Genomic DNA, 55186 nt, shown 5'->3' with positions numbered 1-55186 from the left:
TGACGACGATCGGGTCGATCGTGGACAAGGGCGGCCTGGGCAATCTCATCGGGGAGGGCGTGGACACGCTGTTCAAGGCGCAGGTGCTGACGGCCTCGGTGCTGTGCGTGCTGCTCGCGGTCGTGGCGGACCTGCTGCTGCTCGTGGTGCAGCGGCTGCTGACGCCATGGACCCGAATACGTACGACCCGTGGGAGCCGCACGGCCGGCACGAGCAGGCCCGGGAGTGAGTCATGGGCGTGATCGGGGAGTCCTGGGACTGGCTGACCACCGGCGCCAACTGGTCCGGGGACACCGGTGTCTGGCACCGGCTGGCCGAGCACATGGAGGTCAGCGGGATCTCCTTCGCGCTCGCATGCCTCATCGCGCTGCCCGTCGCCCTGTATCTGGGGCACCTGGGCAGGGGCGGTGCGCTCGCCGTCAACATCTCCAATGTGGGGCGGGCGATACCCACCTTCGCCGTACTGGCGCTGCTGATGCTCACCCCGCTGCGCTCGGACGAACAGGTGCCGACCGTCATCGCGCTGGTGCTCTTCGCCGTACCGCCGCTGCTCACCAACGTGTACACGGGGATGCGCGAGGTGGACAAGGCGGTGGTGGAGGCCGCACGGGGGATGGGGATGTCCGGATGGCAGTTGTTCCTCCGGGTCGAACTGCCCCTCGCCTACCCGCTGATCATGACCGGGCTGCGGTCCGCGGCGGTTCAGGTGATCGCCACGGCGACGCTGGCCGCCATGGTGGGCAGCGGCGGGCTCGGCCGCATCATCACGGCCGGCTTCAACACGTACAACACCCCGCAGGTGGTGGCGGGCGCACTGCTCGTCGCCGCGCTCGCCCTCATCGTCGAGGGTCTGCTGGTGGCGGCCGACCGGCTGCTCGACCCGCGGCGCAAGACCGCGTAATCACTCCTTACTTGGACGGTGGAGCTCATGAGCAGGACCTCGCGCATAGCGGGTGCGGTACTCGGCGTGGTGGCGCTGGCGGGCTCGCTGGCCGCCTGCGGCGGCGACAGCCTGGAGAAGGACAAGAAGGGCGGCTCCTCCGCGAGCGACTCGGGCTCCGGCAAGAAGGGCTCGCTCGTCGTCGGGGCGGCCGGCTTCACCGAGTCCCAGGTGCTCGCCGAGCTGTACTCCCAGGTGCTCGGCAACGCCGGATACCAGACCAGCGTCACAACGGTGAAGAACCGCGAGCTGTACGAGCCCTCCCTGGAGAAGGGCGAGATCGACGTCGTCCCGGAATACGCGGCGACCCTCGCCGAATTCCTCAACGCCAAGGTGAACGGCGCCAAGGCGGCGGAGAAGACCCCGGTCGCCTCCGGCGATGTCGCCGCCACCGTCGCGGCCCTGACCAAGCTGGCCGGGCCGCGCGGTCTCAAGGTGCTGCCCGCGGGCGCGGCCGTCGACCAGAACGCCTTCGCGGTCACCAAGGAGTTCGCGGACAAGAACAAGCTGAAGACGCTTTCCGATCTCGGCGCCTCGAAGGTCAAGGTCAAGATCGCCGCGGGTGACGAATGCACCATCCGGCCGTTCTGCGCGCCGGGTCTGAAGTCGAAGTACGGCATCGATGTGACCGGCATCGACCCCAAGGGCGTCGGCACCCCGCAGGCCAAGCAGGCGGTCAAGGACGGCAAGGACCAGCTGGTCCTGACCACGACGACCGACGCGACGCTGGACACCTTCGGCCTCGTACTGCTGGAGGACGACAAGAAGCTGCAGAACGCGGACAACGTCCTGCCGGTGGTCAATGCGAAGGACGCGGGCGCGAGCGAGGTGGCCGACGCTCTGGCCAAGCTCACCCAGGCGCTGACGACCGACGATCTGGTCGCGCTGAACCGCAAGGTGGACGCCGAGCGGGCCAAGCCGGCGGACGTCGCGAAGGAGTATCTGAAGTCGAAGGGCTTGATCAAGTAGGAGATTGTGGGGAATGGAGGTAACCGCAAGGGAACAAATGGCCGGGCGGTCATCCATTCGGCCGGTCCGCACGGTAAATTTCGGGCCATGCCACGTGGACGACACCGCCATTCCCCACCCCTGCACCGGATTCTTCAGCCCTCGGCCGTTGCCGGTGCGTCGATCCTCTGCGCCGCCGGCGCCTGGCTGTTCGCGGAACCTGTGGTGCTCCGCGGCCTGGTCGCCGCTGCCGCCGCGGCGGCCGTCTCCGGCGCCGTGCTCATGCGCGGCTGGGACCGCACCGCGGGCCGCCGCGTCGCCGAGCTGACGCGGGCGCGCGCCGCCGACGAGTGGAAGACCGAAGAGCGGATAGCCGAGCTCGAGGCCGACCTCGAGGAGTCGCGCGAGCTGCGTGCCCGTATGGACGGCAGGCTCCGCGCCAAGCGCGTCGAGCTCGCCGGTCTGCGCAATGAGCACGCCGCGCTGCTGCGCCGTTACGCCACCGCCGAGACCGAGCGGGCCGGTGCCCTGGAGAGCCGCCGCCTCCTCGCGATCGAAGCCGCCGCTCCGGTACGGGCCCTGCCCGCGGCCTCATCGACTCCGACCCCGGCGGCCTACGCCAGGGCCGCCCGCGCCCTGGAGAACCTGGTCTGCGCGCAGACGCGGACCGAGGCCGGGGCCGAGCCCCGGTCCGAGGAGGCGGAGGAGCACAAGGGGAAGCCCTCGGCGGCCGCCGGGAGTGACCACTCCCGCCCGACGTCCGCCCTTCCCGTGCCCCGCAACGTCCCGGCCACGGCGGTCGTTCCGTACGCCTCGGTACAGAACAGGGCCGTGCGCCCGCTGGGCACCTTCGACTTCTTCGGCAACCAGGTGACCGCGCCGAAGGCCGCCGCGGACCTGGAGAAGGAGGACCTGGCGGACGTGGTGGGCGCCGAGGCGCTCGAAGCCGTACGCAACGAAAAGGTGGCGGACAGCCGGGGTGTCGGCCAGGTCATCGACCTGACCGCGCACGACGAGACCGAGCAGATCGATGTGGCGCAGCTGAGGAGCGCGATCTCTTGAGCACGGCAGGCATCGAACTGGGCGATTCCGTACGGAAATTCCTCGACGGCGCGCAGCTGGCCGTGCTCGTCACGCTCAATCCGGACGGCTCCCCGCAGTCGTCCCCGGTCTGGATCGGCCGCGAGGGCGACGACCTCGTCATCTCCTCGCAGGCGGGCCGCCGCAAGGTCAGGAACATCCAGCGCGATCCCCGGGTCTCGGTGACCGTGATCGACCCGGCGGACCACGAGTGCTACGCCGAGGTGCGCGGGACCGCGGCGGTCACCGAGGACGAGGGCCGGGCGCTCGCCGTCCTGCTCGCGGAGAAGTACGAGGGCGAGGGCGCGGGTCAGGAGTATCTGGACCTGCCGGCGGAGGACGTGCGGACCGTCATCCGCGTCACGCCGCAGAAGGTCCTCGGCAGCGCGTAACAGCGCGCCCCAGTGGGGGAAAGCCCTACTTGTCGATGTCGCCGACGACGAAGAAGAGCGACCCCAGGATCGCCACCATGTCGGCGACCAGCGTCCCCGGCAGCAGCTCGGCGAGCGCCTGGATGTTGTTGTACGAAGCCGAGCGCAGCTTGAGGCGGTAGGGCGTCTTCTCGCCCTTGGACACCAGGTAGTAGCCGTTGATCCCGAGCGGGTTCTCGGTCCACGCGTAGGTGTGTCCCTCGGGCGCCTTGAGCACCTTCGGCAGCCGCTGGTTGATCGGCCCGGGCGCCAGGGTCGCCATCCGGTCCAGGCAGGCGTCCGCCAGGTCCAGGGCGTTGTGGGTCTGCTCCAGGAGCACCTCGAAGCGGGCCAGGCAGTCGCCCTCGGTGCGGGTGACGACCTTGAGGGTGTCCTGGAGTTCGCCGTACGCGAGGTACGGCTCGTCGCGGCGCAGATCGAAGTCGACACCGGAGCCGCGCGCGATGGGGCCGCTCACCCCGTACGCGTGGACGGCCTCGGCGGACAGGACGCCGACGCCGCGCGTGCGGCCGCGGAAGATCTCGTTCCCGAGGACCAGATTGTCGTAGACGTCCATCCGCGACCGTACGGAAGCGACGGCGTCGCGCGCCCGCCCGAGCCAGCCCAGCGGGAGGTCCTCCTTCAGGCCGCCGACGCGGTTGAACATGTAGTGCATGCGCCCGCCGGAGACCTCCTCCATCACGTTCTGGAGCTCTTCGCGCTCACGGAAGGCGTGGAACACCGGGGTGATTCCGCCCAGTTCGAGCGGATACGACCCCAGGAACATCAAGTGGTTGAGCACCCGGTTCAGTTCGGCGAGGAGCGTGCGTGTCCACACCGCGCGCTCCGGGACCTCCATGCCGAGCATCCGCTCGACGGCCATGACCACGCCGAGCTCGTTGGAGAAGGCCGAGAGCCAGTCGTGCCGGTTGGCGAGCATGACGATCTGGCGGTAGTCGCGCGCCTCGAAGAGCTTCTCCGCGCCGCGGTGCATATAGCCGATGACCGGCTCCGCCTGCTGGATGCGCTCCCCGTCGAGGACCAGGCGAAGGCGCAGCACACCATGGGTCGAGGGGTGCTGGGGGCCGATGTTGAGCACCATGTCGGTGGTCTCCGCCGCACCACCGATGCCTACCGTCGTCTCCGTCATGGGCGACAGTCTCTCAGAGCCCCTCAGACGGGCCGCACCCGCTGCAGCAGCCAGCCGAAGTCGCCGAGCCCGCCCCGCGCGGTGAGCTCCGCGGCCTCGCCCGCAGCCGCCAGTCCCTTCACGTACGCGGCCGGGTCGCTCGACGCCAGCGACAGCGGGGGCCGCTCGCCGCTCACCCCGAGCCGGTGCAGCGCCTCGCGCTGCGAGATCAGCTCCGAGCCCGCCGGCGCGCACGCGTCGAGGGCCACGTGGGCCGTGATGTCGCACGTCCCGTCCGGTACGGGACGGACCTCGCGGCCCGCGCGGAAACCGGTGAGCGTGCCGAAGGGCGGGCGGGCGCCCCAGGCGTGCGCGTAGTCGACGGCGACCGCGAGCCCCTCCTGGAGCGTGGCGACCGCGGCCGCCCACGCCTCGTCGCGGGGGCGCCCGATCTCGGCGCGCTCCCCGGGCCCTGCGAGCGGCCACCAGCGGGCCAGCCACGCGGCGTCCGGGCCCGTCACGGGATCGCCCAGGCGCTCCTCGCCGTCCGCCCGCACCTGTACGTAGCGCACCACCCCTTCGCCGTCCGCCTCCGCGACGTCGGTGGGGACGTTGTCCAGCCACTCGTTGGCGAAGAGGAGCCCGCGCACGCCTGTGGGCGGCTCGGAGCACCAGGCGATACGCGGGTCGAGGCCGTCCGGGCGGGGGGCGCGCTCGACGGCGTACGCCCGTACCGGGAAACCCTCGGGCAGCGCCGCGAGCACGCCCGTCAACAGCTCGCCGCGTCCCGCCCCCATGTCGACGACCGCCGGATCGTCGAGCTCCAGCTCCGTCACGAGGCGGGCCACCGCCGAGGCGAACAGGGGGGAGGCGTGCACCGAGGTGCGGAAGTGCCCGGCCGGTCCCTCGGCCCGCAGATAGAAGCCGTTCGTCCCGTACAGAGCGGCCTCTGCCGCCTCCCGCCACCCGCGCCACTCATCAGTCACGCCACCAAGTCTCCACCTTGGGGAGTACGCCGGAGCTCACCGGATCGGTCCTCCGGTTGACCCTTGAACCGGTTCTCCATCCCTACGCTGGGTTACGTGCAGCGTCTCTACGACTTCATCCGCAGACACCCGACGTGGGTCGACAGCTTCTGGGCCGTCTTCCTCTTCGGTCTCTCCGGCATGCAGTACGCGGCGATGCTGCACGACCTGAGCCGCGTGGAGCGCGTCGCCTCGGTGCCGATCTTCCTGGGCCTGGCCGTCGTCGTCGCACTGCGCCGCCGCGCCCCCGAGAAGATGCTGCTGCTCACCATCGCGATGGGCCTGGCCCAGCTCGCTTTCGGCGTACGGCCCACCGGGACCGACTTCGCGATGCTGGTGATCATCTACACCGTGGCGGCCGAGGGGAAGCGCTGGGCCTCGCGCACCGCGATCGTGGGAGGGCTCTGCGCCGCCCCGCTCTCGCAGGTCCGGTGGCCGGACAACGGCTCCAACGGGGTCTTCCAGTACGTCGCCATCACCGTGATCATGACGGTCCCCTTCGTCCTCGCCTGGGTGCTGGGCGACTCCATGCGCACCCGCCGCGCCTACTTCGCCCAGCTCGAGGACCGCGCGGCACGCCTGGAGAGGGAGCGCGAGGCGCAGTCCAAGGTCGCGGTCGCCGCCGAGCGCGCCCGGATCGCCCGCGAGCTGCACGACGTCGTCGCGCACAACGTCTCGGTGATGGTGGTCCAGGCGGACGGCGCCGCCTATGTCCTGGACGCCTCGCCCGACCAGGCCAAACAGGCTCTGGAGACGATCTCCTCCACCGGCCGTCAGGCGCTCGCCGAGATGCGCAGGCTGCTCGGCGTGCTGCGTACGGGCGAGCACCAGGAGGCCGGGGAGTACGTACCGCAGCCCGATGTCCAGCAGATCGAGGACCTCGTCGAGCAGGTGCGCACCGCGGGCCTGACCGTCGACTTCCGGATCGAGGGGACCCCGCGCGCCCTGCCCAGCGGCGTCGAGCTCACCGCGTACCGCATCGTCCAGGAAGCCCTCACCAACACCCGCAAGCACGGCGGCCCGGACGCGGGCGCGAGCGTGCGGCTGGTCTACTTCGACGACGGGCTCGGCCTGCTCGTCGAGGACGACGGCCGGGGTGCCGCGCACGAGCTGTACGAGGACGGCGGTGCCGACGGGGCCGGCCACGGACTGATCGGTATGCGGGAGCGCATCGGGATGGTCGGCGGCACGCTGGACGCGGGGCCGCGGCCCGGTGGCGGCTTCCGGATCAGTGCACTGCTCCCGCTCAAGCCCGCCCACTAGCGGCCCACCAGAGAGGCATCCCCACCATGTCAATCCGCGTCATGCTCGTCGATGACCAGGTACTTCTGCGCACCGGCTTCCGTATGGTGCTGGCCGCCCAGCCCGACATGGACGTCGTCGCCGAGGCGGGCGACGGCGCGGAGGCGATCGAAGAGCTGCGGTCGACGGCGGTCGACGTGGTGCTGATGGACGTACGGATGCCGAAGCTGGACGGCGTCGAGGCGACCCGCAGGATCTGCGCCGAGCCCGACGCTCCGAAGGTGCTGATCCTGACCACCTTCGACCTCGACGAGTACGCCTTCTCGGGGCTGAAGGCGGGCGCCAGCGGCTTCATGCTCAAGGACGTCCCGCCGGGCGAGCTCCTGGCGGCGATCCGCTCGGTCCACAGCGGCGACGCGGTGGTCGCCCCGTCCACGACCCGCCGGCTGCTCGACCGGTTCTCGCCGATGCTGCCGAGCGTCGGCGGCGAGCCGAAGCACAAGGAGATCGAGCGGCTGACCGAGCGCGAGAGGGAGGTCATGCTGCTGGTCGCGCAGGGCCTCTCGAACGGCGAGATCGCGGCGCGCCTGGTCCTCTCGGAGGCCACCGTCAAGACGCATGTGGGGCGCATCCTCACCAAGCTGAACCTGCGGGACCGGGTCCAGGTGGTCGTCCTCGCGTACGAGACCGGGCTGGTCAGGGCGGGCGGCTCCGGCGCGCACTGACGGGGACGGCATCGGCCGCGCTCAGTCCTCGCGCAGCACCAGTTCCAGAAGCCCGGGGAAGCGCGCCCCGAACTCCTCGCGGCGCAGCCGGTTGAACCGCCGCGCCCCTTCGTCCTTCTGCTCCACGACGCCCGCTCCGCGCAGCACCGCGAAGTGGTGGCTCAGTGCTGCCTTGCGCACCTCGACGTCGAAGGAACCGCAGGTGCGCGTCCACTGCTCGGAATCCGCCAGCTCCCTGAGGATCCGTATCCGTACGGGATCGGCGAGCGCGGACAGTGCTGTGAGCAGGGGGACTTCATCGGGGTGGGTGTGTTCCGGCGCGGCGCGGTGGCTCATGGGGCGGGTCCCTCCTTGCCAGGTGTTCGATCGCGGTCATACACTTCGAGTGTTCGTCTTTCGTCGAACACTTTACTCCGAGGGGATTCCCATGCGTGCGATCCAGCTGAACGAATTCGGCGGCCCCGAGGTCCTGCGCGAGGTCGAGATCCGGATCCCCGAGCCCGGCCCCGGCCAGGTCGCGATCGACGTCGCCTACGCCGGAGTGAACTTCGCCGACCTCAAGGCCCGCGCCACCGGCTACCGCGTCCCGGACCTCCCCTTCCTCCCCGGCCTGGAGGTCGCGGGACATGTCCGTGCGCTCGGCGCGGGCGTCGAAGGCCTGACCGTCGGCCAGGAGGTCGCCGCGCTCACCGCAGGCGGCGGTTACGCCGAGACCGTGGTCGCCTCCGCCACCACCGTCTTCCCGGTCCCCGCGGGCCTCCCGCTCCGTACGGCGGCCACGCTCCCCACGGTCCTGCCCACCGCCCACGCCCTCGTCCACGAGGTGGGCAGGCTGCGCGCCGGCGAGACCGTCCTGGTCCAGGGCGCGGCGGGCGGTGTCGGCACGGTCGTCGGCCAGCTGGCGAAGCTCGCGGGCGCGGGAGCGGTGTACGGCGTCGTATCGCGCCCCGAAAAGGCGGAGTACGCGCTCAAGTACGGCTACGACCAGGTCTTCGTCGGCGAGGACTGGGCGGACCAGCTCGCCCGGGCCACCTCGGGAAGGGGCGCCGACCTGATCCTCGACGCGGACGGCGGCGAGGCACTGCGCCGCAGCCTGGACTCCCTCGCGCCCTTCGGCCGGATCGTCAACTTCGGCAATTCCAGCGACGAGGCTCCGTGGCAGTTCGGCCGCGCGGAACTCGACCCCGGCGCCCGCTCGGTGACGTCCTTCTCGATCCTCACGCTCGCGGGCACGGCCCCCGGCGTGCTCCGCGACCTCTCCCACCGGGCTTTCGCGCTGGTGGCCGAGGGCAGGGCGGAGCTCCCGATCACCGCGGAACTGCCCCTGGCGGACGCGGCCGAGGCCCACCGCCTGATCGAGACGCGCACGACCACCGGCAAGCTCCTGCTCCGCGTGGCGGACTGAGGACGCCCCCTAACGCAGCACCCCTTCCAGGAAGTCGCTTCCCAGCCGTGCCACGACGGCCACATCCAGCTGATGGAGGACGTAGCGTCCGCGCCGCTGCGTCAGCAGGAGCCCCGCCTTCTTCATCACGGCGAGATGGCGCGAGACCTCGGGCGCGGTGATCCCGTACGCATCGGCCAGCTCGCTCGTCGTATACGACCCCCGGGCCAGGCTCCGGCACAGCCGCATCCGCATCGGATGGGCCACCGCCTCCAGGCGCAGCTTGACCATCTCGACGGGCGCCGCCCCGGCGCCGAGGTCCGGGGTGTGGACGGGGTACTGCACAACGGGCTGCCATCCTGGCGCGTGCAGCGCGAAGAGGTGCGGCCAGCCGAAGGCGGTCGGCAGGAAGGTCAGCCCGGTGCCCGCGGCGGAGGTCCGCCCATGGCTGAGCTTGTCGACCACCACGCGTACGCCGTTCTCGTCCTCCTCCAGCGTGATCGCGGGGGAAACCGCGGCAATGGCGTCCGCGAGGCCCTTGCGGCGCAGCAGTTCGGTCTTGTGCCGGGCATCGGCGGCCAACTGGACCCGCACCCGCGCCCAGGTGTCGGCGAAGAAGGCCTCCTCGCAGTCCTCCAGGAGTCGCCGGATCCAGGCCCGTACGGCAGGCGGATCGGCGAGCATCCGCCGGACGAACGCGGCCTGGCGCGGTCCGCGCGCAGCAGCAAGATCGAGCGCGCGCTCCCGCATCCTGGCGTCGACCAGCGGCGAGGGAGCCCCTTCGCTGTAGAGGCTGGCGCACGATATTTCCAGCGCCGCGGCGACGAACCTCTCCTCATCCATCAGGTCGAGATCGTCGAGCTCCTCGGCGAGCGTGGCCCGGGGCCGGGCGGGCAGCAGGATGTCGGAACGCGTCGAGCGCCACAGGAAGTCGGCCTCGCTCAGCCGGTCGGCGAGCTCGGGCTTGAGCCCCGCGTTCGTCGTGGTGATCCAGCCGTGCAGCCGGGCGTGATGGGCGGGCTCGGACAGCGCGTGCAGCGCGGCGCCGAGCTCTGCGAGGGGTGAGGGACCGAAGGTGATCCGCTCGTGGGGCAGCCCGGTGATGTCGATGCAGACGCTCATGTCCTCCATGGTGCCTGCCCCCACTGACAACGCCGCCGCCAATTGACGCGCCCAGTCAATCCACGCGCCAACTCCTCGTTTCCCGGCGCACGGTGACGTCATGAACGCCATCCAGCAGCACATGCTCGACGCCTACCGCGCCTCCCAGCGGGGCGAGCCGGCGCCGCCCCTGCCGGGCCGCCACGACTGGCAGGCCGTCCGGGAGTTCGCCGACCGCCGCGAGTTCACGGCGCTCCTCGCGGGCGATCGCCCCCTGGGCCGCTTCCGCAGGGCGCTGGCCCGCCTGACCAGGTGAACCAGGTCAGGCTGACCACGACCCGCACCGCACCCACCCGCTCACCCCACCCGCTGCAAGAACCCCGCCACCGCGACCCGCACATCATCCGCAGTCCACTCCAGCCCGGACGCAGCCACCGTCACCTCGGTGCACGACACCCCGGGCGGCCCACCCGGCGCGTCATTCCACCGGGAGAAGAGCACGACCCCGGTCTCCTCGGCCAGCCGCACGGACGCCTCGCCCAGCACGTCCGCCCCGTACGGCAGCCACACCTGGAACTGGTGGGTGTGCGGCACCTCCGGATTGATCCGGAACCACGGCAGCGCACCGCCCCGCACCCCTTCCCGCAGCCCTTCCCCGAGCGCCTCGGCCACCACCTTCGCGTGCGCCACGTACGACTCCAGCCGGGGCAGCTCCCGTTCGAGCCCGATCAGCGCACCCAGCGCCGCCGGGTACTGCTGGAAGATCTGTCCCCCGTACCGGTGCCGCCACGTCCGCGCCTCCGCGACCAGCGAGGCGTCCCCGGCGAGCACCGCCCCCGAGAGGCCGCCCAGCGACTTGTAGAAGGAGACATAGACGCTGTCCGCGAGCCCCGCGATCTCTCGCAGGGGCTGCCCGAAGTGGGCCGTGCACTCCCAGAGCCGCGCCCCGTCGAAGTGCACCACCGCGTCGCGCTCGCGGCCCGCCTGCACGACCGCGACCAGCTCCTCCCACGAGGGCAGTACGAACCCGGCGTCACGCAGCGGGAGTTCGAGCATGAGAGTCCCGAAGGGCTCGTCGAAGTCCCGCACCTCGTCCGCCGTCGGCAGCCGCGGCGCATCGGTCGGATACACGGTCCGCAGCCCGCTCACCGCCCCGAGGGCACCCCGCTCGTGCACCTCGGGGTGGGCCATCGGATGCAGCGCGACCGTCGCGTTCCCGGTCCGCGCTGCCCAGCACCGCAGCGCGACCTGCTGCGCCATCGTCCCCGTGGGGAAGAAGGCGGCGTCCGGGAAGCCGAGCAGTGCGGCGACCCGCTGCTCCAGCTCCGCCACCACTCCGTCGCCGTAGATGTCGACCCCGCTGTCGAGGTCGAAGACCTCGCCCGCACCGGCGGCCAGGGCGGCCAGCGCCTCGCCGACCGTGCTCACCGCGGAGTGCCGGGACAGCGCCCGCCGGGCCTGCCGGTAGGCCGCGTTCCTGCGCTGCCGCTCGTCCTGCTCGCTCTTCTCGGTCATAAGTCAGATCATCACCCACAGCCTGTGGACAGCCCAGGAGGTCCCCCGAAACGCTGGCGTAGCATGGCGATGAATCGTCCGGTACCCCCCGCGGACTGGAACGGAAGGCCCCCGTCCCATGAACACACCCCCAGACACCCGCCCCGCCCGCCTCACCGTGGGCGTCGTCGGAGCAGGCCGAGTGGGACCCGCACTCGCCGCATCGCTGCAGCTCGCAGGGCATCGCCCGGTGGCGGTCTCCGGCGTCTCCGAGGCGTCCGTACGCAGGGCGGCGGCGCTCCTCCCCGACGTCCCGCTGGTCACCCCCGCGCAGGTCCTCCAGGCCGCCGACCTGGTCCTGCTCACCGTCCCCGACGACGCGCTGCCCGCGCTCGTCGAAGGCCTGGCCGAGACCGGCGCCATCCGCCCCGGCCAGCTCCTCGTGCACACCTCGGGGCGGTACGGAACGAAGGTCCTGGACCCCGCCCTGCGCGCCGGCGCCCTGCCCCTGGCGCTGCACCCCGCGATGACCTTCACCGGCAGCTCCGTGGACGTACAGCGCCTCGCGGGCTGCTCCTTCGGGGTGACCGCCCCCGAGGAGCTGCGCCTCGCCGCCGAGGCCCTGGTCATCGAGATGGGCGGCGAGCCCGAGTGGATCGCCGAGGAGTCCCGCCCGCTCTACCACGCGGCCCTCGCCCTGGGCGCGAACCACCTGGTCACCCTGGTCGCCCAGTCCATGGAGCTGCTGCGCACCGCAGGCGTCGAGGCCCCCGACCGGATGCTCGGCCCGCTCCTCGGAGCCGCCCTGGACAACGCCCTGCGCTCGGGCGACGCGGCCCTCACGGGCCCGGTCGCCCGCGGGGACGCAGGCACGGTCGCCGCCCATGTCGCGGAGCTGCGCAAGCACGCCCCGGCGGCCGTCTCCGGCTACCTCGCCATGGCCCGTACGACCGCCGACCGGGCCCTCGCCCACGGCCTGCTCAAGCCGGAACTGGCCGAGGACCTTCTCGGCGTACTGGCGGACGGAGAGGCCCGATGACGGCGCCGACGACGAGAAGCACGGCGCTCGTCCACACCGCGGCGGACCTCAGGGCCCTCCCGCGTACCGGCGGCCGCCGAGCCGTCGTCATGACCATGGGCGCGCTCCACGAGGGCCACGCCACCCTGATCCGCACCGCCCGCGCATCGGCCGACCAGGTCGTCGTATCGGTCTTCGTCAACCCCCTCCAATTCGGCAAGGGCGAGGACCTCGACCGCTACCCCCGCACCCTGGACGCCGATATCGAGCTCGCCCGACAGGCAGGCGCGGACGCCGTCTTCGCCCCCGCGGCCGACGAGGTGTATCCGGGCGGCGAGCCCCAGGTCCGGATCTCCGCCGGTCCCATGGGCGAGCGGTACGAAGGCGCTTCGCGCCCCGGCCACTTCGACGGGATGCTCACCGTCGTCGCCAAGCTCCTCCATCTCACCGCGCCCGACCTGGCCCTCTTCGGCCAGAAGGACGCCCAGCAACTGGCCCTGATCCGGCGCATGGCGCGCGACCTGAACTTCCCCGTGGAGATCGTCGGCGTCCCCACGGTCCGCGAGGAGGACGGCCTCGCCCTCTCCTCCCGTAACCGCTTCCTCTCCGCCGACGACCGCCGCACGGCACTCGCGCTGTCCCGCTCGCTCTTCGCCGCCCGCGACCGCCTCGCCGCCCAACAAGCCCTGGCCGCAAGGGCGGAGCTGGTCCCGGCCACGGGCGCCAGGGCCGCCGCGCTCTCCGCGCTGGGCGAGGCCCGTGCCGCGGCGGACGTCCACGCCGTCGCTCGGGCCGCGGAACTCCCGGCCCCCGCGGTCGTGCGCGCCGCCGCCCGCCAGGTCCTGGCCGAGGCCGCGCTCACCCCTGACTATCTGGCGCTGATCGACCCCTCCGACTTCACCGAGGTCACCGACGGCCACACCGGCGAGGCGATCCTCGCGGTGGCCGCCAAGGTCGGCACCACCCGCCTCATCGACAACATCCCGCTCACCTTCGGGGGCCCTCAATGACCGTGTCCGCAACAGGAACAGGAACCGGAGCCGCAACGGGCATACGCCTGCACGCCCCGGCCCCCGGCTGGACCGTCGACGCGGACGTCGTGGTCGTCGGCTCGGGTGTGGCAGGCCTCACCGCGGCCCTGCGCTGCACGGCGGCCGGTCTGCGCACCGTCGTCGTCACCAAGGCCCGCCTGGACGACGGTTCCACACGCTGGGCCCAGGGCGGCATCGCGGCCGCACTCGGCGAGGGCGACACCCCCGAGCAGCACCTGGACGACACGCTGGTCGCGGGGGCCGGACTCTGCGACGAGAACGCGGTGCGCGCCCTGGTCACCGAGGGCCCCGACGCGGTACGACGCCTGATCGCCACCGGCGCCCACTTCGACACCTCGCCCGACGGCGACATCCAGCTCACCCGCGAAGGCGGCCACCACCGCCGCCGCATCGCCCACGCGGGCGGCGACGCCACCGGCGCCGAGATCTCCCGCGCGCTGGTCGAAGCGGTCCAGGCGGCAGCCGTCCGTACGATCGAAAACGCCCTGGTCCTGGACCTGTTGACGGACGCGGAAGGCCGTACGGCGGGCGTCACCCTGCACGTCATGGGCGAGGGCCAGCACGACGGAGTCGGCGCGGTCCGTGCCCCGGCCGTCGTCCTCGCCACCGGCGGCATGGGCCAGGTCTTCTCCGCGACGACCAACCCCTCCGTCGCCACAGGGGACGGCGTGGCCCTCGCCCTGCGGGCCGGGGCCGAGGTCTCCGACCTGGAATTCGTCCAGTTCCACCCCACGGTCCTCTTCGTGGGATCCGGCGCCGAGGGCCAGCAGCCCCTGGTCTCCGAGGCGGTACGGGGCGAGGGCGGACACCTCGTGGACGCGACCGGCACCCGCTTCATGGTCGGTCAGCACGAGCTGGCCGAACTGGCCCCCCGCGACATCGTCGCCAAGGCCATCACCCGCCAGATGCAGCTCCACGGCACCGAGCACATGTACCTGGACGCCCGCCACTTCGGCGCCGAGATGTGGGAGACCCGCTTCCCCACGATCCTCGCCGCCTGCCGCGCCCACGGCATCGACCCGATCACGGAGCCGATCCCCATCTCCCCGGCGGCCCACCACGCATCGGGCGGCGTACGCACCGACCTGCGCGGCCGCACCACGGTCCCCGGCCTCTACGCCTGCGGCGAGGTCGCGTGCACAGGAGTCCACGGCGCCAACCGCCTGGCCTCCAACTCCCTCCTGGAGGGCCTGGTCTTCGCGGAACGGATCGCGGAGGACATCAAGGCCAGCACCCGCGAGTGCACCGAACCGGTGATGCCCGAAGGCACCACCCTTCCCCTCCTCGCCCCCGAGTCCCGCATCACGATCCAGCGGATCATGACGAGGGGCGCCGGAGTGATCCGCTCCTCGGCCGGCCTCGCCGAAGCAGCCGACCGGCTCGAGGCGATCAGGGACTCCGCCGACACGGCCGAGAAGACCCCCGACGACCACAAGCCCGCCGTCCCCGGCGTCGAGGCATGGGAGGCGACGAACCTCCTGTGCGTGGCCCGCGTCCTGGTTGCCGCCGCACAGCGCCGCGAGGAGACCCGCGGCTGCCACTGGCGCGAGGACCACCCGGACCGCGAGGACGCCCCCTGGCAGCGCCACTTGGTCGTACGCCTCCAGCCGGACCGTTCCCTCGCGCTCCACACCACAGACACCGCCCAGTTCCCCCCGACCCTCCCTCCCCTTCCCCAGGAGCAGTGACCGTGAGCACCCCCGACCTCCCCCTCGTTTCGACCGGCTGCGGCGACGGCTGCGGCTGCGGTGACGGCGAGGGCCAAGACCCCGAAGCCCTCGAATGCGGCCTCGACCCCGACCTCGCCCAGCTCCTCGAAGACGCGGGCCTCGACCCGGTGGAGGTCGAGACGATTGCGCACGTCGCGCTCGGCGAGGACCTGGAGCACGGCGAGGACGTCACCACGGTCGCCACGGTCCCCGAAGAGGCCGTCGCGACAGGCGACTTCACGGCCCGTGAGGCAGGAACCGTCGCCGGCATCCACATCGCCGAAGCGGTCCTCTCGGTCGTCTGCACGGACGCCTTCGAGGTCGAGCGCCACGTGGAGGACGGCGACCGCATCGAAGCAGGCCAGAAGCTGCTCTCGGTCACGACCCGCACCCGCGACCTGCTCACCGCGGAGCGCAGCGCCCTCAACATCCTCTGCCGCCTCTCCGGCATCGCGACCGCCACGCGCGCGTGGGCGGACGCCCTGGAAGGCACCAAGGCGAAGGTCCGCGACACCCGCAAGACGACCCCGGGCCTGCGCGCCCTGGAGAAGTACGCGGTCCGCTGCGGCGGCGGCGTCAACCACCGCATGTCCCTCTCGGACGCGGCCCTGGTCAAGGACAACCACGTGGTGGCGGCGGGCGGTGTGGCCGAGGCCTTCAAGCTCGTACGGGCAAGCTTCCCCGACCTCGCCATCGAGGTGGAGGTCGACACCATCGCCCAGATCACCGAAGTCCTGGACGCCGGCGCGGACTTGATCCTCCTGGACAACTTCACCCCGGCCCAGACGGCCGAGGCGGTCGCCCTGGTGAAGGGCCGCGCCGCCCTGGAGTCCTCCGGCCGCCTCACGCTCGACACGGCACGCGCGTACGCCGAGACGGGCGTCGACTACCTGGCGGTGGGCGCCCTCACGCACTCCTCCCCGATCCTGGACATCGGCCTGGACCTGCGCGACGCAGAGGCGAGCGTCTGATGCTGCTCACCATCGACGTGGGCAACACCCACACCGTCCTCGGCCTCTTCGACGGCGAGGAGATCGTCGAGCACTGGCGCATCTCCACCGACGCCCGCCGCACCGCGGACGAACTCGCGGTGCTGCTCCAGGGCCTGATGGGCATGCACCCGCTGCTCGGCGACGAACTGGGCGACGGCATCGAGGGCATCGCGATCTGCTCCACCGTCCCCTCGGTCCTCCACGAGCTCCGCGAGGTCACCCGCCGCTACTACGGAGACGTCCCCGCGGTCCTGGTTGAGCCCGGCATCAAAACCGGCGTCCCGATCCTCATGGACAACCCGAAGGAGGTCGGCGCGGACCGCATCATCAACGCGGTGGCGGCGGTCGACCTCTACGGCGGCCCGGCGATCGTCGTCGACTTCGGTACGGCGACGACCTTCGACGCGGTCTCGGCACGCGGCGAGTACGCGGGCGGGGTCATCGCCCCCGGCATCGAGATCTCGGTCGAGGCCCTCGGAGTCAAGGGCGCCCAGCTCCGCAAGATCGAACTGGCCCGCCCCCGCAGTGTCATCGGCAAGAACACGGTCGAGGCGATGCAGTCCGGCATCGTGTACGGATTCGCCGGCCAGGTGGACGGCGTCGTGGCGCGCATGGCCCGCGAACTGGTGGGCCCGGAGGGCGACCCGGACGACGTCACGGTGATCGCAACGGGCGGCCTGGCCCCGATCATCCTGGGCGAGGCATCGGTCATCGACGAACACGAACCGTGGCTGACGCTGATCGGCCTGCGCCTGGTGTACGAGCGAAACGTCTCGCGGTTTTCCGCCTAAACCGGCGGCGCTCTCGCGGAGGTGGTTGGCGCAGGTCGGGGTTGCTCAATGGCCGCTTGCGGCCCGTTCGACTGCGACACCGGCAAGATCCAGCCCGGGCCCCACGGGGTCTGGGGCGCAGCCCCAGTTTCGGGAAGGGGCGGGGTTGGGGAAAAGCCCCCGCCCCACCCCAGCCGCGCCGAAGAAATCCCATTAAGACGATTTCCGCATAAAGGGGCATATCGTCACCCCATGCCCACGCCATACGGTTCCCGCGGCGGCATGGCGTTCAGCGCAGACGAACTGCGCGTCCTCCGCCGCGCCCTCGCCATCGCACTCAATCCCACCGCCCCGGTCGCAGACGACGAGCAACAGGACTGCCTGCGCCTCGCCGACTCCGTGGACGACGCGATCCACGAGGCCGGCCGACTCCGCAGCTTCCTGCTCGCCGACCTGGCCCGCTACCGCGACGCCCTGCCCGGCTCGGCCCCCGGCTACACCGAGCTCCTCCAGGACGCCCTGGCCGCCGGCTACGACCCCCGCCCCGAAGACCTCGCGGCCCTGCGCGCCCTGCGCGGTACGCCGACCGGCGCGGTCCTGCTCCGCCGCTGCCAGGCCCTGGCCGAGCAGTCGGTACGGGCCCGCCTGGCCGCCCGCACAGCGACCCGCACCGCGGTCCGCGTCCCCACCACTCCCGCTCCCCGCACCCGCCTGCTCGCCCTCCCCGGCGGCCGCGCGGCGGACGAGCCGAAGAAGCCGTCGGACCCGCCGCCCGCCAAGCCCCCGATCCCGCTCCGCCCGGCGCCCAAGCCCTCCGACGTCTTCCCGCCCAAGCGCCGTCCCGTCCCCCCGCCTCAACAGCTCGCCGCCGGCTAGGGGGGGGTCGGTCGCGCGGTGAGGCCGGGCTCGCGGGGTCTGGCACGCACATCTGCGGCGTTGTCGTCGGTCACCAACGCTCCGCGTTGCCTCCCTCCTCCGCCTTGCAGCTGCACGCACCAGACCCCGCGAGCCCGGCCTCACCGCGCGACCGACCCCCGGCTACTCTGTCCGTATGGACTACGTTTCCGCGCTTGTGCCCCCCGTGGTGATGGCGGCCTTCTTCATCGGCCTGGTCGTGACGATCGTCAAGAGCCAGGGCGGACCGAACAAGGCCAAGGAAGACGCGGCTGTGGACGCGGCACTGGCCCGCGCCGAGTCCGTACAACAGACACCCAAGGTCGCCGACTGACCGAAGCACCTGCATCAAGGGCGTATGGCTTTCCGGCCGTACGCCCTTTTTTGCTGCGTAAATAACCAGCCATTCATGACATCTCCGAACTTCTCCCACTATGGTGCTTCTGTGCCCCGTCAATTGGGAGAGCTGGAAGACGCCGTCATGACCCGCGTCTGGCAGTGGAACCGTCCGGTCACCGTCCGGGAAGTCCTGGAAGACCTTCAACAGGAACGGTCCATCGCCTACACCACCGTCATGACCGTAATGGACAATCTCCATCAGAAGGGCTGGGTGCGCAGGGAAGTAGACGGCAGGGCCTATCGGTATATGGCGGTCTCGACCCGCGCCGCCTACTCGGCCGCACTGATGAACGAGGCCTGGTCCACCAGCGACAACCTGGCGGCCGCGCTCGTGGCGTTCTTCGGCATGATGTCGCAGGAGCAGCGCGAGGCCCTGAGGGACGCCATTCGCGTCGTAGAAGGCGATGCCAACCGCGATGAGCAGGCGCAGACCGCGGAACGATAGCGTCTGCGTATGCCACCAGGTACGCCAGCAAAAGCCGTCACAGTACGCAGGGCCAGGACGAGCGATGTGCCCGCGGTTCGCCGTCTCCTCGATGCGTACGTACGCGACCGGATCCTCCTCGACAAAGCAACGGTGACGCTTTACGAGTCCCTCCAGGAGTTCTGGGTCGCGGAACGGGACGACGATGCGAAGGTCGTCGGTTGCGGCGCGCTCCATGTCATGTGGGAAGACCTTGCCGAAGTGCGCACTCTCGCCGTGGACGGCGAGTTCCGGGGTGCCGGAGTGGGGCACCAGGTGCTGGACAAGTTGTTGCAGACCGCCCGCTGGCTCGGGGTGCGGCGGGTATTCTGCCTGACCTTCGAAGTCGATTTTTTCGCGAAGCACGGCTTCACGGAGATCGGTGAGACTCCGGTCGACAGCGATGTCTACGCCGAGCTGCTGCGTTCCTATGACGAGGGAGTCGCGGAGTTCCTCGGTCTCGAACGAGTGAAGCCGAACACCTTGGGCAACAGCCGGATGCTTCTGCACCTGTGATCGCCGGAACGGACCGTAGCCCTATGTCCGAATCGCGTACGTTTCCCGTGTTCCCGCGCTCCTGAACCTTCGACAGGGGTTTGTGTTTTCCTGGGAAAAGCGGTTTCCTTTCCGCGTACTGCATTTTCGATGAAAGGAAATCCGGTGGCACAGAAGGTTCAGGTCCTTCTTGTCGACGACCTCGACGGCGTCGAGGCGGACGAGACGGTGACGTTCGCGCTGGACGGCAAGACCTACGAGATCGACCTCACCACCGCCAACGCGGACAAGCTCCGTGGCCTCCTCGAGGAGTACACCAAGGCCGGCCGGCGTACCGGTGGCCGTGGCGTGGGCCGCGGTAAGGCTCGTATCGCCGTCGGTGGCAACAAGGACACCGCCGAGATCCGCGCATGGGCGAAGGCGAATGGCCATGACGTGAATGACCGCGGCCGTGTGCCCGCGACCGTTCGCGAGGCTTACGAGCAGGCCAACGGCTGACTTTTCGTACGGCCGACATGGTCCGCACGGTGAGCAGCAACCGCACCACGCAACAACCGGGCCCGGTGGCATTCCGTCGCCGCCGTGTCCACGAGCCGTACCAGGTCGGGAGCGCCCCCACGCTCCTTGCCCGCGGTGACTCCGGCGAACCCGCGGAAAGCGGGCAGTGTCGGCTCCACCTCGTACCCCGGCTCGGGGGGTCGCAGCCACACGGCGGCCCCCCGCGAGCCAGGCCATGAGGGCGGTACGGGGGCGGTGATCCGCCCGCCCGTGCCGAGGGCGGTCAGGTCCAGCAGGACCGAGCCCCACTCCAGCCAGTCGAGCAGCCCCGGCAGCTCATCGGCGCTTCCCGCCCCCACCAGGAACTGCATCCGCCGCTCCCGCACCAGGGCCACCGGACCGGTCACGGGCAGCCGCCGCAGCACCGCGTACCCCGCGTCGGCCGGCAGCTCCAGGACGTCGAACGCGCACCAGGGCGCGACGTCCTCGTCTTCGAGCGGCGAGCGCGGGTGCGGGAGGGGGTAGGCCATGTCAGGAGCAACGCCAGGGAACGCACGGGAGTTACGCTGTGTGGATGTGCGGCTGCGTTCCGTTGATGCAGCAGGGGCGTACAGGAGCATTCGGCGGCGCAAGGTTGTTCGCCCGTAGCTGAGGGAACCGGCGTGCGCCGCATGGAGTGTCAGTGATTGCGGGTAAGACATTCCTAGTGGGAAGGGGCGACACGTTGCCCGGGCCGTCTCGCGTTCGCCATCGGCGTAGTGGAGACAGGGGTATCTGCCTGGCCTGCGGGAACATCGTCTCGCACCATCGGGTTGGAGCAGTTGTCGGCTGTTCGGGGCAGGAGGTCCAGGACGGGTGTCGGCAGTTGGAATGAGCTGTCCCGTCCTGCGGGACTAGCATGCGGAAGGACATGGGGAGGGGACACGCCCCTCTCACTGGCCCGACCGCTCTGAGGAGCGATTAACGATGTTCGAGAGGTTCACCGACCGCGCGCGGCGGGTTGTCGTCCTGGCTCAGGAAGAAGCCCGGATGCTCAACCACAACTACATCGGCACCGAGCACATCCTCCTGGGCCTTATCCACGAGGGTGAGGGTGTCGCCGCTAAGGCCCTGGAGAGCCTCGGGATTTCGCTCGAGGCGGTTCGCCAGCAGGTGGAGGAGATCATCGGTCAGGGCCAGCAGGCCCCGTCCGGTCACATCCCCTTCACCCCTCGTGCCAAGAAGGTCCTGGAGCTCTCGCTCCGGGAGGCTCTTCAGCTCGGCCACAACTACATCGGTACGGAGCACATCCTGCTCGGCCTGATTCGCGAGGGTGAGGGCGTCGCCGCCCAGGTCCTCGTGAAGCTGGGCGCCGATCTGAACCGGGTCAGGCAGCAGGTCATCCAGCTGCTCTCCGGTTACCAGGGCAAGGAGACCGCCGCAGCAGGCGGTCCCGCCGAGGGCACGCCCTCGACCTCGCTCGTCCTGGACCAGTTCGGCCGCAACCTCACCCAGGCTGCCCGCGAATCCAAGCTCGACCCGGTCATCGGGCGCGAGAAGGAGATCGAGCGGGTCATGCAGGTGCTGTCGCGCCGTACCAAGAACAACCCGGTCCTCATCGGCGAGCCCGGCGTCGGCAAGACGGCGGTCGTCGAAGGACTGGCGCAGGCCATCGTCAAGGGCGAGGTGCCCGAGACCCTCAAGGACAAGCACCTCTACACCCTGGACCTCGGCGCGCTCGTCGCAGGCTCCCGCTACCGCGGTGACTTCGAGGAGCGCCTGAAGAAGGTCCTCAAGGAGATCCGCACCCGCGGCGACATCATCCTGTTCATCGACGAGCTCCACACCCTGGTGGGTGCGGGTGCCGCCGAGGGCGCGATCGATGCGGCTTCGATCCTGAAGCCGATGCTCGCCCGTGGTGAGCTCCAGACGATCGGCGCCACGACGCTGGACGAGTACCGCAAGCACCTTGAGAAGGACGCGGCTCTCGAGCGCCGCTTCCAGCCGATCCAGGTGGCGGAGCCTTCCCTCCCGCACACCATCGAGATCCTCAAGGGCCTGCGCGACCGGTACGAGGCCCACCACCGCGTCTCCATCACGGACGAGGCACTCGTCCAGGCGGCGACGCTCGCGGACCGGTACATCTCGGACCGCTTCCTCCCGGACAAGGCGATCGACCTGATCGACGAGGCCGGCTCCAGGATGCGCATCCGCCGGATGACCGCGCCGCCGGACCTCCGCGAGTTCGACGAGAAGATCGCGAACGTCCGCCGCGACAAGGAGTCGGCCATCGACTCCCAGGACTTCGAGAAGGCAGCTTCCCTCCGCGACAAGGAGAAGCAGCTGCTGGCCGCGAAGACCAAGCGGGAGAAGGAGTGGAAGGCCGGCGACATGGACGTCGTGGCCGAGGTCGACGGCGAGCTCATCGCCGAGGTCCTCGCGACGGCGACCGGTATTCCGGTCTTCAAGCTGACCGAGGAGGAGTCCTCGCGTCTGCTGCGTATGGAAGACGAGCTGCACAAGCGCGTCATCGGCCAGAAGGACGCCGTCAAGGCGCTCTCCAAGGCCATCCGCCGTACGCGCGCCGGTCTCAAGGACCCGAAGCGCCCCGGTGGCTCGTTCATCTTCGCCGGTCCGTCCGGTGTGGGTAAGACCGAGCTCTCCAAGGCCCTCGCGGAATTCCTCTTCGGCGACGAGGACGCACTGATCTCCCTCGACATGTCGGAGTTCAGCGAGAAGCACACGGTTTCCCGTCTCTTCGGTTCTCCCCCCGGTTACGTGGGTTACGAAGAGGGCGGCCAGCTCACCGAGAAGGTGCGCCGGAAGCCGTTCTCGGTCGTCCTCTTCGACGAGGTCGAAAAGGCCCACCCCGACATCTTCAATTCCCTGCTCCAGATTCTGGAAGACGGTCGCCTGACCGACTCCCAGGGCCGGGTCGTGGACTTCAAGAACACGGTCATCATCATGACGACCAACCTCGGGACCAGGGACATCTCGAAGGGCTTCAACCTGGGCTTCGCGGCCCTGGGCGACACGAAGTCCAACTACGAGCGGATGAAGAACAAGGTCTCGGACGAGCTCAAGCAGCACTTCCGTCCCGAGTTCCTCAACCGTGTGGACGACGTCGTCGTCTTCCCGCAGCTGACGCAGGACGACATCCTCGAGATCGTCGACCTGATGGTCGGCCGCGTGGACGAGCGCCTGCGGGACCGGGACATGGGCCTCGAGCTCTCCCAGTCCGCGAAGGAGCTGCTGTCCAAGAAGGGCTACGACCCCGTGATGGGCGCGCGTCCGCTGCGACGCACGATCCAGCGCGAGATCGAGGACACGCTCTCGGAGAAGATCCTCTTCGGCGAGCTGCGCCCCGGTCACATCGTGGTCGTGGACACGGAGGGCGAGGGCGAGACCAAGACCTTCACCTTCCGCGGCGAGGAGAAGGCGGCACTGCCCGACGCCCCGCCGATCGAGCAGGCGGCAGGCGGCGCCGGCCCGAACATGACGAAGGACGCGTAGCTCTTACGCGTACAGCGGTACGGAGCGGCCCCGGAACCCATCGGTTCCGGGGCCGCTCCGCGTGTGCAGGCTGCCGCCTCAGGCGGTGATGAACTCCCGCAGGTCGGCGTTGAGCCGGTCCGCGTGCGTGGTCATGAGGCCGTGGCCGGCGTGCTCGTACACCTTGAAGCCGGCGCCCGGGATCAGGGCGGCGGCGCGGCGGCCGGTGAGGTCGATGGGGGCGGATGCGTCGTCGGTGCCGTGGACGACGAGCGCGGGGATGGTGATCTTCGCCAGTTCCGGGGCGACGTTCAGGGTCACGATGAGGTCGTTGAGAGCGTTTCCGGCGCGCGCGGTGGCCACGGCGCACTTGTCGATCGCATAGCGGAGGTGTCCGGGGGAGACCTGGTTCTCCGGGAACTGCAGCGCGAAGAACCCCTCGGCCCCGCCGTTGAAGAACGCCATCCGGTCGCGCCGGAAAGCCTCGTTTCCGGCCTCGACGAGTGCGGGGTCGACACCGTCGGGGTGGTCGACGGAGCGTGCGGGTCCGGGTGTCATGCCGCAGACGAGGGCTATACGGGAGACGCGCCCCGCGCTGCCGTGCCGGGTGAGGTAGCGGACGGCCTCGGCGGTGCCGAGGGAGTGGCCGACCAGGGTGATGCCGGTGAGGTCGAGGTGGTCGACGAGCGCCCCGATGTCGTCGGCGAGCGTGTCGAGGTCGAAGCCGCCCCAGACGTCGTCGGACCTGCCGTGCCCGCGCCGGTCGAGGCCCACGCAGCGGTAGCCCTCGGCGGCGAGGGGGAGCATCTGGTGCTCCCACATCTCCGTACCGAAGTAGGAGCTGTTGATGAAGAGGACGGTGCGCCCGGTGGCCGGTCCGTAGTCGACGTAGTGGAGGCGGGTGCCGTCGGTGGTGGTCTCGAAGTACGGCATGGTGGTGGGTCCTTCCCCGTGGTCGGTGGGTGCGGATTCATCGTGCCGGGGGGAGGCGGGCGGCGCGATTACCTCTGAGGGAAGGGGAGTTCGGTCAGTAGTAGCGGCGTGTGAGGTCGACGGTGACGGTCGCGTCGGGGAAGAGGCGTACGTACGGATCCTTGTCGACGGAGTGAGCTGGGATGAGGATGACCGTACGGACGTTGGGGAAGAGGGCGGGCAGGGCGGAGAGGTCCTCGGTTCCGGCGAACTGGGGCAGGCACAGCTCCTCGACCCCGGGGAGGGGGCGGGCGCTTCCCGTCGCGGGCAGCATCCTGCTGTTGAGATTCAGGCGGTTGAGCGAGGGCAGGGCCGCCACTTCGGCCCAGTCCCCGGCGTCGAGGGACCCCGGCTCGGGCCCGATGCTCAGCGTCTTGAGCGTGGGCCAGCGGCCGAGCCCGCGCAGGCCGGTGGTGGTGAGCGAGTCACGTCCGAGGAACAGGAACTCCAGGGGGGCCGCGGCCGGGAGGGCGGACAGGTCGTTGCCGGGCAGGGGCCCGGAGAGGCCGATACTGGAGAGACCGCTGAGCCTGTCGAGCCCTCTGAAGCCTCCGAGCTCAGGCAGGGGGCCGAGACTCAGGCTGTCGAGCGACTCCATCTCCGCCAAGGGGGAGAGGTCCGACACCGGGCAGCCCTGGATCTGCAGATATCCGAGCCGGTGGAGATGGGTGAAGTGGCCGAGATCCGCCATGTCGGGGAACTCGGCGAGGTCGAGATGGGTGAGGACGTCCGCGTCCAGCACGGACAGGGCGTCCGGCAGGGAGAGGAACTCGCCGCTCAGGCTGAGCAGCGGGCGCGGGCCCATCCTGCGCAGTGCGTGCAGCCTGTCGGGGGCGTTGATCGTGAGGAAGAGGTCCTCGGCATCGAGATGGGCGATCACCTCGTCCGCGTACACCTCTGTGTCGAACCGGTGCCAGGTGCCCACGAGTTGGCGGCGTACGTGCTCACTCGGATGTGAGCGGAATCGCCGCAGCACGGGCAGCGCCGCATCCGTGGCGACCCGGGACGCGGTGACGGTCACCGCCCAGGCCTCGTCGTCCGTGAGCCCTTCCGGGCCCGGCAGCAGTCCCAGCACCAGCGGGCCCGCCTCGGCGAGGGCGAGGGCCGTGGTCCTGGTGCGGGGCGGGATCAGTTCGGCGGTGCGGGACTCGACCTCGGTGCGGGTGTGCGGGTCGAGCTCCGTCGCGTGCTCCAGGCAGGCCATCGCAAGGAGGCGCAGCCGGTCGCTGGTGGTGAGGTCCGCGCGGTCGGCGACCGCCTTCAACTTGTCCAGGAGCGCCTTGCGTTCGTGCGGGCGGGCGTGGGCGACGGCCATCCGGACCACGTCCTCCCACTCATGGTCGGATGCGTGGCTCGCCAGGACGTCGAGGTGACCGTCCTCCACGGCGGCGCGGGCGCCCAGGTAGTCCAGGAAGGTGCGGTGGACGAAGTCGACGGTGCCGGGGCCCGGTTGACGCAGCAGGCCGCTGCGCAGGAGCAGGTGGTGCAGGACCGCCCGGGCGTCCGCGGTGCTGGGGGTGATCGTGATCGACGGGAGAGCGCGGGCGATGAGGGACTCGGCCGTGGACTCGTCCATCTCCGTGCGGCCGCTGAGGATCAGTGCGTACGCGATGCGCTGGAGCAGGGCGAGCCGGGCGGCCTCGGTCGTCTCGACGTCGTCGGGCACTCCCAGGCCGCGCTCCAGGTCGCGGCGGGTGAGGAGCATGGCGAGGGCCGCGTCGTACAACTGCTTGCGGTCCTGCGGGAGATAGCCGCGGCGCTCGCGGTGGAGGGCGCAGATCAGGCCGCACATCAGGGGGTTGGTGGCTAGACGGGCCAAGTCGGGCTTGGAGCGCAGGGCGTTGAGCAGGTCGGTTTCGTAGGTTCCGGCGTCGGCCGCCTTGTGCCAGCGGTGCACGAAGGCTGCCACATCGGTGCTGAGCATCGGGGTGAGGGCCAGTTCGCGGAAGCCCTCGAGCCAGTCCGGGCGTACGGCGGTGGGGCGGGTGGTGACCAGCCAGTGGTTGCCGGGGAAGGCTTCGGTGAGGTCGGTGAGCCAGTTTTTGGTACGGGTGCGGTCGGGGCCGGGGATCTCGTCGAGGCCGTCGACCATGACCAGCGCGCGGCCGGACCGCAGCACGCGCTCGGACCAGCCGTCCGGCGGGGTGTGCGGGCAGCCGACGGCGGAGAGGAAACGGTCCGGCGTGGGGAGGGCGTCGGTGCGGATGAGGGTGCGCAGGGGCAGGACGAAAGGGATCCGGTTCTGGTCCGACGTGATCGCCAGCCACTGGACGAGGGTGGTCTTGCCGGAGCCGGCGTCGCCCCGCAGCAGGACACGGTCATGGTCCAGGAAGGCGTCCTCGGCGCGGAGCCGGACCCGGCCGGGGGCGAGCGGCTCGTCGGCGGCTCCCGTGGTGCGGCGGTCGGCGCCCGTGGCCTCCAGGCTCAGATACGCCGCGTCCAGCGGCCAGCGCTCGGGTGAGTCGCGCAGATCGATGCCGTAAATGGTGAGCGTGTTGTGCTTCTGGGCGATGTGTTCGAGATAGCGGCGCTCGAAAGCCGCGTCAGCAGAGCCCGGCAGCGGATTGCGGGCGATCAACTCATCGACCCGGGCTATGAGTTCGCCCTGGCGCCGGCTCTGGGCCACCAGCGTCGCGGGGATGAATGTCGAGCGCTGCGTGAAGAAGTTCAGGACGTGCAGACAGGCGGTCTCCAGGAGGCGTTCGTAGAAGTACGTGGCGTCCGCGGAGAGTTGGCGTTCCGGGGAGTCGGCCGCCCGGCGCAGTTCGCGTGCCAGGGCCGCGTGGCCCAGTTCCACGGCGGCCACATCGCTGAGGGTGAGGTCGCCCAGGGCGTAGAGGGTGGTGGTGAGGGCGTCGACCACCGCCCATTCCTCGTCGGCGGGGGCGGGGCGTACTTCCGTACGGAAGGCCTCCTTGACCAGCGCCGCCGCCAGATCGTGCATGTCGTTGCCGTTCAGGGTGCGTTTCTCGCCCTTGAAGGAGACGTACGAGGCGATGCGGACGGGCCTGTCGACCAGGCCTGCGCCCGGGCCCTCCGCCTGGAAGAGCTTCTTGATGAGCGGGCTGGCCACGCTCGACGCGATGCGCATGACTACGGGATCCACCACGTCGCGAAAGCGTAGTAAAGGTTCAGGGTCTTTGGTCCCGAAACGGACAGGCTTCGGACCCACCGGCGGTGACAAGGCGCACAGGGCTTTTGAGGCCTACTAGGCGCGATAGGAGATCCGGTTGGGGTGGATTCGGGACTTTCGGGTCGGGGGCGGTCGGGCCTTTGGTCCTTCGGGGGTAAAGCCGGGCGTGGGCAGGGAACGAGCTTGGGTTAAACCTGATTCCGGGGATGGGTTTCCTGGGGGCCGCAGGGGCTGGCAAGAGGATTATTTCCCTGGGACTTGCTACGGCCTTTGTTCGTAGGTGGGCGATTTGGGCCGGTCTGGGGGGCCGCGTTACCAAGGGATGGTTCCACCCGGCCCGAGTGGCCGGGACCCCCCTGAGTTCGGAGTCATCTGTATGTCTAAGCGCGCCTCTTCCCACATAGCCAACCGCTCCATGCGTCGTGGAGTCGCTGCCGTCGTGGCAGCCGGTCTCGGTGCGACGGTGCTGTTCGGTGCGGGGACGGCGCTCGCTGCGGACAACGACACGATCCTCGCGGGCACCTCCACCGCGGCCACCGCGCTCGACAAGCAGGCCAGCACCCAGTCCACGGCCGCCAAGAAGGCGGCGGACGCGGCCAAGAAGTCGGCGGACGCAGCCAAGAAGTCGGCGGACGCCAAGGCCGCGTCGGCCAAGAAGCTGGCGAGCGAGTGGGTCACGCCGGTCGACAACTACACGCTCGGCTCGGACTTCGGTACCGGCGGCAGCCTGTGGTCGAGCGGTTCGCACTCGGGCCAGGACTTCGTCGTCCCGTCCGGTACGGCGGTCAAGGCCGTGCACGGCGGCACCGTGGTGAAGGCCAGCAACAACCTGGACGGCGCCGGCGACGGTTCCGCGTACGGCAACGCGATCGTGATCAAGCACGACGACAACACGTACTCGCAGTACGCGCACCTCACCTCGGCCGACGTCAAGGTCGGCCAGACCGTGACCACCGGCCAGGTCATCGGCCACTCGGGCTCCACCGGCAACTCGACGGGCCCGCACCTGCACTTCGAGATCCGTACGACGCCGAACTACGGCTCCGGCGTCAACCCCGTCACCTTCCTGCGCAACCAGGGCGTCACGGTGTGACGGTCGACATGCCTGTGTGAGCCTGGCTCATCAGCTCCGTGGCGACCTCGAGGACAGCCTTGCGCTTCTCCTCGGGGTCGCCTTTGGCGTCCTTGAGGGCGAACATGCCGGCGTGCATCGTGAAGAGCGCGCTCATGCAGCGGACCTGGTCGGCGAGCGAGGCGTCCGGGACGTTGATCAGGTCGCGCAGCGCCAGCATCCGGTCCTTGAAGTTCTCGCCGACGCTCAGCTCGCGCACCGTGCCCTGGTTCTCCTGCATGAAGCGGAAGAGAGGGGAGGCGCTGTCGAGTGCGTTGCTGTAACGGCTGAGGATCTCCTGCTTCGTCTCCAGGGTGCGGGGCTGCTCACGCGCCCAGACGATCAGCTCGTCGATCGGGGCCGTGAGGTCCCGGAAGAGGCTGATGAGGATGTCTTCCTTCGTCTTGAAGTGGTAGTAGAGCGCCGCTTTGGTGACGTCCAGTTTCTCGGCGATCTCCCGGAGCGAGGTCTTCTCGTAACCCTGCTCGGCGAAGAGTTCCAGCGCTACGTCCTGGATGCGCTGCCGGGTGTTCCCTCTGGCCATCATGGACTCCGATGCTTACTTGACGCCCGGCTAGTTACGGGTCTACCTTCCCCAGTGTAGTCAGCTTGCCGGTCGGCAAGTAAGTACCAAATGGGGAGTGGTGGGGAAGATGGCCGGGACTGCCAAAGCGGCAGATGCGATACCGGAGGCGAAGGACGGACCACAGCCGCGCAGCGTGCGCGTGGTCCTGCTCGCGCTGATGATCGCCATGCTGCTCGCGATGCTCGACAACATGATCGTGAACACCGCGATGCCGACCATCGTCGGCGAACTCGGCGGGCTCGAGCACCTGTCCTGGGTCGTCACGGCCTACACGCTGGCCACCGCCGCATCCACCCCGATCTGGGGCAAGCTCGGCGACATGTACGGGCGCAAGGGTGCCTTCCTCACCTCCATCGTGATCTTCCTCGCCGGGTCCGCGCTCAGCGGCATGGCGCAGGACATGGGCCAGCTGATCGGCTTCCGTGCCATTCAGGGGCTCGGCGCCGGTGGCCTGATGGTCGGCGTGATGGCGATCATCGGTGACCTGATTCCGCCGCGTGAGCGTGGCAAGTACCAGGGCATGATGGCCGGGATCATGGCGCTCGCCATGATCGGCGGACCGCTGGTCGGCGGGACCATCACCGACCACCTCGGCTGGCGCTGGGCCTTCTACATCAACCTCCCGCTCGGCGCGGTCGCGCTGGCGATGGTCACCGCCGTACTCCACCTGCCGAAGAAGCGGGCGCGCGGGCGGATCGACTATCTGGGCACGGCGCTGCTCACGGTCGGGATCACCTCCATCGTGCTGGTCACGACCTGGGGCGGTTCGCAGTACGAGTGGGGCTCCGCGATCATCATGGAGCTGATCTTCCTCGGCGTCGCCTCGATCGTCGGCTTCCTTTTCTGGGAGACCAAGGCCGCCGAGCCGGTCGTGCCGCTGCACATCTTCCGCAGCCGCAACTTCTCGGTGATGTCGGTCATCGGCTTCCTGACCGGCTTCGTGATGTTCGGCGCGATGCTCTTCCTGCCGCTCTACCAGCAGTCCGTGCAGGGTGCGTCGGCGACCAACTCCGGTCTGCTGCTGATGCCGATGCTGCTCGCGATGATGGCCGTCTCGCTGGTCGCGGGCCGGGTCACCACCAGCACCGGCAAGTACAAGATCTTCCCGATTGCGGGCGGCGCGCTCATGACGGTGGGCCTGTACCTGCTGTCGACGATGGACGTGTCGACCTCGCGGTTGATGACCGGCGTCTACATGGCGGTGCTGGGCGCCGGCATGGGCTTCCTGATGCAGATCACGATGCTGGTCGCGCAGAACAGCGTGGAGATGAAGGACATGGGTGTGGGTTCCTCCACGACCACCCTCTTCCGTACGCTCGGATCGTCCTTCGGCGTCGCGATCATGGGCGCGCTCTTCACCAGCCGGGTCAACGACGAGATGGTCTCCCGCCTCGGCAAGGCCGCGGCCGAGATGCCGGCGCAGTTGGACGCGGCGCACCTGGCGAAGCTGCCGGCCCCGGCGCGCGAGGCGTACCAGTACGCGGTCTCCTCCGGTGTCCACGCCGGATTCCTGCTGGGCGCGTGCATCGCGGTGGCGGTCTTCGTGGCGGCGTTCTTCGTCAAGGAGGTCGCGCTGCGGGGGGCCGGTACCCCGAAGGCCGACGCTCCGAAGGACACGGCGGCGGAGCTCGCGGTCGAGTCGGTCTGATCCCCGCTCCCCACCACCCTGTCGACGGCCCCGGTGCATCCGCACCGGGGCCGTTGCCCGTGGTGCGGTCCTCCACCGAGAAGGACTCAAGGGGTCGCGGCGAGACGGCGGCGGTGGCCGGGGGTCTCGGCCGCCACCGATGCCGCCACGAGAGCGGCGAGGATGGCCAGCAGGACGGGGGTCGGCAGGCGGGTGCCCAGCGGGAGCAGGGCGAGGGCGAGGAGGGCCGTGGTCACGCGGATCGCGACGACCGGGTCGCGCAGGCCGGTGAAGGCGGACCGTACGGCTGAGGTGGCGAGGAGGAAGAGGGCCACGCCGCCGAGGATGCAGGCCGCCGAGGCGAGGGACATGTGCCCGGCGGGGTCGGCTATCGCCGTGGAGAGCGCTCCGCCGGTCACGGCCAGGCCCAGCTGCACCGGCAGGTGGCCGAAGACGTAGGCGTGCAACAGGAGGGGGTTCCGGGCGAGTTGGGCGTGGGCGCCGGGGCGGGTGCCGCTGGCGCTGAAGTACGACCACCACAGGCTGGCGCAGAGCGCGAAGGCCGCCGCGGCGCCGACCGCCGCCTGGGGGGCGGTGCGGGCGTGGATCAGGCCGTTGGTGAAGCCGAGCACCGCTTCGCCGAGCACGATGATGGTGAACAGGCCGAAGCGCTCCCGCAGATGTTCCACATGGTGGGTGGCGCGGGCGATGCGCCGTCCGGAGAGCAGCGGCATGAGCAGGTCCGTGGCCATCCCGGCCGCCCAGGCCCCGTAGCGGAGCGGACCCGGCGCGAAGGCGAGGCCGCCCGCCCACAGGACGGCGGAGCCCGCCGAGCCCATCGCGAACGACCGGAGGAGCGGGGCGAGTTGGGTGTCGGTGCGGGACTCCCACGCGTACAGCGCCGCGACACCCGCGCGGGCGCAGAGATAGGAGAGGACGAAACCGGCGTCGGCGCCGGGGGAGTGCCCCACCCCGCCGATGAAGACGGCGAGGCCGCAGACCGCGGCCAGACCGCACATGGTGAGCAGCCGGTGCGCGGTGTTGTCGCGGTCCGCGCGGTTGGCCCGTACGGCATAGAGCACCCAGGTCCACCACAGGGGGACGAACAGGGCGGTGGCCGCGGCCACCGCCCCGCCCGTGGGGTGTTCGCCGATGCGGTGGGTCACCTGGCCGACGGCTGCGACGAAGACGAGGTCTCCGAAGAGCTCGAACCAGGTGGCACGGCGCTCAGTTGGGGTCTCGGTGAGGACCTCGGCGGGTCTCTCTGCGGGGGATTCGGTGGTCACCGGCCCGACGGTAGGTTCGTGCCGCCCGTGACGTCCAGCACGGTGCCGGTGATGAATCCGTTGCGCGCGAGCATGTGGATGGCCGCCGCGACCTCTTCGGCCCGGCCGACTCGGCCCACCGGGGTGGTCGCCGCGAGCCCGTCGAACAACTCCTTGCGCTGCTCGGCCGGTACGGCGTCCCACCAGGCGGTGTCGATGACGCCGGGGGAGACCGCGTTGAACCGCCGGGGGGCGAGTTCGACGGCGAGCGGCGGCACCATGGCCTCCAGTGCGCCGTTGATGGCGGCGAGCCCGACCGTGCCGGGGAAGGCGGCGCGTGCGGAACCCGCGGTCACCAGCGTCACCGATCCGTCGGCGGCGAGGTGGGGGAGTGCGGCCTGCAGGATGTGGACGTACGGCCAGAACTTGCCGTCGAAACCGGCTGCGAGATGGGCCGGGTCGAGCGTCGCGAAAGGCCCGCTGCCCGCCGAGCCGCTGACCGCGATGACCAGGTGGTCGACCGTCTGGGACTGCCCGAAGAAGGCGGCGATCTGCGCCGGGTCGGACGCGTCGAGGCGGTGCGCCGAGGTCTTGCCGCCGATCCGGGCGAGGGCGGCATCGAGCTTTTCCTGGCTGCGCCCGGTGATGACCACCTCGGCGCCCTCGGCCGCGAAGAGCGTGGCGGTGGCCTCGCCGATTCCGGAGCTGCCACCCATGACGACCACGCTTAAGACGCTTGCAGACATGATTTCCTGCCCTTTGCTGTTGACGAGACTTATGTTCTCGACAAGAGTGTTGCTCGAACCGCCGGTCTCGTCAAGGGAGTTGAAGCGAAATGAGCGCAACGGAGCGGCCGCACACCGGTCGTAAACGCAATGAGCTGGTACGGAGCGCGATCCTCGACGGCGCCCTGCGGCTGCTGGCGGGGGCGGAGGGCGGCGCGGTCACCGTCGACGCCATCGCGCGCGAGGCGGGCGTGGGCAAGCAGACGATCTACCGGTGGTGGCCGTCGAAGGGGGCCGTGCTCCTGGACGCGCTGACCGACCGCGCCGAGGAGTCCGTACCACCGCCCGACAGCGGCTCGCTGGGCGCGGACCTCGCCGCCGTCGTCACCGCGACGTTCGCGGCCGCGCAGCACCCGCAGACCGCGCCCGCACTGCGCACGCTCGTACGGGAGGCGGCGAACGACCCCCAACTGGCCGAGCTGATGCAGGAGTTCACCGGAGCGCGGCGCGCCGCACTGCAGCAGGTCCTCGCCCGGGGCCGGGAGCGCGGCGAGCTGCCCGACGACGCGGACCTCGATCTCATCGTCGACCAGGTCTACGGCGTCTTCTGGTACCGCTTCCTGCTCGGCCACGCGCCGCTGACACGGGACGTGGCGGAGAGGCTTGCGCGGGGCCTGGTGGGCTAGGAAGCGGGGATGTTCTTGCGCAGCACCGGATAGCTGCCCGTGTTCGTCGGCGCGTGCTCCGGCAGCCACAGCACCGCGATCGCACCGCCGGTGATCTTCGCCCCTTCGGGCGCCGCGTTACGGAAGGTGAGCCGCGCCCCCAGCACCTTCGCCTGCCCGGCGGCGATGGTCAGCCCCAGGCCGTGTCCCTGCCCGGCCCGGTCGCTCGATCCCGTACGGAACCGGCTCGGCCCCTCCCGCAGCAGATCCTCGGGGAACCCGGGCCCGTGATCCCGCACCCGTACGACCCGCCCCTCGACCGTGACCTCGACCGGTCCCGCCCCGTGCTTGGCCGCATTGCCCAGCAGATTGCCCAGGATCCGCTCCAGCCGGCGCGGGTCGGTGTTGACCCACGACTCGTGCACCACCCGGACCTCGACCTCCGGGTCGAGCACCGTCACCCGCCGGCTGACGAACTCGCCCAGCGCGACCTCCTGCAGCTCCGCCCGCTCCGACGCGCTGTCGAGCCGCGCCACTTCCAGTACGTCCTCGACCAGCGTCCGCAGAGCCTGCGCCCGGTTGCGTACCAGCTCCGTCGGACGGCCGGGCGGCAGCAGCTCGGCCGCCGTGAGCAGACCGGTCACCGGCGTCCGCAGCTCGTGCGCGATGTCCGCGGTGACCCGCCGTTCGGCGTCCACCCGCTCCTGCAGGCTGTCGGTCAACGCGTCGACCGCGCGCGCCAGTTCATCGGTCTCGTCCCGTACGACACCACCGATCGCGTCCCGCACCCGTACGTCCCGCTGCCCCTGCGCGACCTTCCCGGCCGCCGCCGCAGCCTTCCGCAGCCGTCGCGAGAGCTGCCCGCCGATCAGCACTCCGAGCGCGCAGCCGCCTATGACGACCGAGACCGAACCGATGATCAGGGCCCGGTCGAGGTCGTTGAGCACGCCCGCGCTGTCCTGGTAGACGTTGTGCACGGAGAGCACGTCGCCGTTGGGCAGCGGGGATGCGGCCCAGACGTCCGGTGCGACGCTGTGGTGTTCGTCGACGAAGGTGGAGCGCCGGTGGGCGTTGGCCTTGGAGCGCAGCGGCTTGGGCAGCAGCGGGTCGTTGATCTTCGCCCCGCCCACCTGGGTCCGCTTGTTCGGGTCGTACAGCCGCTGCGCCCAGTCCAGGCGCCCCAGTTGGGTGTCGCGGGCGTTGTCGAGCATCGAGACGCGCGCCGCGTTGTGCACGACGAGACTGAGCGTCACCGCGACCAGCGCGCCGACGGCCGCGATCGCGATGGAGATCTTCCAGCGGACGCCGGTCCGCAGGGCGAGGTGCTTCATGGCGCAGGCCTCATGCCTTGAGCTTGTAGCCGAAGCCGCGGACGGTCTCGATCCGGTCCTGGCCGATCTTGGTGCGCAGCCGCTGGACGTGGACGTCCACGACGCGGGTGTCACCGCCCCAGCCGTAGTCCCAGACCCGCTCCAGGAGCTTGTCGCGCGACAGTACGGAGCCGGGCGCCGAGGAGAATTCGAGCAGCAGACGCATCTCGGTCGGCGTCAGCGCCACCGGATCGCCCGCCTTCCGTACCTCCATGCCCTCGGTGTCGACCTCGACATCGCCGAAGACCAGCACCCCGCGCTCGTCGGGGCCGCCCTCCTCCTGTTCGCCCGCGGCACCGCCGGCATGGCCGAAGCGGCGCAGCACGGCGCGGATACGGGCGACGAGGACGGCGCCGTCGAAGGGCTTGGTGACGTAGTCGTCGGCCCCCGCCTCCAGGCCGAGCACCACGTCGATGGAGTCGGCACGCGCGGACAGCATGATCACGGGCACGGTCGACTCGTCGCGGATACGACGGCAGAGGCTGACGCCGTCCAGGCCGGGCACCATCACGTCGAGCAGTGCGATGTCGGGGCGGTTCGCACGGAACGCCTCAAGGCCCGAGAGCCCGTCCGGCATGGCGGTGACGGTGAAGCCGTCGCGCTCCAGTGCGAGCTGGGTCGCCTCGCGGATCACATCGTCGTCCTCGACGAAGAGGACATGGGTCTCGGCCATGGGTCGGGCTGCCTTCTCAGTTGTCCGTCGTCGGAGCGCTGGTCGCCGTACCGTCTCCGTTGCTGACCGCCTTGGAGAAGTCGGTGTGCACCGAATCGGTCTCCGCGAACTTACCGCCGGACCAGTGGTAGGTGATCACGTCCTCGCTGGACGCATACCCCATCGCGTCGCCCTTGGTGTACTGCTGCTTCGTGACAACGAGGTCGCCCCGGTCGATCTCGGAGTAGACCGGGGGCTCCTCGGCCGCGAAGACGTTCTTGTACGTACCGGAGTCCTCGCGGTAGACGTACGTGGCGATCCCCATCGCATCGCTGCAGGTCATCAGGTTGACCACGACATCAGGGGTGTTGTTGCCCGTCACCTTGCCGTAGCTGACGTCGATCGGGTACTCGCGCCCGCCGCACGTCTTCAGCTCGCGCTTCACCGCGCTGCTGACCTTGGGGTCCTCCTTGAGGAGCGCGGCCGCGTCGACCCGCCTCGTGGCCTCCTTGGCCGCCGCGCCGCTGCCCGAAGCCTGCGGAACCGGACTGCGCGACTCCGTCGTCGACCGGGCCGCCCCCGCGTCCCGCGCGCCCGTGCCGTCGCTGTCGCAGCCCGCCACCAGGAGCCCGAAAGCGGCGAGCCCGGCCACTGCCGTGGTGCCCGCCGCTGCCGTGTTTCTGCTGCCAGTTCTCAGGCCGCGCACCGCTCCCGCCCCATCTCTTCCTGCTCCATCCGTCCCAGCGCCTGGTCGCTGGAGTCGATGGCCCGGCTCTCCAGCTCCTGCCGCAGACGCGCCAGCGCCCGGTGCAGTGTGGACTTCACCGTACCCGCCGACATGCCGAGCGCGGCAGCCGTCTCCTCGGTGCTCATCTGCTCCCAGTGACGCAGCACGACGACGCTGCGCTGCTTGGGCGCGAGCACCTTGAGGATGTCCATCAGCAGGGCGCGGTCGGCGCGCTGCTCGGTGCCGTCCTCGACGGACGCGTCGGGCAGCTGCTCGGTGGGCACCTCGTCGAGCTTCCGGGCACGCCACCACTCCGTACGCGTGTTGATCATGACGCGGCGCAGGTAGGCGTCGGCGAGGGACTTGTCGGCGATGCCGTCCCAGCGGCCGTACGTACGCGCCAGCGCGGTCTGCAGCAGGTCCTGTGCGTCGACCGGGTCCGGGACGAGGCGGCGGGCACTGCGCAGCAGCGCGTCCTGCCGGGTGCGTACGTACTCTTCGAACTCGAGCACCTCACCGTGCGCCATACCGAACCGCCTCCGTCGTCCCCGTGGGTGTTGCTGTGCTTCGTGGTCTGATCTCGAAGCTACGGAGGCGGTGTCACGGACTTGTCCGCACCAGCCGTCGGCGGACGCACGGCTGGCCATCGGTTATGTAACAGGTGAAGGTTTAAGTAAGTGGCAGGCGGTAAAGGCCGTCCGCCAGGGGCTCGACCAAACCATCCGAAACCAGCCCGTCCAGGGCGCGCGCCCGCTGCACGGGCTCGTTCCAGACCGCGTCGAGCTCCTGTTGCGTCACGGGCGCGACGGCCTCCCGCAACACGGCCAGGAGCTTTCCGCGGACCTGCCGGTCGGTCCCCGCGTACGTCTGCCCGCGCCGCGGCGGACCTTCGTGCGCCGGCTTCCCGGCCAGCTTCCACGCGCAGTGCGCGGCGACCGGGCAGCGGCCGCACTCCGGGCTCTTGGCGGTGCACACCAGCGCCCCGAGCTCCATCGAGGCCGCGGCCCAGTCGGCCGCCCTCGCCTCGTCCTCGGGCAGCAGGGCCCGGGCGAGCTTGCGTTCGGCGGCGGTGGTCGCGTTCGGGGGGTACTGGACGCCGGTGACCGTACGGGCGATGACCCGCCGCACATTCGTGTCCAGGACGGCATGCCGCTGCCCGTACGCGAACGAAGCCACGGCGGCGGCGGTGTACTCACCGATCCCGGGCAGCGTGAGAAGCTGTGCGTGCTGGCTGGGCACGTCTCCGCCATGCCGTTCCGTTATGGCCTGAGCGGCCCCGTGCAACCGCAGCGCGCGCCGCGGATAGCCGAGCCTGCCCCAGGCGCGGACGGCCTCGCCGGGTGCTTCGGCGGCCAGGTCGGCGGGGCGCGGCCAGCGGGCCACCCACTGTTCGTACACCGGAAGAACCCGGCTGACCGGGGTCTGCTGCAGCATGAACTCGCTGACCATCACACCCCAGGCACCCGCTTCGGGGCGGCGCCAGGGGAGATCACGGGCATTGGCCTCGAACCACGCGATGACGGGGGTGTGGAGGGCGGCGGCACTGGGCTCGGTCGGCTGCGTCTGCTGGGTCTGATCGGTCTGATCGGTGTGAGTAGTCATGGCGCTGTCGATCCTCTCAGCTCCTCCGGTGCTTGGACTTCATCCCGGGCCCCGCCCCGGCGAACCACGTCACAACGGCGGTATCGCTCGACCGCATCGTCTCCACCAGCGAGCCCACAGGCCGGGCCAGCGCCTTGGCGGCGGCGAAGGAGACCAGCGCACCGAGCAGCAGCCCCACCGCGACGTCATGCGGATAGTGCACGCCGACGAAGACCCGCGAGAAGGCCATGAGCAGCGCGAGAGGAACGGTGAACCAGCCGAGTCGCGGCACGGCCAGCGCGAGGCCGACGGCCGCGGCGCCCGCGATCGTCGCGTGGTTGGAGGGGAACGACCAGTCGCCGCTGACCGGGCAGGTGATCAGCGAGGCGGCGGCGCCGGCGACCGCGCGGCAGGGGCGCTCCTCGTCGATCATCGACTTCACCAACTCGCTGATGACGTACGCGATCGCCGTACCGACCGGCGCGAGCAGCGCCAGCGCCATGGCGCTGGAGTCGCCGCGGCGGGCACGCCACCAGACCGCGACGAAGAGGACGCCGAAGAGCAGCAGTCCGATCTCCGTCCACACCTCCATCAGTTTCTGAATCCAATGGGGTGTCGAGTGTGCGAAGTCGACGATGTCTTTGTAGAGCCAGGAATCACTGTGCATGGTGACGCACAGTATGAATCATCGCCCGGTTGTCACCACGAGCGATCGTTCGGCCGTGCCCCCGACGAAAGTTGGGGTCCGGCGAAATGATGATCCGCAAAAGTTGTCGGTACGGGCGGCGGGTGAGGCCGGAGTTGGCCCTGATCTCTCGTACAGTTGCCGCCGTGGGATCTATGCGCAATCCGGTCGGTCCGCTTCCCTCCACCATCTACTGGCGACGGAGGGCAGTAGCGGCAACTCTGGTTGCGCTGCTCGCGCTCCTGATCGCCTGGGTCGTCACCTCGGGTGGCGGCGGAGGCAAGAAGGGCAAGCCAGGGGCGGACGGCTCGCACGCCCCGTCCTCGATCACTCCCGGCCCCGCGAGTTCGGGCCCGGCGATCAGCCAAAACCCCGGCGGCCGTGACGAGTCGAGCGGCTCCGGCGGCTCAACGGGCGGCGGTGCGGATGCCGGCTCGGGCGACGCCTCGTCGGGTACGGACACGGGCGGATCCTCCGGCGGTGACGCGGCCGGCGGCGGAGCGGGCGCTTCCGGTGGCGGTGACAGCGGGGGCCAGCGTGTACCGGCGGGCTCCTCGCTCCCCGACTGCACGGCGGCTGCGGTGCAGTTGACGCTGCACAACCCCAAGAACACCTACGCACCGGGCGAGAAGCCGAAGTTCGAGCTCGTCGCGAAGAACGTGTCGGCGTCGAGCTGCAAGGTGGACTTCGGCCCGAAGGCGGCTGTGGTGACGGTCACATCGGCGGACGACAAGGTGATCTGGTCCTCGAAGGACTGCCCCAAGGACGGCGCGCTGCTGTTCCAGGTCCCGGCCAACTCCACGATCAAGCACACGGTGCAGTGGAACCGGGCCAAGTCGGCCCCCAACTGCGCGACCCCGCCGCCCGGTTCGGCCACCCCCGGTACGTACCTGATCGAGGCGAGCCTCCCCGGAATGCCGGTCCAGCGCACATCGATCGTCCTGACGAAGGACTGAGCAGGGGTCCGGGGGCCGAGCCCCCGGGATGGGGGACCGCCCGCACCGGACGCGCGCCTGCCTAGACGTACCGCTCAAGGATCGAAGACTCGGCCAGCCGCGAAAGCCCCTCGCGCACACTCCGCGCCCGAGCCTCCCCGACCCCGTCCACCGTCTGCAGATCGTCCACGCTCGCGGCCAGCAGCTTCTGCAGCCCGCCGAAGTGCTCCACGAGCCGCTCGATGATCGCCCCGGGCAGCCGCGGCACCTTCGCGAGCAGCCGGTACCCGCGCGGCGACACCGCGGAGTCCAGTGTCTCGGGAGACCCGCTGTAGCCCAATGCCCTCGCCACGATGGGGAGTTCCAGGAGCTCGGAGTGGCTCAGCGCGTCCAGCTCGGTGAGCGCCTCCGCCACGGTCCGCGACCGCTTGGCCGTCGGCTCCGGTACGTAATCCCGCACCACCAGCTCCCGCTCGGGCTCCACGCCCGCGATCAACTCGTCGAGCTGCAGCGCCAGCAGACGACCGTCGGTCCCCAGCTCCACCACATACTCGGCGATCTCCGTCGCGATCCGCCGCACCATCTCCAGCCGCTGCGCGACCGCGGTGACGTCCCGCACGGTCACGAGGTCCTCGATCTCCAGCGCCGAAAGCGTGCCCGCGACTTCGTCCAGCCGGAGCTTGTACCGCTCCAGGGTGGCCAGCGCCTGGTTCGCCCGCGACAGGATCGCCGCCGACTCCTCCAGGACCCGGCGCTCCCCGTCCACGTACAACGCGATGAGCCGCATCGACTGCGACACGGACACCACAGGGAACCCGCACTGCTTGGAGACCCGGTCCGCGGTCCGGTGCCGGGTCCCCGTCTCCTCGGTGTGAATCGAAGCGTCGGGGACCAGCTGGACACCCGCCCGCAGAATCTTGGTGATGTCTTTGTCGACGATGAGCGCGCCGTCGAGCTTGCACAGCTCGCGCAGGCGCGTCGCGGTGAACTCGACGTCCAGCACGAAGCCGCCGGTGCACATCGACTCGACCGTCTTGTCCATGCCGAGGACGATCAGTCCGCCGGTGTTGCCGCGGAGGATGCGCTCCAGGCCGTCACGCAGGGCCATTCCGGGCGCCACGGCGCTCAGTGAGGCGCGCATCAGCGCTTCGATACCGGAGGAGCTCCCGCCGGACTTTCCGGACGCCGATGCCCGGTCGTTGGCTGCCACTGCACTCCTCCGGCTCGTACGGATGGGCGAGACCAGGGCAAAGTCTACCGGCGCGAGTCATCCTCCCGGGGCGCCTCTGCCCGAGACCGTCGCGGAAGCACACGCAGCGCGTCCCCCATGTCGCCCACTTCGATGACCTTCATACCTGCGGGAACCTTGCCGGGATCGGTCGGAACCAGCGCGTGTGTAAAGCCGAGCCGGTGCGCTTCGGCCAGCCTCCGCTGGACCCCCGTCACCCTCCTGACCTCGCCCGCAAGCCCGACTTCGCCGATCGCGACCAGGTTTTTCGGCAGCGGTACGTCACTGGCGGCCGAGGCGAGCGCGAGCGCCATCGCGAGGTCGGCGGCGGGTTCGGTGAGCTTCACCCCGCCCACCGTCGCGGTGTAGATGTCGCGCTTGCCAAGGGCGCTGATCCGCCCGCGCTGTTCCAGCACGGCGAGCATCATCGACACCCTGGACGTCTCCAGACCCGATGTGGTGCGCCGGGGCGAAGGGATCTGCGAGTCGACGGTGAGCGCCTGGACCTCGGCGACCAGCGGCCGCTTGCCCTCCAGAGTCACCGTCAGACACGTGCCGGGCACGGGCTCGTCGCGCCGGGTCAGGAAAAGCCCGCTCGGATCGGCCAGCCCCGTGATCCCCTCGTCGTGCAGTTCGAAACAGCCGACTTCGTCCGTCGCGCCGTAACGGTTCTTGATGCCCCGCACCAGCCTGAGCCGCGCATGCCGGTCGCCCTCGAAGGAGAGCACCACATCCACCAGGTGCTCCAGGAGCCGCGGCCCCGCGATCGCCCCGTCCTTGGTGACGTGCCCGACGAGCAGCGTCGACATCCCGCGCTCCTTGGAGGCCCGGATCAGTGCGCCCGCCACCTCCCTGACCTGCGCCATTCCGCCCGGCGCCCCGTCGATCTCGGGGGAGGCCACGGTCTGTACGGAGTCCAGGACCAGCAGCGAGGGCTTCACCGCGTCCAGATGCCCGAGCACCGCCGACAGATCGGTCTCGGCGGCCAGATAGAGGTGGTCGCTGAGCGCGTGGATCCGGTCGGCGCGCAGCCTGACCTGGCTCGCGGACTCCTCGGCGGTGACGTACAGCGTGCGGTGGTCGTCGCTCGCCGCCTTCGCGGCCACGTCCAGCAGCAGCGTCGACTTGCCCACGCCCGGTTCGCCCGCGAGCAGCACGACGGCGCCGGGCACGAGCCCGCCGCCCAGCACCCGGTCCAGTTCGTCGACGCCGGTCGAACGGGCGGTCGCCTGACGGGTGTCGACCTGTCCGATGGGCACAGCGGCCGTGCTGACCCGGCCGGCCGCGGTGGTCCGGACCGCGGGCGCGCCGCCGAACTCCTCGACCGTCCCCCAGGCCTGGCACTCGGGGCAGCGGCCGAGCCACTTGGCCGTCGTATAGCCGCATTCCTTGCAGCGATAGGACGGCCGTTCTTTGGTGGATTTCGCTCGGGCAGCCATGTCGCCCACCGTATCCGCGACCACTGACAACGGGCCCCACGCCTGATCACGGCGGCGGAATGCCCGGTTCCTGTCCCCTTTTGAGGGATACGTTCACCCGTAAGGATTAAAACCGTTCAAGGGGTGCGAAGAGGCCGCGCTCTGCGGCCTACCGTCGCCGGGTGACGAGCAGCAGCAGGCTGGAGCACCCCACGCACACCACCGGCGCACACCGGGCGCAGCGACGTGCCCCGGGCCGGACGACCCGCATCCAGCGGCCGCCGGCGCGCTACGAGGCCTATCTCGACGGCCTGTTCACCTACTGTCTCTCCGTCCTGTGCGACCACGAGGCGGCGACGGCGGCACTGGGCGACGTACTCGCCCTGTCCGAGCGGCAGTTCAGCCGCTGTCCGTCCGCCGACCCGCAGCGAAGGGCCTGGCTGTACGCGCTGGCGCGCTGGGCCTGCCTGCGCAAACTGTCCGAGCTGAAGCGTTCACGGCCCGGGGCGCACACCGGCCGCGCCCCCGCCCGCACCACCGAGCCCGCCCCGTCCGTCCCGCAGGAGACCGCCGACCTCAGGCGCCGCGAACTCGCCCTGCTGGCCTGGCCGGAGGCCGCAGGCACCACCCCCGAGCAGCGCGAGGCACTCGAACTCGCGGTACGCCACCGGCTCGCCCCCGCCGAGGTCGCCGCCGTCCTCGGGATGGACTCCGCATCGGCCCGCGCCCTGCTGGCCGCCGCCGCGTGCGAGGTGGAGCGGACCCGGGCCGCCCTCGCCGTCGTCGAGACAGGCAACTGCTCCTCCGTGGCCCGCCTCACCGGCGACCGCCGGGTGCTCCTCTCCTCGGCGCTCCGCCGTGAACTCGTACGCCATGTCGACGACTGCCCGCGCTGCCGCCGCGCCGCCGAGCGCGCCGGCGCCTCCGGGCCGTGGCCCGGCTCCGCGCTCACGCCCTCGCTCCACGGCTCGCCCGCCGAACTGCCGCTGGTCACGGCCCCGCGCCAGGCGGCGTACGTGGCGATGCTGCACGCCCCGCGCGGCAGCGCCCCCCGCTTCGGGCGAAACGGTTTCCCTCTCGACCCCAAGGACCACGCGGCCCGCCGCGACCGGCTCCGCGCCCGCGCGGTCACCACCACCGTCGTGGCGACCGTGGTCGCGGCCCCCGTGCTGGCGCTCTGGGCGGCGTACCGCGGAGCACCCTTCACCGGCGAGGGCCACGACGGCTCCCGGGTCACCGCGAGCGAGACGGACGGCGCGGGAGGCCTCAACTCCAGCCCGTACGACCACTACGAGAACGCGGGCAACGCCCGCACCGACCCGTCCCCCGGCTTCACCGCGGGCAGCCGGGCCCCGGACGTCTCGGTGGAGGTGGTCAGCCCCGGAGCCGCGGCAGGACCCACGGCCCCCGGCGCAGGGCGCCTCACGGTGGAGGCCCAGGTGTCCGGCGGGACGACCACGATCACACTCACCAACACGGGCGGCGCCCCGGTGCGCTGGTCGTCCTGGACGGACGCGGACTGGCTCCGCTTCAGCAGCACTTCGGGAACCCTCGCCCCCGGCGCGACGTTCACGATTCAGGTGTACGTGAACCACCACCGCGACCCGGACGGCGACTGGACGGCCCGCATCGGCATCGACCCCACCGGCGCGGTGGTCTCGGTCTCCGGGCACGGCCGGTCCCACCACCACGACGACCCGACGGACGACCCCACACCGCCCACCCAGGACCCGACCCCGACCCCCACGGACAGCGCGTCGCCCACCCCGACGGACCCCACCCCGACGCCCACACCCACGGCCTCGGACAGCACGACGCCGCCGCCCCCTTCGGAGACGGCGGCGCCTGGACCCACCGACTAGCCGACCGGGTCCGCCGGGTGCGGCGCCATCGGCAGCAGCGAGGACAGCCGCTCCTCGCAGAGCTCCACGAGGCGGTCGTAACCCCCCTTGCCCATCAGCTCGGTGAGCTCGGGCCGGTACGTCACATAGACCGGATCGCCCGCACCGTGCGCAGACGTCGCCGACGTGCACCACCAGTGCAGGTCATGGCCGCCGGGACCCCAGCCCCGCCGGTCGTACTCCCCGATCGAGATCTGGAGCACGCGCGAGTCGTCCGGCCGGTCGATCCAGTCGTACGTCCGCCGGACCGGCAACTGCCAGCACACGTCCGGCTTCGTCTCCAGCGGCTCCTTGCCCTCCTTGAGCGCCAGGATGTGCAGGGAGCACCCCGCGCCGCCCTTGAAACCGGGCCGGTTCTGGAAGATGCACGACCCGTTCCAGCGGCGCGTCTGGCGCTCGCCGTCATCGTCGAGCTGGGTCCACCCGGTGTCGGTCCCGACGTCATGGAACTGCCACATGTCCGGCGTCAGCCGCGCCACATGCCCGGCGACCCGCTGCTCGTCCTCGTCGTCGGAGAAGTGCGCACCGAGCGTGCAGCACCCGTCGTCCGCCCGCCCGGCCTCGATCCCCTGGCACCCACTGCCGAAGATGCACGTCCACCGTGACGTCAGCCACGTCAGATCGCACCGGAAGATCTGCTCGTCGTCGGCCGGGTCGGGAAACTCGACCCAGGCCCGCGCGAAGTCCAGACCCTTCTCGTCATGCTTCGGCTTGGGCAGCTTTACGGCTTTGCCCGGCTTAACCTTTTTCGTCTTCGGCACACGGCAAGGGTAAGTGCCCATCCGCAGTAGCGTTCCGCATATGAGACTCGGAGTCCTCGACGTCGGTTCGAACACAGTTCATCTGCTGGTCGTCGACGCCCACCCTGGCGCCCGCCCGCTGCCGGCGCACTCGCACAAGGCCGAGCTCCGTCTCGCCGAACTCATCGACGAGCACGGGGCGATCGGCCCCGAAGGCGTCGACCGGCTGGTCGCCACCATCAACGAAGGCCTCCAGGCGGCCGAGGACAAGGGCGCCGAAGAGGTCCTGCCCTTCGCGACCTCCGCCGTCCGCGAGGCCAGCAACGCCGACCACGTCCTGGCCCGCGTCCACGACGAGACGGGCGTCGACCTCCAGGTCCTCACCGGCGAGGAGGAGGCCCGGCTCACCTTCCTCGCCGCGCGCCGCTGGTACGGCTGGTCCGCCGGGCGGATCCTCCTCCTCGACATCGGCGGCGGCTCCCTCGAAATCGCGTACGGCATGGACGAGAACCCCGACATCGCCGTCTCCCTCCCGCTCGGCGCCGGCCGCCTCACCCACACCTGGCTGCCCGGAGACCCGCCCGACCCGCTGGACGTGAAGGCCCTGCGCCGCCACGTACGCGCCCAAATCGCCCGTACGGTCGGCGAGTTCACCCGTTTCGGCAAGCCCGACCACGTCGTCGCGACCTCCAAGACCTTCAAGCAGCTCTCCCGCATCGCAGGGGCCGCCCGCTCGAACGAAGGTCTCTATATCCAGCGCCGGCTGAGTCGTAAATCACTGGAGGAGTGGGTCCCCAAGCTCGCCGCGATGACGACGGCGGAACGCGCCGCACTCCCCGGCGTCTCCGAGGGCCGCGCGCACCAGCTCCCCGCAGGAGCCCTGGTCGCAGAGGGTGCGATGGACCTCTTCGGCGTCGAAGAGCTCGAAGTCTGCCCCTGGGCACTGCGCGAGGGCATCATCCTGCGCCGCCTGGACCACCTCCCGCCCCGCTAGCCATGGCCCGTACGCTGTCTCCCGTGGCAGAACCAGTGGTGCGCATCCCGGATGCGAAGGTCGCGCTGTCCACGGCGTCCGTGTATCCGGAGTCGACGGCGACGGCCTTCGAGATCGCCGCGCGCCTGGGCTACGACGGCGTCGAGGTCATGGTCTGGACCGATCCCGTCTCCCAGGACATCGAGGCGCTGCGCCGCCTCTCCGATTACCACGGCGTCCCGATCCTGGCCGTACACGCCCCGTGCCTCCTGATCACCCAGCGCGTGTGGTCCACCGACCCGTGGACCAAGCTCCAGCGCGCCCAGGCGGCGGCCGAGAAGCTCGGCGCCTCCGCGGTCGTCGTCCACCCGCCCTTCAGGTGGCAGCGCCAGTACGCCCGCGACTTCGTCTCCGGGATCTGGCGGATGGCGGACGAGACGGACGTCCGCTTCGCTGTCGAGAACATGTACCCCTGGCGCTACCGCGACCGCGAGATGCTCGCCTACGCACCCGACTGGGACGTCACCAAGGAGGACTACCGCCACTTCACGGTCGACCTCTCGCACACCGCGACGGCCCGCTCCGAGGCCATGGACATGGTCGACAGGATGGGCGACCGCCTCGCCCACATCCACCTCGCCGACGGCCGCGGCTCCGGCAAGGACGAACACCTGGTCCCGGGCCGCGGTACGCAGCCCTGCGCCGAACTCCTGGAGCGGCTCGCCCGTACGTCCTTCGACGGCCACGTCGTCATCGAGGTCAACACGCGCCGCGCGATGTCCGCCGCCGAACGCGAGGCCGACCTGGCGGAGGCCCTGGCCTTCACCCGCCTCCACCTGGCCACCCGGGTCCACCAGCCGTGACCTCCGAAGGGACCCCGCGCCGCCGCGGCCGCCCCTCCCGCGCCCAGTCCGCAGGAGAACCGGCCGCCCGCGAGCGGATCCTGGCCGCCGCACGCACGGAGTTCTCCGAGCGCGGATACGACAAGACCTCCATGCGCGGCGTCGCCAAGCAGGCCGGGGTCGACGCGGCCCTGGTCCACCACTACTTCGGTACGAAGGACGACCTCTTCGAGTCGGCCATCGAGACGACCCTGGAGCCCGCCCAACTGCTCCCCGCGATCATCGGCACGTCCACGGACGGCATCGGCGACCGCCTGGCCCGCTCCTTCATCGGCATCTGGGAGAACCCGGCGACCCGCGCCCCCCTCCTCGCCGTGGTCCGCTCCGCCCTGACCCACGAAGCCGCCGCCAAGGTGCTGCGCGCCTTCTTCCAGCGCCGGGTCCTGGAGCGGGTGGCGGCGGACCTGGACGTGCCCGACCCGAAGTTCCGCGCGGAGCTGGCGGCCTCGCACATGATCGGCATCGCGGTCATGCGGTACGTACTGAAGGTCGAGCCCCTGGCCTCCGCGGACCCGGAGGAGATCATCGCGCTGGTCGCCCCGACCCTCCAGCGCTACCTGACGGACGCGGCCCCCGACCCCGACTCCGGCCCCGCCCCCGTACGAGCGCCCGCATCCTGAGCCCCGCGTCCCGCATTCCGGACGAGCTGTCCAAATCGTGGAGCCCGGGCGTACGCTCGCGAGGAGCCCCATCCCTCCTAAGGAGCGAGCGACGATGCCCGAGCTGAGGTCCCGCACAGTCACCCACGGACGCAACATGGCAGGCGCCCGCGCCCTCATGCGCGCCTCCGGTGTACCCGGCGCGGACATCGGACGGAAGCCGATCATCGCGGTGGCCAACTCCTTCACGGAGTTCGTCCCCGGACACACGCACCTCGCCCCGGTCGGCCGGATCGTCTCCGAGGCGATCACGGCGGCAGGCGGCATCGCCCGCGAGTTCAACACGATCGCGGTCGACGACGGCATCGCGATGGGCCACGGCGGGATGCTCTACAGCCTCCCCTCCCGCGACCTCATCGCGGACAGCGTCGAGTACATGGTGGAGGCGCACTGCGCCGACGCCCTGATCTGCATCTCGAACTGCGACAAGATCACCCCGGGCATGCTGAACGCCGCGATGCGCCTCAACATCCCGACGGTCTTCGTCTCCGGCGGTCCGATGGAGGCCGGAAAGGCCACCCTCGTCGACGGCACGGTCCGCAAGCTCGACCTGGTCAACGCGATCTCGGACGCGGTCGACGAGAGCGTCTCGGACGAGGACATCCTCCGTATCGAGGAGAACGCCTGCCCCACCTGCGGCAGCTGTTCGGGCATGTTCACCGCCAACTCGATGAACTGCCTGACCGAGGCCCTCGGCCTCTCCCTCCCCGGCAACGGCTCGCTGCTGGCCACGCACACGGCCCGCAGGGCGCTGTACGAGCAGGCCGGCCGCACGATCGTCGAGATCACCCACCGCTACTACTCCGAGGACGACGAGACGGTCCTGCCGCGCACCATCGGCAGCCGCGCCGCCTTCGAGAACGCGATGGCCCTGGACATCTCCATGGGCGGCTCCACCAACACGATCCTCCACCTCCTGGCCGCCGCCCAGGAAGCCGAGCTCGACTACGACCTGGACGACATGAACGCGGTCTCGCGCCGCGTCCCCTGCCTCTCCAAGGTCGCCCCGAACGTCGCCCCCGGCGGTACGTACTACATGGAGGACGTCCACCGGGCAGGTGGAATCCCCGCCATCCTCGGCGAGCTCCACCGCGCGGGCCTGCTCAACGAGGAAGTCCACTCGGTCCACTCCCCGTCCCTCGCGGACTGGCTGAAGACCTGGGACGTCCGCGGCGGCTCCCCGTCGCCCGAGGCCGTCGAGCTCTGGCACGCGGCCCCCGGCTGCGTCCGCTCGGCAACGGCCTTCTCCCAGTCGGAGCGCTGGGACACCCTCGACACGGACGCGGCCGGCGGCTGCATCCGCGACCTGGCGCACGCGTACTCCGTGGACGGCGGTCTGGCGGTCCTCAAGGGCAATCTGGCGGTCGACGGCTGCGTCGTGAAGACGGCCGGCGTCGACGAGTCGATCTGGACCTTCGAGGGCCCGGCGGTCGTCTGCGAATCCCAGGAATCCGCGGTCGAGAAGATCCTCAACAAGCAGATCGAGCCGGGCGACGTCGTCGTCATCCGTTACGAGGGCCCGAAGGGCGGCCCGGGTATGCAGGAGATGCTCTACCCGACCTCCTTCCTCAAGGGCCGCGGCCTCGGCAAGGTGTGCGCCCTGGTCACGGACGGCCGCTTCTCCGGCGGTACGTCGGGCCTCTCGATCGGCCACGCGTCCCCCGAGGCGGCGAGCGGCGGCACGATCGCGCTGGTCGAGGACGGCGACCGTATCCGCATCGACATCCCGAACCGCACCATCGAGCTCCTGGTCTCCGACGCCGACCTGGACACCCGCCGCGCCGCCCTGAACGGCGTCTACGCCCCCAAGTCCCGCGAGCGCAAGGTCTCGCAGGCCCTGAAGGCGTACGCGGCAATGGCCACCAGCGCCGACAAGGGCGCGGTCCGCGACGTCAGCAAGCTCGGCTGACCCAAGGCCACCACCCGCCCCACGCACCCCACGCGTTTCAGCCACCGACTGGCCCGGATGCCCCCTGTGGGCGTCCGGGCCTTCGGGTCAAGCGCTCACGGTCAAGTGGGGCGGAATGATCACGGCGGGCGTCGGCACGTACACGTACACCAGCCCGTGGGAGCACTGCGGCTAACCGCAGCACGGCTCCCGCCCAGGGATAATCAACCCTGTGAGCGAGAACCCCAGCACCACCCCCGGCGGGCCGCAGCCCGAGTCCATCCGCTTCTTCGGCACGACCTGGGTCGACCGTTCGGACGGCTACGGACTGCGGCGCGCCGGTGTCGCGGCCGGCTCGCTCGTCGCTGCGGCAGCGGCCTGTTTCATCATGCGCTTCGCCTACCAGGGCCTGGAGATCGCCAATGTGGGCGGCTTCGTCAACGTGCTCTTCATCCTGGTCTTCTCGGTCTGCAGCGCCCTCGCGTTCGCCCGCACCTGGGACGGCTTCCGCCGCCGCCCCGCGGACCCGGGCAGGGAGGAAGCGCTCCGCAGCCTGAAGGCGATCGGCTTCATCGGCTCGCTGATCGCGTACTTCTTCCGCTCCCTCATCGAGGCCCCCGGCGAGAAGCTCCGCCGCGAGGAGTACGCGACGGCGGTGTCGCAGTACGAGAAGCGCCGCGGAAATCGCACGGGCAACCCCGCGGCGCGCAAGAAGCGCAAGTAGCGCAGTAGCGCAGTAGCGCGGGAAGCGGCCCCGCCGGAGCCCCCACCTGGACGACGCCCCCTGGTCAACCTCCGTGTGGCCCCGCCAGGATGACCGGCATGACGAAAGACTTCGCGCTGTCCTTCGACTCGGTGGCCGCCCAGTACGCCGCATCCCGGCCCGGCTATCCGCCCGCTCTCTTCGACGCCGTCGAGGCGATGGCCGGCCTCTCCTTCAAAGGGGCGACGGTCTACGACATCGGCGCAGGCACAGGCATCGCCACGCGTCTCCTCCGCGACCGGGGAGCGCAGGTCACCGCCGTGGAACCGGGCCCCGCAATGGCGGCCCAACTGCGGCAGCGCCTCCCGGACGTCCCACTGATCCAGGGCGACGGCAACAGCCTTCCCCTCGCTTCGGGCTCGGCGGACTTCATCACGTACGCCCAGTCCTGGCACTGGACGGACCCGTCCCGCTCCATCCCCGAAGCGTTCCGCGTACTGGCACCGCGCGGCGCGCTGGCGCTCTGGTGGAACATCCCGGACCCGAAGGTCCCCTGGACGGCGGCCCAGGAGGCCCGCCTCCAGAAACGCTTCCCCGACTACCACCGGCACGGCGTGGCACCCGAGGCCCCCGCGATCATCAAGACCCTCGACGACGGCCTGAGGCCCGCGTTCCGCACCCTCCACTGGCGCCGGACGGTCCCCCTGGACACCCACCTGGGCCACCTGGGCAGCCGCTCCTACTTCGCGACGATGGGCGCGGAGGTCACGGCCGAGGTCCTGGCGGACGAACGTGCGGAACTCCTCCGCACCTTCCCCGACGGCCAGATCGAGGAGTCGTACGCACTGGACGTCACGGTGGTGAGAAATCCGCCCCGCTGACCACCCGTCCGGGCCCCGCTCCCACGGCCCCGGCCCGGCCGCTCAGCGACGCCCACCACCGAACCGCCCCACCAGCCCGACCACTCCACCCACCACGATCCCGCGCCAGATCCCGTCGCCCACGCTCGCGAAGAAGCTCTCCGACCCGAGCACCTGCCGCACCACCACATCGCTGAAGGCCATCAGCGCGGCAGGCACCGCGGCGACGCGCCAGGGATGGGCCGCGGCCCACCGCCGTATCCGGCGGTCGGACCCGGACCCGGACGTCGCCCCGCCCCGCCTGCCGAGCACCGCCCCCGCCCCGCCCACCACATAGAAGAGCGTCAGGGCGACGGACAGCGCGCCGACGACCACACCCGACCCGAACCCGTCGGCGATGGTCCCGACGCCGAGCGAGACGACTCCGCCCAGCGCCCCGACCGCCGATGCGGCCCGCCAGGGCCCGAGCGTCGCGGAGGCGACCGCCAGATTCCGTCCCTCCGCCTTGCTGATTCCACTGTTCTGCGTCATATATCCACACTCCGCCCCCAACTCCCCTCCCGGCCATGGGGGATGACCCTGACGTACCCCTGAACTCCCCGGAGCCTTGACGGCGGCCGCGACCCGAGCGCATTATTCATCACATGATGAATAAACCGCCGGACGCCGTAACGGCCCGCGGCCTGTCCGTCGTCCGCGGCCCCCGCACCGTCCTGCACGACCTGCACTTCACCGTCCCCCGAGGCCAGATCACCGGACTCCTCGGCCCGTCGGGCTGCGGCAAGTCGACCCTGATGCGCGCGATCGTCGGCACCCAGGCCAGAGTCACCGGCACCCTGGACGTCCTCGGCCTCCCCGCCGGATCCACCGCCCTGCGCCCCCGCATCGGCTACGTCACCCAGACCCCCTCGGTCTACGCGGACCTCACCGTCCACCAGAACCTCGCCTATTTCGCCGCGATCCTCACCCCGGGCCGCGCGGCAGCCGCCCGACGCCGTACGGACGTGGACCGAGCGATCTCCGCCGTGGACCTCACCACCCACACCGAGGCCCTCGCCAAGAACCTCTCCGGCGGCCAGCTCAACCGCGTATCCCTCGCGGTGGCACTCCTCGGAAGCCCCGAACTCCTGGTCCTGGACGAGCCGACCGTCGGCCTCGACCCCGTACTCCGCCGCGATCTGTGGACCCTCTTCCACGACATCGCGGCCGACGGCACCACGATCCTCGTCTCCTCCCACGCCATGGACGAGGCCGAACGCTGCGACCGGCTGCTCCTCCTCCGCGAAGGCACGATCCTCGCCGACGAGACCCCGGACGCCCTCCTCACCCGCACCCGCACCGCCACAGCCGAAGAAGGCTTCCTCCACCTGGTCGACGAGGCCGCCGCCCAGGCCACCCCCAAGGCCAAGGAGCAGGCCCGATGAACGCCGCCCGTACCGCCGCCACAGCCGCCCGGGTCCTGCGCCAGCTCCGCCACGACCCGCGCTCGATCGTCCTGCTCCTGGCAGTCCCCTGCGTGATGCTGCTCCTCCTGCGCTACGTGTTCGACGGCAGCCCGCGCACCTTCGACTCCATCGGCGCCTCGCTCCTCGGCATCTTCCCGCTGATCACGATGTTCCTGGTGACCTCCATCGCCACCCTCCGCGAACGCACCTCGGGCACCCTCGAACGCCTCCTCGCGATGCCCCTGGCCAAGTCGGACCTGATCGGCGGCTACGCCCTGGCCTTCGGCGCGGTAGCGGTGATCCAGTCGGCACTGGCCACAGCCCTCGCCCTCTGGGCCCTGGGCCTGGACGTCACGGGTTCCCCCTGGCTGCTCCTCCTCATCGCACTCCTGGACGCCCTCCTCGGCACCGCACTCGGCCTCTTCGTCTCCGCCTTCGCGACCTCCGAATTCCAGGCGGTCCAGTTCATGCCGGCGGTGCTCTTCCCCCAACTCCTCCTCTGCGGCCTCTTCGCCCCGCGCGCCACGATGCAGCCGGTCCTCGAAGCGATCTCGTACGCCTTCCCGATGTCGTACGCGGTGGACGGCATGACCCAGGTCCTCACCCACCCCGACGTCACCTCCACCTTCGTCCGCGACTCCGCTGTAGTGACCGCCTGCGCCCTGGCCGTCCTCGTCCTCGGCGCGGCAACCCTCCGCCGCCGCACCCCCTGACGACGGATCCACGCCTCGGACGCCCGCCCGCACCCCCCACCCGCAATGCGAGGATGACGAGAACAACCAGGCACCAACGGCGAGGTGAACAGCCCCATGGCCACGACCACGACAGTCGCAGTCCTCGGTACGGGAAAGATCGGCGAAGCCCTTCTCTCCGGCATGATCCGAGCGGGCTGGCACCCCAGCAGCCTCCTGGTCACCACCCGCCGCCCGGAGCGGGCCGAGGAGCTCCACACCCGCTACGGCGTGGAAGCGGTCACCAACGCCGAGGCGGCCAAGCGGGCCGACACCCTCATCCTGGCGGTCAAGCCCCAGGACATGGGCACCCTCCTCGACGAGCTGGCGCCCCACACCACACCCGCCCACCTGCTGATCAGCGCGGCGGCAGGCATCCCCACCACGTTCATCGAGGACCGCCTCCCGAACGAGACCCCCGTCGTCCGGGTCATGCCGAACACCCCGGTCCTCGTGGACGAGGGCATGTCGGTGATCTCGGCCGGCACCCACGCGACCCCCGCGCACCTCACCCACACCACAGAGATCTTCGGCGCGGTGGGCAAGACACTCCGTGTCCCCGAATCCCAGCAGGACGCAGCCACCGCGCTCTCCGGCTCGGGCCCGGCGTACTTCTACTTCCTGGTCGAAGCGATGACCGACGCCGGAATCCTCCTCGGCCTCCCGCGCGCCCAGGCCCACGACCTGATCGTCCAGGCGGCCATCGGCGCGGCAGTGATGCTCCGCGACAGCGGCGAACACCCGGTAAAGCTCCGCGAGGCGGTCACATCCCCCGCAGGCACCACCATCAGCGCGATCCGCGAACTTGAGAACCACGGCGTACGAGCAGCCCTGATCGCCGCCCTGGAAGCAGCCCGCGACCGAAGCCGCGAGCTGGCTTCCGGCAACGGCTAAGGCTCCAGCAGCCCGATCGCCGCATAAGCAGCATCCACAGTCGGCCGAGCGAGCCCACGAGCCCGCTCGGCCCCCGCCCGCAGCACGCCCTGCACATACCCGGGATCAGCGGCCAGCTCCGCATGCCGCGCCCGCACGGGCCGGAGCAGCTCCACGACAGCCTCGGCGACATCGCGCTTCAAAGCCCCGTACCCCGAGTACTGCTCCGCCAGCTCCCCGGGCTCCTTCCCCGTACAGGCAGCGAAGATCTCCAACAGATTCGCGACACCAGGACTGCGCTCCCGCTCGTACACAACGTCGCTCCCTCCGTCGGTCACAGCCCGCATGACCTTCTTCCGTACGACATCGGCGTCATCGAGCAGATAGACGATCCCCGCCCCCGAGGCCTGCGACTTCCCCATCTTTCCGCTCGGATCCTGCAGATCCATGACCCGCGCGGCCACCGGCGGCCGAATGGCCCGAGGCACCACAAAGGTCTGCCCGTACCGCTGGTTGAACCGCACGGCCAGATCCCGCGCCAGCTCGACATGCTGCGTCTGGTCCTCGCCCACGGGCACCTCATCGGTCCCGTACGCGAGGATGTCGGCAGCCATCAGCGCCGGATAGGTGAGCAGGGACAGCCGAACCCCGTCCCCACGCTCCCGCGCCTGCGCGGCCTTCTCCTTGTACTGGATCATGCGCCGCATCTCGCCGTCGGAGGCGGTGCACTCCATCAGATACGACAGCCGCGCATGCTCATCCACCTGACTCTGTACGAACACGACGCACTGCTCCGGATCGAGCCCAGAAGCCAGCAACAGCGTCGCCGCCTGCCGACTGAGCCGCCGTACCCGCGCAGGATCGTGCTCCATGGTCAGCGCGTGCAGATCCACCACGCAGAACAGCGACTCGGCCCGGTACTGATCCACCTCGGCCCACTGCCGGATCGCGCCCAGGTAGTTCCCCAGCGTCAGATGCCCCGTCGGCTTGACCCCACTGAAGACCCGCGTCATCTCTCTCAACCTCCTGATCGAGCCCGCCACCACCAGCGGCCGAGCTCCCGGAGGGAGAAAACAGAAACGGCCGCCGAAGCGGCGGCCGTTGGTACATGCGCAAGTGCCGGCCGCCTGTCAGGCGGCCCACCACTGAAGGATGCACGCATGCGATGTCATGCCCCTCACTCTAGCGACCAGGCCCCGGCTTGACACGGGTTTGTCCGCTCCGTAATGTTCTCCGAGCTGTCCGACGTGAGCGCCGACCCTGGTCGGTCCCCGGACAGTCATCTCGCAACAACCATTTCGAACGAACGACGACTAGTCGTTTCATTCCTATGCGTGTGCGCGAAATGAGGATTCAACCCCGATTAGCGTCGGAGGCCAGGAATCCGCTAAAGTCTCACTCGTCGGAACGGCCCAACAGCCGGAAAGACAACCCAAGTTCGACTGGGAATCGGGCCCGAAAGGATCTGATAGAGTCGGAAACGCAAGACCGAAGGGAAGCGCCCGGAGGAAAGCCCGAGAGGGTGAGTACAAAGGAAGCGTCCGTTCCTTGAGAACTCAACAGCGTGCCAAAAGTCAACGCCAGATATGTTG

56 protein-coding genes (1 of these 56 cut by a window edge) are annotated in these 55186 nt (G+C 70.4%); 34 read left to right on the top strand and 22 right to left on the bottom strand.

What is annotated here, in order from left to right; genetic code table 11:
• The 5 genes from AB0H78_RS00280 to AB0H78_RS00260 form a co-directional block, all read left to right on the top strand.
• Window positions 1-242: the end of an ABC transporter permease gene (locus AB0H78_RS00280; RefSeq protein WP_363231915.1), read on the top strand. Its footprint begins 484 nt before the window's first position; 242 of the gene's 726 nt are visible here — the last part of the coding sequence; its start codon lies off the left edge, out of view; its stop codon occupies window positions 240-242.
• The gene (locus AB0H78_RS00275; RefSeq protein ID WP_363231914.1) at window positions 233-901 is read left to right on the top strand and encodes an ABC transporter permease; all 669 of its coding nucleotides are present in this window, start codon (window positions 233-235) and stop codon (window positions 899-901) included. The genes AB0H78_RS00280 and AB0H78_RS00275 overlap by 10 nt, the downstream gene beginning before the upstream one ends.
• Window positions 902-928: 27 nt before the next feature.
• On the top strand, window positions 929-1909 hold the full coding sequence (locus tag AB0H78_RS00270; RefSeq protein WP_363231913.1) for an ABC transporter substrate-binding protein: 981 nt from the start codon (window positions 929-931) through the stop codon (window positions 1907-1909).
• Window positions 1910-1996: 87 nt separating this feature from the next.
• Window positions 1997-2950 carry a hypothetical protein gene (locus AB0H78_RS00265; protein ID WP_363231912.1) on the top strand — a complete coding sequence of 318 codons (954 nt, stop codon included), beginning with the start codon at window positions 1997-1999 and terminating at the stop codon, window positions 2948-2950.
• Window positions 2947-3360, top strand: coding sequence for a PPOX class F420-dependent oxidoreductase (locus AB0H78_RS00260; protein ID WP_363231911.1), 414 nt, complete (start codon window positions 2947-2949; stop codon window positions 3358-3360). The genes AB0H78_RS00265 and AB0H78_RS00260 overlap by 4 nt, the downstream gene beginning before the upstream one ends.
• A gap of 25 nt (window positions 3361-3385) precedes the next feature.
• Here AB0H78_RS00260 and AB0H78_RS00255 read toward each other — a convergent pair whose 3' ends face one another.
• Window positions 3386-4528: an NADH-quinone oxidoreductase subunit D gene (locus AB0H78_RS00255; protein ID WP_363231910.1), complete on the bottom strand. Its 1143-nt coding sequence runs from the start codon at window positions 4526-4528 to the stop codon at window positions 3386-3388.
• 23 nt (window positions 4529-4551) lie between these two features.
• Entirely contained in the window at window positions 4552-5493 is a 942-nt protein-coding gene (locus AB0H78_RS00250) for an SAM-dependent methyltransferase (protein ID WP_363231909.1), read from the bottom strand.
• 96 nt (window positions 5494-5589) lie between these two features.
• Between AB0H78_RS00250 and AB0H78_RS00245 the strand changes: the two genes are divergently transcribed.
• Window positions 5590-6795: a sensor histidine kinase gene (locus AB0H78_RS00245; RefSeq protein ID WP_363231908.1), complete on the top strand. Its 1206-nt coding sequence runs from the start codon at window positions 5590-5592 to the stop codon at window positions 6793-6795.
• 26 nt (window positions 6796-6821) lie between these two features.
• The gene (locus AB0H78_RS00240; RefSeq protein ID WP_363231907.1) at window positions 6822-7499 is read left to right on the top strand and encodes a response regulator transcription factor; all 678 of its coding nucleotides are present in this window, start codon (window positions 6822-6824) and stop codon (window positions 7497-7499) included.
• Between the two features lie 21 nt (window positions 7500-7520).
• On the opposite strand, the gene AB0H78_RS00235 is transcribed toward AB0H78_RS00240, so the two are convergent.
• Window positions 7521-7835 carry a helix-turn-helix domain-containing protein gene (locus AB0H78_RS00235; protein ID WP_363231906.1) on the bottom strand — a complete coding sequence of 105 codons (315 nt, stop codon included), beginning with the start codon at window positions 7833-7835 and terminating at the stop codon, window positions 7521-7523.
• Window positions 7836-7926: 91 nt separating this feature from the next.
• Between AB0H78_RS00235 and AB0H78_RS00230 the strand changes: the two genes are divergently transcribed.
• Complete coding sequence (locus tag AB0H78_RS00230) at window positions 7927-8904, top strand: zinc-binding dehydrogenase (protein WP_363231905.1); 978 nt, start codon at window positions 7927-7929, stop codon at window positions 8902-8904.
• A gap of 9 nt (window positions 8905-8913) precedes the next feature.
• Here the strand turns inward: AB0H78_RS00230 and AB0H78_RS00225 are convergent, their stop codons facing one another.
• Window positions 8914-10005, bottom strand: a complete 1092-nt coding sequence (locus AB0H78_RS00225) for a DUF5937 family protein (protein ID WP_363231904.1) — start codon at window positions 10003-10005, stop codon at window positions 8914-8916.
• 100 nt (window positions 10006-10105) lie between these two features.
• On the opposite strand from AB0H78_RS00225, the gene AB0H78_RS00220 reads away from it, so the two are divergent.
• Complete coding sequence (locus tag AB0H78_RS00220) at window positions 10106-10300, top strand: hypothetical protein (protein WP_363231903.1); 195 nt, start codon at window positions 10106-10108, stop codon at window positions 10298-10300.
• Between the two features lie 41 nt (window positions 10301-10341).
• Here AB0H78_RS00220 and AB0H78_RS00215 read toward each other — a convergent pair whose 3' ends face one another.
• Complete coding sequence (locus tag AB0H78_RS00215) at window positions 10342-11499, bottom strand: beta-eliminating lyase-related protein (protein WP_363231902.1); 1158 nt, start codon at window positions 11497-11499, stop codon at window positions 10342-10344.
• A 118-nt stretch (window positions 11500-11617) separates the two neighbouring features.
• On the opposite strand from AB0H78_RS00215, the gene AB0H78_RS00210 reads away from it, so the two are divergent.
• The 10 genes from AB0H78_RS00210 to AB0H78_RS00165 all read left to right on the top strand — a co-directional run bounded on the left by AB0H78_RS00210 (window position 11618) and on the right by AB0H78_RS00165 (window position 19768).
• Complete coding sequence (locus AB0H78_RS00210) at window positions 11618-12517, top strand: DUF2520 domain-containing protein (RefSeq protein WP_363231901.1); 900 nt, start codon at window positions 11618-11620, stop codon at window positions 12515-12517.
• Window positions 12514-13506, top strand: a complete 993-nt coding sequence (panC, locus tag AB0H78_RS00205) for a pantoate--beta-alanine ligase (RefSeq protein WP_363231900.1) — start codon at window positions 12514-12516, stop codon at window positions 13504-13506. The genes AB0H78_RS00210 and panC overlap by 4 nt, the downstream gene beginning before the upstream one ends.
• A complete protein-coding gene (locus tag AB0H78_RS00200; RefSeq protein ID WP_363231899.1) occupies window positions 13503-15236 on the top strand; it encodes an L-aspartate oxidase in 1734 nt (577 codons plus the stop codon). The genes panC and AB0H78_RS00200 overlap by 4 nt, the downstream gene beginning before the upstream one ends.
• 2 nt (window positions 15237-15238) lie before the next feature.
• Window positions 15239-16228: a carboxylating nicotinate-nucleotide diphosphorylase gene (nadC, locus tag AB0H78_RS00195; protein WP_363231898.1), complete on the top strand. Its 990-nt coding sequence runs from the start codon at window positions 15239-15241 to the stop codon at window positions 16226-16228.
• On the top strand, window positions 16228-17040 hold the full coding sequence (locus AB0H78_RS00190) for a type III pantothenate kinase (RefSeq protein WP_363231897.1): 813 nt from the start codon (window positions 16228-16230) through the stop codon (window positions 17038-17040). The genes nadC and AB0H78_RS00190 overlap by 1 nt, the downstream gene beginning before the upstream one ends.
• A gap of 261 nt (window positions 17041-17301) precedes the next feature.
• Window positions 17302-17895, top strand: coding sequence for a hypothetical protein (locus AB0H78_RS00185; protein ID WP_363232680.1), 594 nt, complete (start codon window positions 17302-17304; stop codon window positions 17893-17895).
• A 175-nt stretch (window positions 17896-18070) separates the two neighbouring features.
• Complete coding sequence (locus AB0H78_RS00180) at window positions 18071-18247, top strand: hypothetical protein (RefSeq protein ID WP_363231896.1); 177 nt, start codon at window positions 18071-18073, stop codon at window positions 18245-18247.
• A 111-nt stretch (window positions 18248-18358) separates the two neighbouring features.
• Window positions 18359-18757: a BlaI/MecI/CopY family transcriptional regulator gene (locus tag AB0H78_RS00175; protein ID WP_363232679.1), complete on the top strand. Its 399-nt coding sequence runs from the start codon at window positions 18359-18361 to the stop codon at window positions 18755-18757.
• A 9-nt stretch (window positions 18758-18766) separates the two neighbouring features.
• The gene (locus tag AB0H78_RS00170; RefSeq protein ID WP_363231895.1) at window positions 18767-19291 is read left to right on the top strand and encodes an amino-acid N-acetyltransferase; all 525 of its coding nucleotides are present in this window, start codon (window positions 18767-18769) and stop codon (window positions 19289-19291) included.
• Between the two features lie 144 nt (window positions 19292-19435).
• On the top strand, window positions 19436-19768 hold the full coding sequence (locus tag AB0H78_RS00165) for an Lsr2 family protein (RefSeq protein WP_363231894.1): 333 nt from the start codon (window positions 19436-19438) through the stop codon (window positions 19766-19768).
• On the opposite strand, the gene AB0H78_RS00160 is transcribed toward AB0H78_RS00165, so the two are convergent.
• Window positions 19747-20298: an SCO3374 family protein gene (locus AB0H78_RS00160; protein WP_363231893.1), complete on the bottom strand. Its 552-nt coding sequence runs from the start codon at window positions 20296-20298 to the stop codon at window positions 19747-19749. The two genes, AB0H78_RS00165 and AB0H78_RS00160, sit on opposite strands and share 22 nt — an antisense overlap.
• A 436-nt stretch (window positions 20299-20734) precedes the next feature.
• Between AB0H78_RS00160 and AB0H78_RS00155 the strand changes: the two genes are divergently transcribed.
• Entirely contained in the window at window positions 20735-23260 is a 2526-nt protein-coding gene (locus tag AB0H78_RS00155) for an ATP-dependent Clp protease ATP-binding subunit (protein ID WP_363231892.1), read from the top strand.
• 78 nt (window positions 23261-23338) lie between these two features.
• Here the strand turns inward: AB0H78_RS00155 and AB0H78_RS00150 are convergent, their stop codons facing one another.
• Complete coding sequence (locus tag AB0H78_RS00150) at window positions 23339-24172, bottom strand: alpha/beta hydrolase (protein WP_363231891.1); 834 nt, start codon at window positions 24170-24172, stop codon at window positions 23339-23341.
• A gap of 94 nt (window positions 24173-24266) precedes the next feature.
• On the bottom strand, window positions 24267-27320 hold the full coding sequence (locus AB0H78_RS00145; RefSeq protein WP_363231890.1) for an NACHT domain-containing protein: 3054 nt from the start codon (window positions 27318-27320) through the stop codon (window positions 24267-24269).
• A 400-nt stretch (window positions 27321-27720) separates the two neighbouring features.
• On the opposite strand from AB0H78_RS00145, the gene AB0H78_RS00140 reads away from it, so the two are divergent.
• A complete protein-coding gene (locus AB0H78_RS00140; protein ID WP_363231889.1) occupies window positions 27721-28437 on the top strand; it encodes a M23 family metallopeptidase in 717 nt (238 codons plus the stop codon).
• On the opposite strand, the gene AB0H78_RS00135 is transcribed toward AB0H78_RS00140, so the two are convergent.
• On the bottom strand, window positions 28427-29002 hold the full coding sequence (locus AB0H78_RS00135; protein ID WP_363231888.1) for a helix-turn-helix domain-containing protein: 576 nt from the start codon (window positions 29000-29002) through the stop codon (window positions 28427-28429). The genes AB0H78_RS00140 and AB0H78_RS00135 overlap by 11 nt on opposite strands.
• Window positions 29003-29108: 106 nt before the next feature.
• On the opposite strand from AB0H78_RS00135, the gene AB0H78_RS00130 reads away from it, so the two are divergent.
• Entirely contained in the window at window positions 29109-30689 is a 1581-nt protein-coding gene (locus AB0H78_RS00130; RefSeq protein ID WP_363231887.1) for an MDR family MFS transporter, read from the top strand.
• 86 nt (window positions 30690-30775) lie between these two features.
• Here the strand turns inward: AB0H78_RS00130 and AB0H78_RS00125 are convergent, their stop codons facing one another.
• Together AB0H78_RS00125 and AB0H78_RS00120 are read right to left on the bottom strand one after the other, a co-directional pair.
• Window positions 30776-31954, bottom strand: a complete 1179-nt coding sequence (locus AB0H78_RS00125) for a low temperature requirement protein A (RefSeq protein ID WP_363231886.1) — start codon at window positions 31952-31954, stop codon at window positions 30776-30778.
• On the bottom strand, window positions 31951-32679 hold the full coding sequence (locus AB0H78_RS00120; protein ID WP_363231885.1) for an SDR family oxidoreductase: 729 nt from the start codon (window positions 32677-32679) through the stop codon (window positions 31951-31953). Before AB0H78_RS00120 ends, AB0H78_RS00125 begins: the two co-directional genes overlap by 4 nt.
• Before the next feature lie 89 nt (window positions 32680-32768).
• Between AB0H78_RS00120 and AB0H78_RS00115 the strand changes: the two genes are divergently transcribed.
• A complete protein-coding gene (locus AB0H78_RS00115; RefSeq protein WP_363231884.1) occupies window positions 32769-33344 on the top strand; it encodes a TetR/AcrR family transcriptional regulator in 576 nt (191 codons plus the stop codon).
• Here AB0H78_RS00115 and cseC read toward each other — a convergent pair.
• From cseC to AB0H78_RS00085, 6 genes are all read right to left on the bottom strand, one after another.
• Window positions 33341-34654, bottom strand: coding sequence for a two-component system sensor histidine kinase CseC (gene cseC / locus AB0H78_RS00110; protein WP_363231883.1), 1314 nt, complete (start codon window positions 34652-34654; stop codon window positions 33341-33343). The genes AB0H78_RS00115 and cseC overlap by 4 nt on opposite strands.
• Before the next feature lie 10 nt (window positions 34655-34664).
• The gene (cseB, locus tag AB0H78_RS00105; protein WP_363231882.1) at window positions 34665-35366 is read right to left on the bottom strand and encodes a two-component system response regulator CseB; all 702 of its coding nucleotides are present in this window, start codon (window positions 35364-35366) and stop codon (window positions 34665-34667) included.
• A gap of 16 nt (window positions 35367-35382) precedes the next feature.
• The gene (locus tag AB0H78_RS00100) at window positions 35383-36051 is read right to left on the bottom strand and encodes a hypothetical protein (RefSeq protein WP_363231881.1); all 669 of its coding nucleotides are present in this window, start codon (window positions 36049-36051) and stop codon (window positions 35383-35385) included.
• Window positions 36039-36599 carry a SigE family RNA polymerase sigma factor gene (locus tag AB0H78_RS00095; RefSeq protein WP_363231880.1) on the bottom strand — a complete coding sequence of 187 codons (561 nt, stop codon included), beginning with the start codon at window positions 36597-36599 and terminating at the stop codon, window positions 36039-36041. Before AB0H78_RS00095 ends, AB0H78_RS00100 begins: the two co-directional genes overlap by 13 nt.
• Window positions 36600-36741: 142 nt before the next feature.
• Window positions 36742-37674: an A/G-specific adenine glycosylase gene (locus tag AB0H78_RS00090; RefSeq protein WP_363231879.1), complete on the bottom strand. Its 933-nt coding sequence runs from the start codon at window positions 37672-37674 to the stop codon at window positions 36742-36744.
• 16 nt (window positions 37675-37690) lie between these two features.
• On the bottom strand, window positions 37691-38320 hold the full coding sequence (locus AB0H78_RS00085; RefSeq protein ID WP_363231878.1) for a phosphatase PAP2 family protein: 630 nt from the start codon (window positions 38318-38320) through the stop codon (window positions 37691-37693).
• A 173-nt stretch (window positions 38321-38493) separates the two neighbouring features.
• Here AB0H78_RS00085 and AB0H78_RS00080 point away from each other — a divergent pair, with 173 nt between their 5' ends.
• Complete coding sequence (locus AB0H78_RS00080) at window positions 38494-39294, top strand: hypothetical protein (RefSeq protein WP_363232678.1); 801 nt, start codon at window positions 38494-38496, stop codon at window positions 39292-39294.
• A gap of 61 nt (window positions 39295-39355) precedes the next feature.
• On the opposite strand, the gene disA is transcribed toward AB0H78_RS00080, so the two are convergent.
• Window positions 39356-40483, bottom strand: coding sequence for a DNA integrity scanning diadenylate cyclase DisA (disA, locus tag AB0H78_RS00075; protein ID WP_363231876.1), 1128 nt, complete (start codon window positions 40481-40483; stop codon window positions 39356-39358).
• A gap of 44 nt (window positions 40484-40527) precedes the next feature.
• Window positions 40528-41940 (bottom strand): DNA repair protein RadA, encoded by a 1413-nt coding sequence (gene radA, locus AB0H78_RS00070; protein ID WP_363231875.1) that lies wholly within the window; start codon window positions 41938-41940, stop codon window positions 40528-40530.
• A 161-nt stretch (window positions 41941-42101) separates the two neighbouring features.
• Between radA and AB0H78_RS00065 the strand changes: the two genes are divergently transcribed.
• On the top strand, window positions 42102-43781 hold the full coding sequence (locus tag AB0H78_RS00065; RefSeq protein WP_363231874.1) for a hypothetical protein: 1680 nt from the start codon (window positions 42102-42104) through the stop codon (window positions 43779-43781).
• Here AB0H78_RS00065 and AB0H78_RS00060 read toward each other — a convergent pair.
• Window positions 43778-44581: a hypothetical protein gene (locus tag AB0H78_RS00060; RefSeq protein ID WP_363231873.1), complete on the bottom strand. Its 804-nt coding sequence runs from the start codon at window positions 44579-44581 to the stop codon at window positions 43778-43780. The genes AB0H78_RS00065 and AB0H78_RS00060 overlap by 4 nt on opposite strands.
• A 40-nt stretch (window positions 44582-44621) precedes the next feature.
• Between AB0H78_RS00060 and AB0H78_RS00055 the strand changes: the two genes are divergently transcribed.
• The 6 genes from AB0H78_RS00055 (at window position 44622) to AB0H78_RS00030 (ending at window position 50566) form a co-directional block, all read left to right on the top strand.
• Window positions 44622-45554: a Ppx/GppA phosphatase family protein gene (locus AB0H78_RS00055; RefSeq protein ID WP_363231872.1), complete on the top strand. Its 933-nt coding sequence runs from the start codon at window positions 44622-44624 to the stop codon at window positions 45552-45554.
• Window positions 45555-45577: 23 nt separating this feature from the next.
• A complete protein-coding gene (locus AB0H78_RS00050) occupies window positions 45578-46396 on the top strand; it encodes a sugar phosphate isomerase/epimerase (RefSeq protein ID WP_363231871.1) in 819 nt (272 codons plus the stop codon).
• Entirely contained in the window at window positions 46393-47055 is a 663-nt protein-coding gene (locus AB0H78_RS00045; RefSeq protein ID WP_363231870.1) for a TetR family transcriptional regulator, read from the top strand. The genes AB0H78_RS00050 and AB0H78_RS00045 overlap by 4 nt, the downstream gene beginning before the upstream one ends.
• 94 nt (window positions 47056-47149) lie before the next feature.
• Window positions 47150-49003: a dihydroxy-acid dehydratase gene (gene ilvD / locus AB0H78_RS00040; RefSeq protein ID WP_363231869.1), complete on the top strand. Its 1854-nt coding sequence runs from the start codon at window positions 47150-47152 to the stop codon at window positions 49001-49003.
• A gap of 211 nt (window positions 49004-49214) precedes the next feature.
• A complete protein-coding gene (locus AB0H78_RS00035; protein ID WP_363231868.1) occupies window positions 49215-49706 on the top strand; it encodes a hypothetical protein in 492 nt (163 codons plus the stop codon).
• An 89-nt stretch (window positions 49707-49795) separates the two neighbouring features.
• A complete protein-coding gene (locus AB0H78_RS00030; RefSeq protein WP_363231867.1) occupies window positions 49796-50566 on the top strand; it encodes a class I SAM-dependent methyltransferase in 771 nt (256 codons plus the stop codon).
• Between the two features lie 42 nt (window positions 50567-50608).
• On the opposite strand, the gene AB0H78_RS00025 is transcribed toward AB0H78_RS00030, so the two are convergent.
• Window positions 50609-51076: a hypothetical protein gene (locus tag AB0H78_RS00025; protein ID WP_363231866.1), complete on the bottom strand. Its 468-nt coding sequence runs from the start codon at window positions 51074-51076 to the stop codon at window positions 50609-50611.
• Between the two features lie 113 nt (window positions 51077-51189).
• Here AB0H78_RS00025 and AB0H78_RS00020 point away from each other — a divergent pair, with 113 nt between their 5' ends.
• From AB0H78_RS00020 to proC, 3 genes are all read left to right on the top strand, one after another.
• The gene (locus tag AB0H78_RS00020; protein WP_363231865.1) at window positions 51190-51969 is read left to right on the top strand and encodes an ABC transporter ATP-binding protein; all 780 of its coding nucleotides are present in this window, start codon (window positions 51190-51192) and stop codon (window positions 51967-51969) included.
• Window positions 51966-52703 carry an ABC transporter permease gene (locus AB0H78_RS00015; protein WP_363231864.1) on the top strand — a complete coding sequence of 246 codons (738 nt, stop codon included), beginning with the start codon at window positions 51966-51968 and terminating at the stop codon, window positions 52701-52703. The genes AB0H78_RS00020 and AB0H78_RS00015 overlap by 4 nt, the downstream gene beginning before the upstream one ends.
• Before the next feature lie 96 nt (window positions 52704-52799).
• Window positions 52800-53615 carry a pyrroline-5-carboxylate reductase gene (gene proC / locus AB0H78_RS00010; RefSeq protein WP_363231863.1) on the top strand — a complete coding sequence of 272 codons (816 nt, stop codon included), beginning with the start codon at window positions 52800-52802 and terminating at the stop codon, window positions 53613-53615.
• Here the strand turns inward: proC and trpS are convergent.
• Complete coding sequence (gene trpS, locus AB0H78_RS00005; protein ID WP_363231862.1) at window positions 53612-54607, bottom strand: tryptophan--tRNA ligase; 996 nt, start codon at window positions 54605-54607, stop codon at window positions 53612-53614. The genes proC and trpS overlap by 4 nt on opposite strands.
• Between the last annotated feature and the right edge of the window lie 579 nt (window positions 54608-55186).

It is taken from the genome of Streptomyces sp. NPDC050738 (assembly GCF_040654175.1).
Taxonomy (GTDB): Bacteria; Actinomycetota; Actinomycetes; order Streptomycetales; family Streptomycetaceae; genus Streptomyces.
The sequence above is the reverse complement of the archived record's forward strand: the minus strand, read 5'-3'. Positions and strand labels throughout refer to the sequence as shown.

What these genes read in the sequence shown, in the direction of transcription:
- AB0H78_RS00015 (WP_363231864.1), top strand. Translation starts at nt 51,966, where the DNA reads ATGAACGCCGCCCGTACCGCCGCCACAGCCGCCCGGGTCCTGCGCCAG.
- AB0H78_RS00200 (WP_363231899.1), top strand. Translation starts at nt 13,503, where the DNA reads ATGACCGTGTCCGCAACAGGAACAGGAACCGGAGCCGCAACGGGCATA.
- AB0H78_RS00210 (WP_363231901.1), top strand. Translation starts at nt 11,618, where the DNA reads ATGAACACACCCCCAGACACCCGCCCCGCCCGCCTCACCGTGGGCGTC.
- AB0H78_RS00270 (WP_363231913.1), top strand. Translation starts at nt 929, where the DNA reads ATGAGCAGGACCTCGCGCATAGCGGGTGCGGTACTCGGCGTGGTGGCG.
- AB0H78_RS00275 (WP_363231914.1), top strand. Translation starts at nt 233, where the DNA reads ATGGGCGTGATCGGGGAGTCCTGGGACTGGCTGACCACCGGCGCCAAC.
- cseC (WP_363231883.1), bottom strand. Translation starts at nt 34,654, where the DNA reads ATGAAGCACCTCGCCCTGCGGACCGGCGTCCGCTGGAAGATCTCCATC.
- AB0H78_RS00115 (WP_363231884.1), top strand. Translation starts at nt 32,769, where the DNA reads ATGAGCGCAACGGAGCGGCCGCACACCGGTCGTAAACGCAATGAGCTG.
- AB0H78_RS00190 (WP_363231897.1), top strand. Translation starts at nt 16,228, where the DNA reads ATGCTGCTCACCATCGACGTGGGCAACACCCACACCGTCCTCGGCCTC.
- AB0H78_RS00025 (WP_363231866.1), bottom strand. Translation starts at nt 51,076, where the DNA reads ATGACGCAGAACAGTGGAATCAGCAAGGCGGAGGGACGGAATCTGGCG.
- panC (WP_363231900.1), top strand. Translation starts at nt 12,514, where the DNA reads ATGACGGCGCCGACGACGAGAAGCACGGCGCTCGTCCACACCGCGGCG.
- proC (WP_363231863.1), top strand. Translation starts at nt 52,800, where the DNA reads ATGGCCACGACCACGACAGTCGCAGTCCTCGGTACGGGAAAGATCGGC.
- AB0H78_RS00020 (WP_363231865.1), top strand. Translation starts at nt 51,190, where the DNA reads ATGATGAATAAACCGCCGGACGCCGTAACGGCCCGCGGCCTGTCCGTC.
- AB0H78_RS00255 (WP_363231910.1), bottom strand. Translation starts at nt 4,528, where the DNA reads ATGACGGAGACGACGGTAGGCATCGGTGGTGCGGCGGAGACCACCGAC.
- AB0H78_RS00215 (WP_363231902.1), bottom strand. Translation starts at nt 11,499, where the DNA reads ATGACCGAGAAGAGCGAGCAGGACGAGCGGCAGCGCAGGAACGCGGCC.
- AB0H78_RS00095 (WP_363231880.1), bottom strand. Translation starts at nt 36,599, where the DNA reads ATGGCGCACGGTGAGGTGCTCGAGTTCGAAGAGTACGTACGCACCCGG.
- AB0H78_RS00185 (WP_363232680.1), top strand. Translation starts at nt 17,302, where the DNA reads ATGGCGTTCAGCGCAGACGAACTGCGCGTCCTCCGCCGCGCCCTCGCC.
- AB0H78_RS00230 (WP_363231905.1), top strand. Translation starts at nt 7,927, where the DNA reads ATGCGTGCGATCCAGCTGAACGAATTCGGCGGCCCCGAGGTCCTGCGC.
- AB0H78_RS00055 (WP_363231872.1), top strand. Translation starts at nt 44,622, where the DNA reads ATGAGACTCGGAGTCCTCGACGTCGGTTCGAACACAGTTCATCTGCTG.
- AB0H78_RS00240 (WP_363231907.1), top strand. Translation starts at nt 6,822, where the DNA reads ATGTCAATCCGCGTCATGCTCGTCGATGACCAGGTACTTCTGCGCACC.
- AB0H78_RS00180 (WP_363231896.1), top strand. Translation starts at nt 18,071, where the DNA reads ATGGACTACGTTTCCGCGCTTGTGCCCCCCGTGGTGATGGCGGCCTTC.
- AB0H78_RS00080 (WP_363232678.1), top strand. Translation starts at nt 38,494, where the DNA reads ATGCGCAATCCGGTCGGTCCGCTTCCCTCCACCATCTACTGGCGACGG.
- AB0H78_RS00120 (WP_363231885.1), bottom strand. Translation starts at nt 32,679, where the DNA reads ATGTCTGCAAGCGTCTTAAGCGTGGTCGTCATGGGTGGCAGCTCCGGA.
- AB0H78_RS00150 (WP_363231891.1), bottom strand. Translation starts at nt 24,172, where the DNA reads ATGCCGTACTTCGAGACCACCACCGACGGCACCCGCCTCCACTACGTC.
- cseB (WP_363231882.1), bottom strand. Translation starts at nt 35,366, where the DNA reads ATGGCCGAGACCCATGTCCTCTTCGTCGAGGACGACGATGTGATCCGC.
- radA (WP_363231875.1), bottom strand. Translation starts at nt 41,940, where the DNA reads ATGGCTGCCCGAGCGAAATCCACCAAAGAACGGCCGTCCTATCGCTGC.
- AB0H78_RS00030 (WP_363231867.1), top strand. Translation starts at nt 49,796, where the DNA reads ATGACCGGCATGACGAAAGACTTCGCGCTGTCCTTCGACTCGGTGGCC.
- AB0H78_RS00085 (WP_363231878.1), bottom strand. Translation starts at nt 38,320, where the DNA reads ATGCACAGTGATTCCTGGCTCTACAAAGACATCGTCGACTTCGCACAC.
- AB0H78_RS00265 (WP_363231912.1), top strand. Translation starts at nt 1,997, where the DNA reads ATGCCACGTGGACGACACCGCCATTCCCCACCCCTGCACCGGATTCTT.
- AB0H78_RS00140 (WP_363231889.1), top strand. Translation starts at nt 27,721, where the DNA reads ATGTCTAAGCGCGCCTCTTCCCACATAGCCAACCGCTCCATGCGTCGT.
- AB0H78_RS00160 (WP_363231893.1), bottom strand. Translation starts at nt 20,298, where the DNA reads ATGGCCTACCCCCTCCCGCACCCGCGCTCGCCGCTCGAAGACGAGGAC.
- ilvD (WP_363231869.1), top strand. Translation starts at nt 47,150, where the DNA reads ATGCCCGAGCTGAGGTCCCGCACAGTCACCCACGGACGCAACATGGCA.
- AB0H78_RS00155 (WP_363231892.1), top strand. Translation starts at nt 20,735, where the DNA reads ATGTTCGAGAGGTTCACCGACCGCGCGCGGCGGGTTGTCGTCCTGGCT.
- trpS (WP_363231862.1), bottom strand. Translation starts at nt 54,607, where the DNA reads ATGACGCGGGTCTTCAGTGGGGTCAAGCCGACGGGGCATCTGACGCTG.
- AB0H78_RS00130 (WP_363231887.1), top strand. Translation starts at nt 29,109, where the DNA reads ATGGCCGGGACTGCCAAAGCGGCAGATGCGATACCGGAGGCGAAGGAC.
- AB0H78_RS00235 (WP_363231906.1), bottom strand. Translation starts at nt 7,835, where the DNA reads ATGAGCCACCGCGCCGCGCCGGAACACACCCACCCCGATGAAGTCCCC.
- AB0H78_RS00220 (WP_363231903.1), top strand. Translation starts at nt 10,106, where the DNA reads ATGAACGCCATCCAGCAGCACATGCTCGACGCCTACCGCGCCTCCCAG.
- AB0H78_RS00090 (WP_363231879.1), bottom strand. Translation starts at nt 37,674, where the DNA reads ATGACTACTCACACCGATCAGACCGATCAGACCCAGCAGACGCAGCCG.
- AB0H78_RS00135 (WP_363231888.1), bottom strand. Translation starts at nt 29,002, where the DNA reads ATGATGGCCAGAGGGAACACCCGGCAGCGCATCCAGGACGTAGCGCTG.
- AB0H78_RS00170 (WP_363231895.1), top strand. Translation starts at nt 18,767, where the DNA reads ATGCCACCAGGTACGCCAGCAAAAGCCGTCACAGTACGCAGGGCCAGG.
- AB0H78_RS00225 (WP_363231904.1), bottom strand. Translation starts at nt 10,005, where the DNA reads ATGAGCGTCTGCATCGACATCACCGGGCTGCCCCACGAGCGGATCACC.